Source organism: Flavobacterium sp. CF108 (assembly GCF_900129795.1).
GTDB lineage: Bacteria > Bacteroidota > Bacteroidia > Flavobacteriales > Flavobacteriaceae > Flavobacterium.
On record NZ_FQWW01000001.1, the window covers coordinates 115,343 to 173,013 of the forward strand.

The window sequence follows — 57,671 nt, forward strand, 5'->3', positions numbered from 1 at the left end:
GTTACAAAATTGAGAAGACTGTAGGAGATGAAATAGTAAAAATCAGTCGTTTTTGGTATTCATTTTTTTAATTGCCAAGATATCCATAAAACGATTGTCTTTATTTTTACTCAATTCTTTTGGCGTAACGCCAGAATATTTCTTGATTTCTTTGATAAAATGATTTTGATCTGTGAAGTTTTGATCGGGAAAAAGTATGCCTTCGCTGATAGGTTTAAACGAAGAACCAAAACGCAGAATATTGCAATAAGCCTTTAACGAAATGCCAAATTGCTGATTAAAGTAACGATTAATCTGGCGACTGCTCCAAAACACGTTTTCAGATAGTTCCTTTACCGTTATAGATCCTTTTGAAGAATAAATAAGCTCAAATAATTTTCTTTTTCGGTTGTCAATATCTGATGTTGTAATGCTGTTTATTATTTGGATTGCTTTACTGCAAAAATTCTCAAAAGTATTCAAATCCTCAGCTTCAAATTGCCAAATTTCATCTGAAATAATTTTGTCGTCATTTAAAACATCTTTGATAGAATCTCCAAATAAATATTCGACAGCAAGCAATTTAAAACCAATAGAAAACATTTTTGTTCCAATGGGAATAATAATCTGACTCGGGATTGTATCTAACCCCCGAATCGTTTTTTCCCAATTAGTATTATCTAAATTCATAACAGCCAAATCAACCATTCCGTTTGGTAAAATAGTCGACGGAATATCTTTTCCCGTATTGTTTTCAAGCATCCAAAAGCTGTGAACAAAATGCAAAATCGAATTATCCGGTAAAGCTGATTGAATTAGCAGGCTCATTTATTAAATAATCAAGGTTGTACAAAATTAAATATTCAAATTATAATACGGAGTATTTCTTAGGTTTCAAACCAATTTGCTGTTCAAAAACCCTTGAAAAATGACTGAGATTGGTAAAACCCAATTGATAACCAACTTCGGATACTGATAAATGTTTTTCTTTTAAAAGTCTCGCGGCTTCCTGTATTCTCATATATTGGTAATATTCAAAAACACCTTTTCCAAAAGTCTGCTTAAATAATTTTCGAAGTTTAGGTTCGCTCATTCCGGCTTCTTTTGCTAATGAATTAATCTCTGGCGCTTTGTCTAAATTAGATTGCAAATGGTATTTTATGGCATAAATTGCCTTAATATCTTTTATATGAATTCCGCTCGACGGCGTTTCTTCACGCTGTAATAACAAAGCAAAAATATGGCAAAGCAGTTCTTCGCATTTCAATTTATGGTAATGATTCTCTAAACTTTCGGGAACACATTGATACAGCATTTCGCTTGCTGTTGTAATCATAGCGGGAGAAATTCCTATTTCGTAAGCAAAAGTATTTTTTGATGAAAGTATGCTTGAAACTATGGGATGTTTTAGTTCTCCAAATCGTTCCTGCAAATATTCTCTTGATGCTGAAATGGTTATACTTCTAAAAAATGTATTCTGAGGCATTGCCATTACAGAAGAAACAGACTGCATACAAATGAAAACATTGGCTTGTTCCGGTAATAATTCTTTCTGTTGATGCATGGAAGAATCAAAAATACTGCTAAGAAAAAAAATCACATTTTCTTGTCCTTCAGGAATTTCATTTTTACGTTCGAGGACAATTTCTTCTTTTAAATAATAATTTCTAATCATCATTCGCAAGTCATTTCCCCATGTAAAACCAGTCATATAACCTTCGCCCAAATGCTCAGGAATATCAATAAAACGTCCGCGTACACGCGCTCCAATCGCATCTGCAAACTTCTGCATGATTCCGGAACCGTTTTTATCTACAACTTCAATTTTCATTTACGACTATTTTAATATCAGAAGTGGATATTTTATCTATAAAGATACAGATAATTTTGTAATGAAAATTTAAACAAAGTAAAAACGATATAATTATGTTACTAGATAATAAAAAGGTTGCCATTATTGGCGGCGGGCCAGGCGGATTAATGCTTGCCCGATTATTACAGGAAAAAGGCGTGAACGTAAAAGTGCATGAAAGAGACGAAAACCGAAATGTTCGCCAGCAAGGCTCGACGCTTGATTTACATGAAGATACAGGTTTAAAAGCGATGCAGGAAGCCGGATTGATGGAAGAATTCAAAAAATACTATCGTCCGGGAGCAGATAAAATGCGAATTGCTGATAAAAATAGGAATGTGGTGCTTGATGATCATGGCAAAAAACCGGAAGAAGATTTCGGAAATGAACATTTTCGCCCGGAAATTGACCGCGGGCCTTTGCGAGATTTATTGATTGCTTCTCTTAAAGAAGAAAATGTAGTTTGGAATTCTAAATTTACCCAAATGAAACCTTCAGGAACTGGCTGGGAAATTTATTTTGAAAACGGAACAACCACTTATGCCGATTTTGTAATTGCTTCTGATGGAGCAAATTCACGTGTGAGAAAATATATTACAGATATTCAGCCTATATTTTCGGGCGTTACGGCGGTTGAAATTAATATTTATGAGGCAGAAAAAAACACGCCAAATCTTTGGAAACTTGTAAACGACGGAAAACTTTTTGCATTAGAACAAGGAAAAACATTTTTGTGCAGTACAAAAGCCGATGGTACGCTTTCTATTTTAATTGGAATAAAAACTACAGAAGACTGGATAACAAATTCCGGAATTGATTTTAAAGATAAAAATGCTGTGGCAGAATGGTTTAAAAAGGAATTTGCAACATGGAAAAAGGAATGGCAGGAAATTTTCGAAACCAATGAAATTTCAATAATTCCACGTCCGATGTATCATTTTCCTTTAGATCAGCAATGGAAACCTTTATCAAATCTTACTATGATTGGCGATGCCGCACATCGAATGCCGCCGTATGCAGGGGAAGGGGCTAATCAGGCTTTGGCAGATGCTTTAGAATTGTATAAAGTATTAACTTCTAATTTGTTTGTGAATATGGAAGATGCGGTTGGTTTCTTTGAAAAAAGAATGTGCGCCCGTGCTTCTGAAATTACCGAAATCACACTACAGCAAACAGAATCCATGCACGATGAAAATAATCTGCAGCTTTTGCTGGATTTTTTTAATCAAGTTTACTAGGTAGTTTTCAGTCGCAGTTTTTCAGTTTTGAAAACAGCTGTCAGGCTGAGCGAAGTCGAAGGGCTTTATACAAGACGAGGGCTTCGACTTCGCTCAGCCTGACAATCCATAAACTACGATTGCAAACTGCGACTGAATACTAAAAACTGAATACTGAACACTTAAACAACAGCTTTTCTGTCAAGCGGTCTAAAATACCATGATGTAATTGTTAAAACCAATAATAATGTTGGTCCGAAATACGCTATACCAGAATCTCCTACAGCAAAATGAGAGATAATAGCGCCGCTCATGGCAAAAAAGAATCCTGCATAAGCCCATTCTTTTAATAAAGGAAACTTCGGAATTAAAATAGCGATAACACCTAATATTTTCCAAACGCCAAGAATAACCAAAAAGTAAAGCGGATAGCCTAAATGTGCCATCATGTCGGCTTCTTCTTTTATTTTTATAATTTGTACAATTCCGGTTGAAGTCATTCCTAATGCCAGCCAAATTGTGGCAATCCAATAAATAATTTTGTTTCTTTTGCTCATAACGATTTATTTAAGTTTGTTTACTATTTCCTGTAAGCGATTGTGTGCGAAATTCATACCTTGTGCAAAAGGCAATTTCAATTGTTGATCTCTGTGTTCTACAGATTTGTAGATAATCTGTATGGTAAGTCTGCTTGTTTCACCTGTAAGTTCTTCAAACTCCAAAAATTCCAATTGAGGCGCAAAATTGGCATTGTCCATTTCAAAAGTTCTGGTGATTCTTTCATTTGGAACAAAATCATGAATCACACCATTGGCACTAAATACAACATTTCCGCTGGGATCTTTGGTTTCAAACTGCCAGCCGCCATGCTGTTTATTTTCTAATTTTACCACTTTTGTTCCCATCCATTGTTCTACAATTTCAGGTTCTGCATAAGCTCTAAAAAGTAAATCAACCGGAAGATCAAATTCTCTTGTAATTACAATTTCCTGCTGGCCATTTTCGGCATTAATTTTTGTTTTGCGTTCCATAAATTAATCTTTTTTGGGTTTATAGTTTTTCATTATACTTTCTAACTTATTAAAACGATCGTCCCACATTTGGCGAAAAGGTTCAATAAAATCAGCAACTTCTTTTATTTTTTTCGGATTTATATAATAATAAATCTCGCGTCCGTTTTGTTTTTGGTCAAGCAGTTCACATTCCGTTAATATTTTAATATGTTTCGAAATAGTCTGTCTTGACGAATCAAAATTTTCCGCTATAGTTCCCGGCGTCATCGCTTGTATGGCCACCAAATTTAAAATTGCTCTTCGCGTTGGATCGGCAATTGCCTGAAAAACATCTCTACGTATTTCCATTATGCAGTTATTTGACTGCAAATATAATGAAGTCATTTGACTGCGCAATATTTTTTTTGATTTTTTTGATTTTTTTTATTTAACCATGCGTTAAACTGGATTAAAATCCAGCCTTACAATATAAATCGAGCCGATGGCTCTTTATTCAAACGATATAAGTTCCGAAGGAACGGTTCAGTTCATATTGCAGCAACGGATTTTAATCCGTTGAAACGGTGCGTAATCATTTTACCATTTTTAATTAAACTGAATTCAAAATTTTTATAATTTTAAATTCAGAAAAAAAGAAGTAAACATGGATAACAGCAGAGTATTTCAATATTCATTTGCGAGTATTTATCGATTATACAAGGAGAAAGTAGAGAAGAAAGGACGCACGGTAGAAGAAGTAGATACGGTTATACTTTGGCTTACGGGTTATAATGATAAACAATTTAGAGATCAAATCGAAAAGAAAGCAGATTTGCAGACTTTTTTTGCAGAAGCGCCAAACCTGAACCCAAATGCATCTAAAATTACAGGCGTAATCTGCGGTTACCGAATTGAAGACATCGAAGATCCGCTAATGCAAAAGATTCGCTGCATGGATAAATTAGTAGATGAATTGGCGAAAGGAAGAAAAATGGAAAAAATCCTAAGAGAATAAAAGCAAAAGCCGTTTGAGTAAATTAAAACGGCTTTTTATTTAAAGCAACATTTGGAATTTGTTATTTCAAAAATTGGAATTTATTTTCTTTTACATTCCGTCAGGCAGCCTGTCAGCTTCATTTTTGCTTCTGTTAAAGCGATAAATAACATTAAGATTGATGTATCGTCCTTGCGATCTGGCTTCAGATTCTAAATAATAATATTGAGTTGTAATTTTTTCAGTCGTAATCTGCGAATTGAATAAATTGTTTATGTTTAAAGTTACCGACATTTTATCTCCAAGAAAATCTTTGCTTAAGCCTAAATTAGCGCTATACTGAGCCTCTGTAAGCGATTGAACACCTTGGTTTTTTCCTCGGTATCTAAAACTAAATTCTCCCGAAATAATTTTAGGAAACTTCACTACAGATCTAAAGTTGGAAAGCCAGGTTTGATCTTCGGCATTATAATTTACATTTTCAAAAGTTCCCTGCTGTTTAAATTTGTAATAATTAAAATCTAAAGCCAGTCTAAGCCATTTTGTTGGATTATACGTTGTTGAAACTTCTGCGCCGTAACGATCCTCTGTATCAAGGTTTACAGGCGTGCTTACAAAATAATTTTCATCGGTACGTTTTACTATATATTCAAAATAATTGGTTGTATGCTTGTAATAAACAGACGGATTAATGCTGAATTTTCCCGGTTTTGTTAATAATGTGAACTCAAAAGAATTGGTAAACATTGGGTTTAAATCAGGATTTCCTACGGTCAAATTTCTTAAATCTGAAACTCCCGAAAACGGATTTAGCTGCCAGAACCTTGGTCTGTTGATACGTTTACTGTAGCTCAACTGCAAATCTGTTTTTTCGGTTAAATTGTAAACAAAATGCAGCGTAGGGAAGAGGTTAATGTAGTTTTTAGCATTGTTAAAAGTGTTTTTTGTATCCGCAATTTTTATATCAGACAATTCAGAACGCAGACCCAACTGGTAATTAAACTTTTTATATTTGCTTGAAAACTGAAAATAAGCACTATATAAATTTTCATCATATTTCAATTTGTTGGTAAATTGTTCCTGTAATACATTGTCTAAAATGGTGTGATAATCACTTCTTAACGCACGCAGATCGCTTCTAATTCCCATTTCAATTTTAGAGTTTTCAGAAATTGGATCTACAAAATCTGATTTTATAAAAATATCATTACTGCTTTCAATATCTCTTGAATATAAATTAGAAACCGAAGCATTAAAAGGAAATGTTTTTTGCTGTGTAATGTATTGGTTTTCATCGTCGTTCCAAAAATCGTATTGCAAACTTGTGGTCCATTTTTTATCCTTTCTGTCAAACGTTTTTACATAATTTAATTCTAATGCATTGTAAATTTGAGGTTCTTTATACTTTTCAGATCTCAAAATAATACTGTCCGTAACATTATTTGCATCAGCATAATTGTAATGGTAATGTATTTTGTTGTTATTGTTGTTCTTACTGCGGTAATAACTTCCTGTCAGCGTGTTTTTTGCATTGATATAATAATCCCCGCCAACGTACATATTATATACACCAATGCTTCTTTTCATATCATCATACTGATTTAAAATAGTCGTTGTACCGTTATCAGTATTCGTTTGAAACTGTTTGTTGTAACCATAAATGTCTAAATAACGGTAACCTAAATTTCCAAAAAGATTCACTTTTTCTGTTTTATAACTCACATTTGCATTTAAGTTATGTCTTGCAGGATTTCCAATTCCGGCCTGAAGCGAACCATTAAAGCCTTTCATGCTGTTCTTTTTCATAATAATATTAATGATTCCCGCACCGCCCTGCGCTTCATATGCCGAAGAAGGATTGGTAATAACTTCTACTTTTTCAATATTAGCTGCTGATATCTGCGATAAACCATTATTTGCCGTCAGCATAGAAGGTTTTCCGTTTATCAATACCGTAACACTGCTATTTCCTCTAAGGCTTACAACTCCTGCAATATCAACATTTACCGAAGGTACATTGTTTAAAATATCATTTGCAGATCCTCCGCTGGATAAAATATCTTTACCAACATTAAAGACTTTTTTATCAATTTTCATTTCTACCGCTGATTTTTCGGCAATAACATTTACTTCGTCTAATTGATTTATACTTTCTTCTAAAAGAATGTCTTTCATGACAATATCTTTATTCAATTGAATATTTTCTACCGTAAAAGGTTTATATGACATATACGCAGCTTTCAGTTGATAATTTCCGGAATTGCTTTTTAAAATGTAATTTCCATCAGTATCTGTAACGGCTTCTTTTTTATTTTCTGAAGATGATAATAAAAGCGTTACATAAGGTAATGCTTGTTTGGTTTTAGAATCTACTATTTTTCCTTTGATAGTAAATTGTGATGTTTGTGCTCCAGATGTGAAGCTGAATAGTAATACGATTAATAATGCGAACTGTTTCATTTTTTGATTGGTTTAGAATTTTAAGCAAAACTCTATTTTAATTTCACTCAAAATTTTCACGCATGATATAAGGGCAATAATTGCCCATAAACAATCAAATAGAAACCATAAATCGTGTTTATAGCCAATTTTTATATGTTCGTATCTTTTTTTTACATGTTCATCGACAACTATTTTGTCTTTCTAAATAAATGCTAACTTTGAAATAATACTTAAAGTTGCTAAGGTTCTGAGATACTAAGATTCTAAGCTTTTTAGAACAGAATAATAGAGCTTTAGAAAAAATCTTAGAACCTTAGCAGCTCAGCAACTTAAAAAAACATGACACCATTCGAAAAAATTATAAATTTCTCTAAAGAACACAGAATTAGTACCCATATCATTTTTTGGGTATTCATTTTTATTATGTTCTTTAGTAAAAACACTTCTTCTGATCCGGAGGAATTAAAGGTTGATATAGCCTACACGCTGTATTATGAGTTGTTTTCTATCATTGGGGCTTATTTTTTATCCTATAGAATTTTACCCCGCTTAATGATTACACAAAAGCATAATTGGGTTTGGGCAGAATTTGTTCTGGGAAGTTATGTGATTTCAGTTATTGCCAGAACAACAATGATTTATGGTTTAGAGCTTTATGTGCGAAAACCGCCTTTTAATCAGGAACCAATAATCGAAATCCTGACAGATTTACCCACTTTGTTTGGGGTTTATTTTTTACATATTCTTTCCTTATCAATATTTTTTATTTTTATAAAATTGATAAAAGATCAGTATGTCATTCAGAAAAGATCTTTGCTGCTCGAAAAACAAAAGGCAGAAACCGAATTAAAAATTCTGAAAGCACAATTAAACCCGCATTTTTTGTTTAATACGCTTAATAATATTTATTCGCTTTCGATTGTAAATTCACCAATAACTTCAAAATCAATTGCTGTTTTATCTGAGATTTTAGATTGTATTTTATACCGATGCAGTGCGACTTATGTTCCTATTTCTCAGGAAATTTCCTTGCTTGAAAATTATATTACGCTCGAAAAACTGAGATATGACGAACATTTAAGCGTGGTATTTAATCATTCTATAGATCATAATAAATCTATTGCGCCTTTGATTTTGCTTTCGTTGGTCGAAAATGCTTTTAAACATGGAGCAGGAGAGGACACAGGAAGTTCTCCAAACATTCAAATTGATTTAAAACTGCAAAACGATCATTTTGAGTTTAAGATTGTAAACTCGATAAATAAAATTGACAGCGAATCTGGAAATGAAAAAATTGGATTAAATAATATTATACAGCAGCTTGATAAAATTTATCCAGAACATTATACTTTTGATGTTATTAAAACAGAAAAGGACTTTACGGCTTATCTGCAAATTAATTTAGCAACCGAATATAATTTAGCTTAAAATGAAAATAAAGTGTTTATTAGTCGACGACGAGCCTTTAGCAATCAGCTTATTGCAGAATCATATCAGTAAATTAGATTATTTTGAAGTGGTAGGTACTTGCCCAAACGCTTTAAAAGCCGCCGATGTATTACGTACAACTGCTGTAGATTTGATGTTTCTAGATATTAAAATGCCGCAGATTACGGGAATTGATTTTTTAAAAACATTAAAAAACCCGCCAGCCGTTATTTTTACTACCGCTTATCGCGAATATGCTTTAGAAAGTTACGAACTTGATATTGTAGATTATCTTTTAAAACCGGTTACTTTCGATCGTTTTTTTAAAGCTGCAGATCGTTATTTAAGAATAAGCGGACCTGTAAACAGCAAGATAATTACGCCTTCGCAGGAAGATTATATTTACATTAAAAACGGACCAAAATTCAATAAAATAAACGTCGACACGATTCTGTATATCGAAAGTGTCAAGGATTATATTATTGTACATCAAAAAGATGGTGTAAAATTAAATGCTAAATATAAAATCAGTGATATTGAATTAGAATTACAGGATAAAAACTTTTTAAGAATTCATCGCTCTTTTATTATTAACCTCAAAAATATCACGGCATTTACGCCTTACGATGTCGAAATTAGAACTATTGAAATTCCTATTGGAGCCAGTTATAAAGAGTATGTTTTTAAAATTTTAAAGAATTCATAGCAATAAAAAACTCCTTAAATGATTCACTTAAGGAGTTTTTTTTATGCTTTAATGGTTATATCAGGATAGCAAAGCTTATATTTTTTTGAGTGTAATTTTCATTTCTTTACTGTCCAGGATTAATTCATCACTAGTAATAGTACTTACACAAGGATATGGGGTTCCAACTTCATCTTTAATTACTAAACTTTTCCCCCCTTTTGTCAATGCATAGGTACCGTTTGTTATTTCTCTTGTCAGAAATCCGGTTACATGCCCATCTTTTGTAAATGTTAAAGTTCCATCCGTTAAAATTACAGTTTTTAAAGAATCCGAAATAGGGGTTTTCGGTTCTACCGCTGTTATTTTCCAAGAGTTTACCAATGTATTTCTCTTAGAACATGAAATCATTAATACTGCAGCCAATGCAAGTGCGAAGATAAATAATTTAGATTTTTTCATGATTTTGTGATTAAAGATTAGAAATGAAAAGGTACGAAAAAAAATAATATTTCTAACATTATAGTCACAGAAAGTGAATTTAAGTTAACTGATTTCTAATATTTTACATAAAACATGAGGTTTTGAGAACTTTTAAGAATCAATTCAAAGTCAATGCTCCCAGAATTTCCTCATACATAAACGGGCCTCCGGGATAAGTTGCTGTATAATCCAGATTCATCCAGACCTGACCGCGTTCATCAATATGGTAATGCAGATTTTTACCATAACTTTCTCTTTGAAAAAGTACATTTTTAATTAAATAATTGACCTTTTCCAGATCAATCATAGAGCCTATTAATATTTCGGGATAAATATGGCCTTTTGTATGGATAAGCCTTGGAGTTCCGCCAATAGAACGAATTGCTGCCGCCATTAAAATAGAATGATCGTCGCAGTCTCCAGAAAAATATTCTAATGATTCGCTGGCAGTAGCAATATAATCACCTTCTTTTGGGTCATTGACATAATTCCAGCGGCCGTTTATTTCTTTAAAAACAGCAAAACACTGAATAATGGTTCTGTAATCAGAGTAACCTTTAATTCCTTTAAAATGCTTTGTAGTGGCCATAATAGCAAAATTTCGAACTTTCGGATTTTGATATTCAATGGCGCTTATAATTTTTGATTTATTAGGAAACGGAAGCAGTTTTGCCACAATTATATCCTGCGGATATGGATTGTCTGACATGGTATAAATCATCGAATTATAATCCTCAGAAATCTCGCTGAAACCATAATTCCCAATTACTGATCCGTAAAATAAAATCAATAAATAAACCGCAACACATAAAATAATTATGGTCCGCAGGTACATTAACAAAAAGAAAACGACAGCAAAAACAAAAATGAATATAATAACTCGATCCAGATTGAAAGCCCATTCCAGATCGATTAGGTTTTGATGCAGAATGATAAATATCGGGATTGTAATAAAAAGACTCAACACAGAAATAATAATCCTATCCCAAGGCGATTTCACCTGTAATTTGGATTTTAACTGTGGAAGGTCAATTTTAGGAAAATTTATCATAAGAATCAAAAGCAGTTTTACAGCGCTTTCACCGTTTCAACAAAAGTACTTTTTTTATCAATAATTCCCAGATCAAATAATTGATTTTGAATTTTGATAAATGCTTTTTCACTTAAATGTTTTTGTGACCATTGTGTTAGTTTCAGCCATTCCTGAATGTCTTCGACTTTTTGATTAAATAACTCGGCTAAAGTCTTGTCAATATCAGGAATCTGCGCAAAATCATGCGTCGTTTTATTGATAACTTCCAATACTTTTTCAACCACTTTTGGATTCTTTTTCAAGAACTCATCGCGAACCGTTATCACAAACGAAGGCCATGGGGTAGGACAGTCGCCAACACGCCTGAAAATTCCCTGATCAACCAGCGGTTTTGTCATAAAACGTTCCCACATAAAATAATCTGCAGTTCCATTTGTCAGCGCTTCTACAGCACCATCAATAGTATTTATAATTTCAAATTGCAGTTTATCGCTGTTCCAGCCTTGTTCGTTTGCATTTACATAAACCATTAATTGTGAACCAGAACCAATTCTTGAAATCGCAGCTTTTGTATTTTCTAAATCTTTTACAGTTTCGAAACCTGATTTTGCTGCAACGTGAATTCCCCAAATTAAAGGTGACTGCACATAGATCTGAACAATTTTACTTGGGTTTCCTGCCGTAATATCTTTTACAATACCTTCTGTCAAAATAACGGCCATATCAGCCTCGCCTTCGCGCAGCATCTGACACATTTTTCCGGTACCTTCAGGAACGTTTTTCCATTGTAAATCGATATTTTCTGCTTCAAATTCGCCATTTTCAATGCATAAATGCCATGGCAGATTGAAGTGTTCAGGAACACCTACAATTTTTACAGTTTTCATTATAGTTTAAGTTTAAGTTTGGTATGCGTATTCTTAAGTTTGTAAGTTTAGTTTTTTATTAAATCAGCCCTGTGTTTGTCAGATAGGCAAGGTTCTCCATATTGAATGATTTCCTGAGATTCATATTCGTTTAAAACGCTTCTCACAATCGAATAATCAACATCCCGAACCACTTCTACAGAAAGAAAACTATCATTTAATCCTTCTGATAAACAATTTATTGCCTTTAGTTTTTCTCTAATAATTTCCTTGTCAAACCCTTTCTCTAAAATGATCACCTGAACAATTGAATTTCCTGAATTTTCAATAGTTTCTTTATAAACCAGGCGGTCTTCATCTTCATCAAATTCGGCATAAAATAAATCATCAGTTGCAATCAACGGCCCGAAAAATGGAATATTATCTAATTTAAAAAGTCCTTTTTCTAAATCTACAATTTCGGCCCACATCGTTTCTGAAACTGTTTCTTCTAAATAATCGCTGTAATATTTAAATAATATTTTTTTATGTGTTTCCTGCATTATTCTATTTCGTTTATTATGGCTTTTAAGGATGATATTACAATACGATAACCATCTGGGTCCTGGATCATTTTTCCGTTTTCGTTCCAAAACGGATTAGCTGCAGTTATCGTTGCAATATTATGGTGTATAAGCTTATTTATTAATTCGTTATAATCTGAAATTGTTTTGGGATAAAGCACAATTACATCATCTTCATCAAAAGAATGATTGGCTTTTACCTTAGATTGTGTAAATTCAAAATGCCAGTCTAAACCTGATTTTCCAATAAAAATTCCGTCGTAATTATTATGTCTTTCAAAACCTCCCAATTGTTCAAAACCGAGAACGTTGACATAAAAATCTTCAATTTTTTGTAAATTATCCGTATGTCTGGCTACTCTTAAAAACATAATCTAAAATTTTATCTGATTGATATGATGTTCTAAATGTTCTACATAATCAGTCATAAGAAACCTCAGATCAATCACAGATTCATCACTCAAAACAATTTTATAATCTAAAGCCTTCTCATCAACAGATTTCATGATCCTTACAATTTGTTTGTTTAATACCAGCCATAATTGCAAAAGCTCATCAGAATCCATGGTTTGATACTGATTTAAATTTACTAAATCTATTTGATTATATGGTCGGTGCTGATAAGGTTTTGCGGCATAATTAATTTCTGTAAAACGTACCAAATTGTGAATTGCCGAATCTGTCAAATGTCCTAAAATTTCTTTTTTAGACCATTTTCCCGATACTTTAGCTTCTAACGCTTCCTTATTTAATGCTGAAAAATGATTCACATTTTCGTTCAGTAATCTTTCAAATTTAAGAATAGCTGTCTGCATTATTTACTGCTTGAAAGTTTATTCAATGTATAGGTAATCAATTCATCAACAGCTTTATAAGGATCTTCACTAAAAGTTCCCGAAGCACGATTGGCAATAATTGCATTTAAAGATAATGCATTATGTCCTAAAAGGGAAGAAAGCCCATAAATTGCTGCTGTTTCCATCTCTAAATTAGTAATGCGATTGTCATTAAAATCAAAATTATCCATTTTATTGTTTAATTCTTCATCCTGAATATTCAGCCTCAAAACACGACCCTGCGGACCGTAAAATCCTCCGGCTGTAGCTGTTATTCCTTTAAAAATTTTATCCGATTCGATAATTTTTTCCAGTTTCTCTGAACACGGAATTGCATAAGGTCTTCCTTTTCTAATATCCCAGTTGGTGTGATGAATAAAAGCATCTTCAATAGCTGTATTCGAAACTTCGTCAATTAAATAGGAGCGAAGCATGTTATCCAGACCCAATCCGAATTTTGACATTACAAAACTGTCTACAGGAATATCTGCCTGCAGCGATCCCGAAGTTCCAATTCTAACAATATTTAAAGAAGTTAGTTTTTCTTTTGGCTGACGTGTTTTTAAATCGATGTTTACTAAAGCATCTAATTCGTTTAAAACAATATCAATATTATCAGGCCCAATACCGGTTGACATTACAGAGATTCTTTTTCCTTTGTAAATTCCGGTTTGGGTTTTAAATTCTCTTTTTTGTGCCGAATATTCAATCGAATCAAAAAACTGAGTGATTTTTTCAACTCTATTCTGGTCTCCAACAAAAATAATATCGTTGGCAATATGTTCAGGACGAAGGTTTAAGTGGTACACACTACCGTCCGGGTTAAGTATTAATTCTGATTCTTTTATCATTTTTTTTAAGGTACTAAGGTTCTGAGGTACAAAGGGACAAAGGTTTTTCTGTAGAGGCGCACAGCTGTGCATCTATAAAATTCCAAAATTTAAATTCCAAATTCCAATTACTCAAATTTACACAAAGCTTTGCGAGCTTTGCATTTTTATAAAAACCTCAAAGTAAATATTCTTAGCGAGCTTTGCGTTAAAATAAAAAATTGGAATTTGGAATTTAAATTTTGGAATTTTTATCCCCCGACACGCTTCGTTTTAAATCCTTTTTCTTTTAAAATTGCCATAATTTTGTCGCGGTAATCGCCCTGAATGATGATCGAATCATCTTTAAAAGTACCGCCAACACTCAATTTTGTTTTGATTTCTTTGGCTAATACTTTAAAATCTTCATCGCTTCCTTCGTAACCTTCAATTATAGTCGTTGGTTTTCCTTTGCGTTTTTCAAATTTACAGATCATAGGTTCTTTTTGTACATACAAAACATGATCCTGTTCCTGAATTTGTTCAGGTTCATTTGATTCTTCGTGATCTGGAAATAAGTTTTTTAACTGATCTTTTAAATCCATAAATTTTTTATTATAAAAAATAAATTCCAAATATTAAGTCTTTTAAAAATTAAATTCCAAATTCCAATGTAAGTTTGGAATTTGGAATTTTAATATTGGAATTTATTTAAGTTTTTATTTTTTTATTAAACCTAATTCTACCAAACGTTCGTGTAAAAACTCGCCCGCTGAAATATCTTCATATTTCTTAGGATTCTCTGCATCAATACATTTATCTAAACAATCCAAACGCATATCGCTTACCGGATGCATAAAAAACGGAACTGAATAACGAGAAGTTCCCCATAATTCTCTAGGCGGATTTACAACCTGGTGAATTGTAGATTTAAGTTTATTATTAGTATGTCTGGACAACATATCGCCCACATTAATAACTAATTCGTCATCTGCTGCAATAGCATCAATCCATTCGCCATCATGGTTTTGAACCTGAAGCCCTTTACCTTGCGCTCCCATTAATAAAGTGATTAAATTAATATCACCGTGAGCAGCTGCACGAATTGCATTTTCTGGCTCAGAAGTAATTGGTGGATAATGAATTGGTCTTAAAATAGAGTTTCCTTCTTTTGCATAATTATCAAAATAAAACTCATCAAGTCCAAGGTGTAAAGCCAAAGCTCTTAAAACATAAATACCCGTTTTTTCAAGCATTTGGTAAGCATCTTTTCCAACCTCATTAAAGCGAGGTAACTCTTTAACTTCTACATTTTCAGGATATTCTGAAGCCCATTTAGAATCTTGGTTAACATACTGTCCAAAATGCCAGAATTCCTTCAAATCTCCCTCTTTACGGCCTTTAGCATGTTCTTTTCCAAAAGATACATAACCTCTTTGTCCGCCAATTCCGGGAATTTCATAATTATGCTTAGTTTCTACTGGCAAGGCGAAAAATTTTCTAATTTCACCATAAAGTTCGTCTACCAATTTGTCATCTAAGAAATGACCTTTTAAGGCAACGAAGCCAATGTTTTCAAATGCACTGCCGATTTCATTTACAAATTTTTGTTTACGTTTCGGGTCGTCCGAAAGGAAATCACGTAAGTCTACACTAGGAATGTTTTGCATACTTTACATTTTTATTTAAGAAAAAAAGGCGCATTAAGCCTTTCAATAACAAAGGTAGAGAATATTTTATATTTGAATTTTATAAATTACCATAAAATTTAATTTTATATCCAATTTTTAATACAAATTCTGAATAATAATTTCAAAAGCGTTGAAATTAATACACTTATTATTTTGTAGCTAAAATAAGATAAAAAATACTTGTCTGACAAAAAAATCCGATTATATTTGTGTTCGATTTTTTTAAATAGAAAACTGCAAATTATTTTCTATTTTTATAGAATTAACGAATACACGTTTTTAAATTATTTAACAATTACCGATAAAATTGTTATATTTTTTTATATTTGAAAAACTAAACTTACTACAAAAATGATCTTTTACAGAGAAAACCTGACTGACGAAAAATTACTAGATTTATATAAAAAAATCCTGAAACCGCGCTTGATCGAAGAAAAAATGCTCATTTTGATCCGACAGGGAAAAGTTTCAAAATGGTTTTCAGGAATTGGCCAGGAAGCTATTGCAGTAGGGGTTACGTCTGTTTTAGACGAATCTGAATACGTATTGCCAATGCACCGAAATCTTGGTGTGTTTACTACAAGAAACATTCCTTTGCACCGACTTTTTTCGCAATGGCAGGGAAAAGCAAACGGTTTTACAAAAGGCCGTGACAGAAGTTTTCACTTTGGAACTCAGGAATACAATATTATAGGAATGATTTCGCATTTGGGTCCGCAATTAGGTATTGCTGACGGAATTGCGCTAGCTAATAAACTTCAGGATAATAAAAAAATTACCGCTGTTTTTACCGGAGAAGGTGCAACCAGCGAAGGTGATTTTCATGAAGCATTGAACATTGCGGCAGTTTGGAAGCTTCCGGTTATGTTTGTTATTGAAAACAACGGCTACGGACTTTCTACACCAACAAACGAACAATATTTATGTGAAAACCTTGCCGATAAAGGAATTGGTTACGGTATTGAAAGCTGGATTATTGACGGAAATAATATTGTTGAAGTCTACAACAAATTATCGCAGTTAAAAAAGGAAATGATCGAAAATCCGCACCCGGTTTTATTAGAATTTAAAACATTCAGGATGCGCGGGCATGAAGAGGCGAGTGGTACAAAATACGTTCCGCAGGAATTAATGGACGAATGGGAAGCTAAAGATCCTGTTACCAATTATAAAAAATATCTGATAGAAACTGGAGTTCTTACTGAAGGACTTGATGAACAATTACGCTCTGAAATAAAACAGGAAATTGATGAAAACTGGGCAATTGCAAACGCCGAACCTGAAATAGAGCCAACTTACAGCGGAGAATTAGATGATGTTTATAAAGACTTTGAATATGAAGAATATACTCATGGCGAAGAAGTAAAAAATATTCGTTTTATAGATGCTATCCGAAATAGTTTAGAACAATCTATGTGGCGTAATAAAAACTTAGTTATTATGGGTCAGGACATTGCTGAATATGGTGGTGCTTTTAAAATTACAGATGGATTTGTTGATGCTTTTGGGAAAGATCGAGTACGCAATACACCAATTTGTGAAAGTGCCGTAGTTTCGGCCGCAATGGGATTATCTATCAATAATTATAAAGCCATTGTCGAAATGCAGTTTGCTGATTTTGTTTCGACAGGTTTTAACCCAATTGTCAATTTATTAGCAAAATCACATTATCGCTGGGGCGAAAAAGCCGATGTTGTGGTTAGAATGCCTTGCGGCGGAGGAACACAAGCCGGGCCGTTTCATTCACAGACAAATGAAGCTTGGTTTACTAAAACTCCAGGTTTAAAAGTCGTTTATCCTGCGTTTCCTTATGATGCAAAAGGTTTATTGAATACTGCCATTAACGATCCAAATCCGGTTTTGTTTTTTGAGCACAAACAATTATACAGAAGTGTTTATCAAGACGTTCCAACTGATTATTATACTATTCCGTTTGGTAAAGCCGCTTTATTAAAAGAAGGAAATGCCGTAACTATTATTGCTTTTGGAGCTCCGGTTCACTGGGCTTTAGAAACGTTAGCCAATAATCCTAAAATCCAAGCTGATTTAATTGATTTAAGAACTTTACAGCCGCTTGATACCGAAACTATTTTTGCTTCTGTTAAAAAGACCGGAAAAGTAATTATATATCAGGAAGATACTATGTTTGGTGGAATCGCAAGTGATCTTTCGGCTTTAATTATGGAAGAATGTTTCGAATATTTAGACGGTCCGGTAAAAAGAGTGGCAAGTTTAGATTCGCCAATTCCGTTTACAAAAGCGCTTGAAGATCAGTTTTTAGCTAAAAATCGTTTTGAGGAGGTTTTATTCGAGTTACTGAAATACTAAGATTCTAAGTTGCTAAGATATTAAGGTTCTAAGATGCTGAGATTGTTTCTGAGTTTTAAAAAAACTTAGAATCTTAGTATCTTAGAACCTTAGCAACTTTAAATAAGAACAACCAATCTTTTGCCATCAGAAACTTCTGCGTCCCACATTTTCTCGATATCGACTAAATTCACTTTCTCGATATTTACTTTTAGTTTGTTTTGAGAAGCCAAAAGAAACATTTCAGGAAGAATTTCTGAGAATAATAATTTCACTTCATCTCTAGTCCAGCTTCCTAAACCTGAACCAGACAATTGTAAATCAACGCTTCGTAAAATTTGTGCAGATAATTGAATCGTATCACCAGACATTGAACCAACAGAAACATATCTCGTTTTAGGAGTAAAATTTCCGTTTCCTTTTAAAACCGAAAGAATCAATTCTGCCGAATGTCCCCACAAATAATCCAAAACAATATCAATTGGTGTATTTTGATGAATTTCTTTAAGCTGCGAAACAAAGTTTTCATCATTCTGTTTTAAAGAAACAATTTCGTCAGCACCTAATTCTAAAAGACTTTGGAGCGTTTTCTCATTTCTTCCGGTAACAATTATTTTCTTCGCTCCGTAATGTTTCGCAATCTGAATGGCCATTTGACCTGTAAAACCCGTTGCGCCATTAATTAAAACCGTTTCTCCCGGTTTTATTCCGGCTCTAAAACGAAGCGCCATTGCCGAACCTGCAACTGCATTTGGCATTGCTGCGGCTGTTGCATCTTCAATTCCATGTGGTAATGCAACCATTCTGTTTTTTTCGACTAAAGCTTTTTCGGCTATTGTTCCGGAAATTCCGCGAGCATAAACTCTGGTTCCGTTTTCGAGCAAACCAATGGCGTCACTGCCAATTACAAATCCGTTTTGATTTTCATTTTCCGAAGAATAATGTTCTCCGCTTGCAATTCCTTTGTCCAGATTGGTAATCGCCACGGCTTTAACCGAAATTAAAACCTCATTTTCATTTGATGCGATTGGCTCTTGGAATTCTGCATATTTTGGCAATTCGCCTTTTTTATAAACTACTGCTGCTTTCATAATTTTTATAAATATTAAATTTTATGAAGCAAAATTATAATGCCGTTTATGGGCAGACAATAACATTTGTTATCAAATGAAATAAGAAACAATTATCAAGTTTTTTTTTTAACCATATAAGTTATATAAGAAATTATAAGCTAGTCTTAAATTAACTTATATGGTGAAATTTTAATTATTTTTTGTGAACCAGTTTACTTTTTATTCGGCTTAAATGAACCGTGCTTACACCAAGATAAGAAGCAATGTAATGCTGTGGAACTCGCTGTACAATTTGAGGTTTTTCTTCAATTAAACTGAGATAACGCTGAGTAGGGGAGTCTTTTATGAAAGAAAAAAAGTGTTTCATATAATCAAATGTTCTTTGAAAAAGCATATTGATTAACCGATCCCGAAGTTCTGGAATTTCCTTTATTTCTTCCAAAATTGTATCGACATCATTTTTAGAAATCCACCATAAAACAGAAGGTTCGATTGTTTCCACCACAACCGGACTTGGGAATTTTTTAATGAAACTTTCTATAGAAGCAACACTTTGATTTTCGAAAAAAAACTGCGAAGTCAAATCTTTTCCGTTATTATTAAACCAAACTCTTATACAGCCTTTTTCGATTATAAAAAGCTTTTTAGAAACTTCGCCTTCTTCAATCAAAACTGTTTTGGCAGGAACTTCAATACGATTGAAATAACTTATGTATTCAATCCATTTCTCATCGGTTAAAGGAAATTTATCTCGGAATTGGTCGAACATTTTTTTAATAAATTATTAAGCTACATTAGAATTATATCCTGTACGAATAGACAAAATATGAATTATTATTTGATCAAGTAACTCAATATTTTCGTTATCAATCAACACAGAGATTTTTTGTGAGGAACTCCAAAATTTATGTTTTATATCAGCCACTTTAATTCCATCTAAAAAATAAGAAAAATCAGTATTGAAAGAAAAAATATTCTCTGGAGTTATCCTTAAAATTGCATTTTGGTTAGATATATAGATTTTATTAATTTCACTTATATCTTTGGTTTTTTCTTTATTTTGAAATAAAATTTCATACTTCGCAGAACTGAAAGCAGGTTCATAACTTTGAAGTTCTAAAATAAGATCATCATTAGAATCAAAAATTTTGATTAAATTCTTTCGAAGCCAGTTAAATTTTATTGTAGAATAAAACAACAATTTGTCATCTTTATAAACAAATAAATTTTGATTCTTATCTTCTACAATTTCTATTTCCATTTAAGAATCATTTCGAATCCGATTCCACTTCAAACAACTGCACCTGACTTTTCAATCTATCAATCAACAAATTCATCATTCGTTTGTTTAAACTCGATGAATTTTTAATATAGGTTTCGTATTCTTCAATAGTAAAAAGCGCCATTACAATTCCTTTTAGAGAATTACGGAACTTAATATCTTTTTGAATGGAATTTTCTATAGTCTGCAGTTTCTTCTCAACTGTGTATGAATAAAAATCAGCTTTGTTTTTATTGACGTAATTAATAAAAACTGCAATAAACAAATCGTTCTGAAGTTTTAGAATAGGTCTAATCGTCTGATTTTGAAAGATCTCATCTGGAGAAGATTGAGCACTTACAGTTCCTAAAGTTTCGCCTCTTAATTCTCTTAAAAAAGTGTCTCTATCTGCCATGTTTTTTCTTTAAATTTAGAAAAAAAAATAACGCAAAAATAATTTCACCATATAACTGATATAAGAAAATTTAAGTTTTATTCTTAACTAACTGAAATTGCTTGTATTTAGAAAATAAATTAATTTTAACTGTACATTTATCATAGAAATTAAGTTTTATATTAATTTAACCAAATAATTTAAATGAACTTATATAACTTATATGGTTCAAAAAACACACTCATGAATATAAAATCTTTTCTTTTTCTTCTGCTGATATCGGTTACCATGGTTTCCTGCAATTCTAAAGAAGATAAAAATGGTTATCAGGAAGTTTTGTATCGCGCTGTAAACAATAAAGACACTGCAATTTTAGCGCTAAATATAAGTGATAAACGCTTTTTTGGTCGTTATGAAATATCTTATTATAAAGTAGGGAAGGATTCCGGTGATGTAAGAGGGGATATAAACGGAAATACTTTAAGAGGTGATTTTCATTTTATATCAAACGGCGGAAGCTGGAAAAGAGTGCCTTTAGCTTTGCTTAAAAAAGAAAATAAACTGATTCTGGGAAATGGAGTAGTGGGAACTTATATGAATCTTCCGTGTTTTATTAACGGAACTTTGAATTATAAAGATCCTAAGTTTGTTTTTGAAGAGATTGGGAAATAGTTTCAAGTTTTCTTTGTTTCAGTTTCAGGTTTTTAAACTTTGTCTTTAGTTTTAGCGTAAAGTATTGTCATTTCAACGAAGGAGAAATTTCCGCAAGTAACTCCACAATCTTTGTAGATTTTGCAACGAAGATTTCTCCTTCGTTGAAATGACAAACGCTGGGAACTTGAAACCTGAAACAAACAAAACCTGAAACAAAAACTCTACCGATCCAAAACCCCAATCTGCGACGGAAGTTCAAATATTTCAAGATCGAAATAAATAACCGACGCCATAATATGATCGAAAATATCAGACATTATATATTCGTAATTTGCCCAGCGCTTATCGCTTGAGAAAACATAAATTTCTAAAGGAACTCCGTGTGCAGTCGACTGCAGCTGGCGGCACATAATATGCATGTTTTTATTTAATCCGGGATGATCTAATAAATACTGCATAATATATTTTCTAAACAAACCTAAATTGGTCATATTACGTCCGTTGAGAGCAAGTGATTTATCAATTCCTCGAAGATCATTGTACTTTTCAATTTCAGCTTGTCTGGTTTCAATATAGGAAGTAATAAGCTGAATTCCTTTCATATGATTGAGATCATCATTATTCAGAAAACGAATACTGCTGCTTTTAATCAAAATATGTCTTTTAATACGTCTTCCTTCAGAGTTCTGCATACCGCGCCAGTTTTGAAAAGAATCAGAACTTAAAGCATACGTTGGAATCGTGGTAATGGTATTATCAAAATTTCGAACTTTTACGGTCGTTAAATTGATTTCGATTACATCGCCATCGGCACCAAATTTATCCATTGTAATCCAGTCGCCAATACGAACCATATCGTTTATAGCAACCTGAACACTCGAAACAAATCCTAAAATAGTATCCCTGAAAATCAAGATAATAATAGCAGAAAGAGTTCCTAAAATGGTTAACAATTCGCCTTTTTTGATTCCGAATAAAGTCGAAATAATCATCGCAACTCCAAAAATCCAAAGCACAATCATAATAACCTGAACGAAACTGTCGATAGGCTTGTCACTGTATTCCGGTTTTTGCTTTAGATAATCACGAAGTGCATTAAAAATCGTTCTGATGATCCATAAACTGATCAAAACGATATAAATACCAACGATTTTTCCGAAAAGTGATTCCCAATATTCGTATTTGTCCAAAATAATTGGAACGGCTTTATAAATAAAGAAAAACGGAATTAAATACGCGGTGTATTTTGTGGTTTTATTGTGAATTAAATAATCGTCAAACTTTGTTTTGGTACGCTGGGCAAAAATGGCCGTAAGCGTTACCAAAACAAATTTTGCGACATAATAAATGGCATAAGCCAAAGCCACCATAATGGCAATATTAAAGATCAGACTGATATAAGACGCAAAATTGCGGCTCATTCCCCAATGCCTGAAAAGAGGGTATAAAAAATTGAATATTTTATCCAAAAGGTTAAGCATTTGCTTTAGTTTCTAAATATTTTTTCTCGATGTAGAAAGTTCCAAACGGAATAAGAGAAGCAATTAGTATAATAGCAAATGTTTTTAAATCCCAGTTTTGAGATTTTTTCAATAAAAAAGCCAAAATGATATAACCTATAAATAACACACCGTGTGTCATTCCTAAAGGTCTTAATAAAGTATGGTAAAGTTCTGGATTATTAGTTTTAATAATAAGCATATTGGCAAATAAAACTAAATATGAAATTCCTTCTAAAATAGCGGTAACTTTAAAAATCTTAAGCATGTAGATATATTTTGAGATTATAGCAGCAAAATTAAGTATTAGGATTGGTTTTTAAGTTATGTGTCAGGAAAGTAATTTACTTTTGTAATCTTAAACTTTGATAATGAGCAAACGCGATTTAAAAAAATATTTAACAGAACTAAGCAAAGAACAACTCGAAGAACAGCTTATTGAGCTGTATGAAAAATTTGCCCCTGTAAAAGTGTATTACGATTTTGTTTTTAACCCAAAAGAAGACAAACTTTTGCAGGAATCTAAGGTTAAAATTTCTCACGAATATTTTCCCATAAAAAAGCCCAATGCAAAATGGCGTCCGAAGGCAAAAATGCGCCGTTCGGTTGCTCAAAAAATCATCAAACATTTCATAATGTTAGGTGTTGATCCATTTATTATTGCCGATTTGATGTTTTATAATATTGAAATTGCACAAACTTATTCTGCAAATAACTACATTAAGCAGGAATTATTTTACAAAAGCATTTTTAATTCGTTTGAACAAGCAGTAAATTTTGTCATTTCTAACGGAATCCTGATTGAATTTAAAGCAAGAATTGAAATGATTCATCAAGAGATTTTGCAGCAAAAATGGAAAAATAAGTATGATTTTGAAGCAATTCTGGATAAAATCGACTTATAAAAACACTTCCTATAAAAAATCTTATTTAAAAAAATCATTTATTTTAGGTTAAAATAAGATGAATAACTGTTTTTTAGATGTATTTTTGCAAAAATCCAAAAATAAACAATGTCTCAAAACACTTTAGAAATAGAAAGAGAAGAGAAAAAAGAACTTTATGCATACCAAAAAGGCGATATCGATGCCATTTTTGACCGCTTAGACAATGCTCCTCAAAAACATCATTTATTGTATCAATTGCCAACTGGAGGCGGGAAAACAGTAATTTTCTCTGAAATTGTGCGTCGTTATTTATCTCATAATGACAAAAAAGTGGTGGTTTTAACACACCGTATTGAGCTTTGTAAACAAACTTCAAAAATGTTGAAAGGCTTTGGCGTAAGCAATAAAATAATCAACAGTAAGGTAAAAGAATTGCCGGACCAAAATGATTATTCTTGTTTCGTGGCCATGGTTGAAACTTTAAAAAACCGTATCAACGACGAAAAACTGCACCTTGACAATATTGGTTTGGTGATTATTGACGAGGCACATTACAACTCATTTAGAAAACTATTAAACTCATTTAAAAATGCTTTTATTCTTGGAGTAACAGCAACACCTTTGAGTTCAAACATAAAATTACCAATGCACCAAAGCTACGACGAACTTATCGTTGGGGACACTATTGGTTCATTGATCGACAAAGGATTTTTGGCCAGAGCAACAACCTATAGTTATGATGTTGGTTTGACTTCATTAAAAGTAGGTATCAACGGAGATTATACCGTAAAATCATCTGATGATCTGTATACCAATTCCTTAATGCAGGAAAAATTGCTTCATGCGTATACAGAACGTTCTTTAGGCAAGAAAACTTTAATTTTCAATAACGGTATTCATACATCATTATATGTATATGATACTTTTAGAGAAGCTGGTTACGATATCAGACACCTTGATAATACAAGCAGTTCTGAAGAGCGTAAAGATATTTTGGCCTGGTTCAAGAAAACTCCTGATGCAATTTTGACTTCTGTCGGAATTTTAACAACTGGTTTTGATGAGCCAACAGTTGAGACCATTATCTTAAACAGAGCAACAAAATCATTGACATTATATTTCCAGATGATTGGTCGTGGATCTCGTAAATTACCTGGTAAAGACGAGTTTACAGTAATCGATTTAGGAAACAACGCCGCTCGTTTTGGTTTATGGAGCGAACCGGTAAACTGGCAGCACATTTTTAAATCTCCAGAATTTTATTTGGAGAATCTTAGAGACGATACTGAGATCGAAATGTTCTTTAAATACAGCATGCCGCCAGAATTAAGAGCAAAATTCAGCAAAACCACTGATGTTACTTTTGATGTTGAAGAAGAACACAAACTGGCAATCAAACAAAATTTACGTTCGAAAATTGTTTTAGATAAATCGCTTGAGCAGCACGCCGCAATGTGTGTTGATAATACTGAAACGCTTCAGGAAGCAAAAGCTTTATCAAGAGAATTAGAAGACGATATTGAATGCCGAATTAAACGTTACGCAAAATGTTTAAGTCAGTGTAGTAAAAACTACCGCGAATGGCTTCTGGATGATTACAAGCAAAGATTGACCTTATTAGTAGGTAAAAAATACCGCGAAAAAATCATGAACGAACCGGATTAAGAATAAAGGTTAAAAAAGTTTCAGGTTTCATGTTTCAAGTTGTTACTCTGAACTAAATAAAATGTATGATCTTTGTCAAAGTTTGAAACTTTGACAAAGATTTTTAGTTTCAGCTTGTATAATAATCAATCTGCAGCAAATCTAAAATCAGAACTCTAAAATCTAAAATAAAAAACATGTCTAAACAATTCTCAACATTAGGACTTTCAGCGCCAATTTTAAAAGCTTTAGGCGAATTAAACATTGTTGAACCTACGGAAATTCAACAAAAAACAATTCCGCTTTTATTGTCTGAAAACCACGATGTTGTTGGTTTAGCCAAAACCGGAACGGGAAAAACAGCTGCTTTTGGGCTTCCGTTATTGCAATTAATTGACACGGAATCTCCTGTAGTTCAAGCTGTAATTTTAGTTCCAACAAGAGAATTAGGACATCAGATTTTTAGAAATTTAGAAGATTTTTCAAAATATATTCCTAATATTTCAATTGCAGCAACCTGCGGTGGAATTCCGATAAAGCCTCAAATTGAGCGCCTTACATCGCCAACACATATTATAGTGGCGACTCCGGGACGTTTAATCGATTTGATCCAAAGAAAAGCGGTTGATTTAAAACAAACCCAATTTTTAGTTTTAGATGAAGCCGATGAAATGGTTTCAATTCTAAAAGAAAGCCTTGATGAAATTCTGGTTGAAATCCCTAAAAAACACCGCACTTTATTATTCTCAGCTACTTTACCGGGAACAATCAAACAATTGGTTCAGAATTACTTAAATAAAAATATAGTTCAGGTAAGTGCCAATATGGAAACTGTTGGTAACCAAGGAATAGATCACGAATATATTGTAGTTGATCCAATTGAAAAATTAGATGTTTTAATGCATTTTCTAAATTCAAAAGATGGAGAACGCGGTATAATTTTCTGTAAAACAAAAGCTGCCGTTAATAAATTAGCCAAAAATCTGGCGATAAACCGTTTTTCTTCGGGTGCAATTCATGGAAGTTTATCACAGGGAATTCGTGACAGAATCATGGAGCAATTCCGCGAAGGACATATCAATATATTAGTTGCAACCGATTTAGCAGCGAGAGGAATTGACGTAAAAGAAATCTCTTATGTTGTAAATTACCATTTACCGGATGCCTACGAAACGTATGTTCACCGAAGCGGAAGAACTGCCAGAGCAGGAGCAAAGGGACTTTCATTAACTGTTTTGCAAGAAGAGGAAGTAGCGGAAATTGCTGATTTTGAAAGAGAACTGGGTCTTAAATTTACCAAATTTCAAAAACCTTCGGCCTTGAGTATTGAAGAAAACAATACACTTTTATGGGCGAAACAAATCTTTAAAACGAAACCAAATCACGATATTTCGACTGATTTGAAAACGAAGGTAAAAACCGTTTTTCATCATCTTACAAAAGAGGAACTGATTGAGAAATTATTAGCCAATTATGTGTTGCAAAACAAAATTGAAGTTACAGAAAAGCCTGTTAAAAAATTCAAAAAGTAAGACTTTAAGCTTCTAAATCTGCTGATTTATGTTGTAATTTTATACGGAATTTTAATCCTAAAAATACAGCATAAATTAGAATGGAAGATATTCATATAAACGAGATTACACTTGACGATATTGACCAATTACAAAAAATTGGCCGACAAACTTTTCAGGAGACTTTTTCAGAACATAATTCTGAAGAAAACATGCTCACTTATCTAGATGAAAAGTTTTCTAAAGAAAAATTGACGGAAGAACTAACGAATAAAAACTCTCAATTTTATTTCGCCGTTCTTGGTAATAACACAATTGGTTATTTAAAAATAAACTTCGGAGAATCGCAGACTGAACTGCAGGACGAAAAATCCCTTGAAATTGAACGAATTTATGTTTCAAAAGAATTTCACGGAAAAAAAGTCGGGCAATTACTTTATGAAAAAGCGATTCAAATAGCCAAAGAAAAGAATGCTGACTATGTTTGGTTAGGAGTCTGGGAAGAAAATCATCGTGCATTAAGTTTTTATAAAAAGAATGGTTTTATCGAGTTTAACAAACACATTTTTAAACTTGGAAATGATGAACAAACTGATATTATGATGAAACTTAAATTGACTGAATAATTCTCAAAAAAGGAAAACAAAACTCTAATTTGAGTTTCGTATTTGGAATTAAAATGTTAAATTTATGGAACTGCTAAGGCAAAAACAATTTTACTCATAAATCCTACTTAATAAAACAATACGTATGAATATAGTCATTATAGGAGGTGGTTTTGCAGGAATAAATCTCGCAAAAGAACTTGTAAACCATCCTCAAATACAAGTAACCCTTGTAGATAAAAACAATTATAATTTTTTTCCTCCGCTTATATATCAGGTTGCAACCGCTTTTTTAGAACCATCAAGTATTAGTTATCCTTTTAGAAAATTTTTTGCAGGTAAAAAGAACCTTCAGTTTCGTTTAGGTGAATTACTATCTGTAGTTCCTGCCGAAAATAAAATCATTCTGAGCAACGGCGAATTAACATACGATTATTTAGTTTTTGCAACGGGTGCCGAAACGAGTTATTTTGGTATGGAAAACGTAATGAAAAACGCTATCCCGATGAAAACTTTAAATGATGCCATCGAAATGCGAAATGCATTGCTTAAAAACCTTGAAAAAGCGGCTATTACTAAAGATATTCGTAAACGACGTAAATTATTAACGATTGTTGTTGCCGGAGGCGGACCAACTGGTGTTGAAGTTTCTGGAATGTTTGCCGAAATGAGAAAAAATATTCTATTGAAAGAATATCCGGAATTAGAAACATCTGCCAGTAATGTTTATTTAGTCGACGGAGGAGATGCATTATTGTCGCCAATGAGTGAAGCGTCTCAAAAAGATACTCTGGAAGCCCTTACAAAACTTGGCGTTGTTGTAAAACTGCACACTCGTGTTGTTGATTATGTCGATGATACGGTACATTTTGAAAATGGAGAAACAATCAAAACCAAAAACCTAATTTGGGCGGCTGGAGTTTCTGCCAAACTTTTTGACGGAATTCCGAAAGAAAGTTACGGCCGCGGCCGACGTATGGCTACAGATCAATATAGTAAGGTTAATCGTTTAGACAACATTTATGCTATTGGTGATACTGCAATTTCTGCTGGTGATAAAAATTTCCCTGACGGACATCCACAGGTTGCACAAGTTGCGATTCAGCAAGGATTAAATTTGGCTAAAAACTTCAAGGCAATGACTCAAAATAAACCTTTGAAAGCATTTGCTTATAACGATAAAGGTTCAATGGCGATTATTGGAAAAAACAAAGCCGTGGTTGATTTACCAAGTCCGAAATGGCATTTTAAAGGATTCTTTGCCTGGATTATTTGGCTGTTTATTCACTTAATTTCTTTAATTACATACAGAAACAGACTGAATACTTTCTGGAACTGGATGGTTGCGTATTTCGCAAGAGATCAATCTCTTAGAATGATTATTAGACCAGATAAGAAACAACAATTGGAATAAAGTTTTAAATTCCAAAATTTTTAAATTCCAAATTCCAATTATCGGAGTTTGGATTTTTTTGTGTTTAAAAACCTATCGGGTTTAGTCACACTGAGAGGGCTTCGACTTCGCTCAGCCTGACATCGCGTGAGATTAAGTTATTTATGTTGTCAGCCTGAGCGAAGTCGAAGGCTCACAAAGTATTGTCATTTTTCTGGCTTTTTTATTTACAATACAATTGGAATTTGGAATTTAAAAAAAATGGAATTTAACTATTTAGTGCCCAACAACCACATCATCACTTTCAGCAATCTCAATCTTATTTTTAATAAAACGTTTTCCGATATTTAAAACTACAAAAGCAATAATTGTAGTAACGGTCATAATAAGAACCATTGGTGCAACAGAATCCTTAACAAAAATTCCCACAGCAAATGAAGCTAAAGCCCCTAATCCTAATTGAATAGCGCCCATTAAAGCCGAAGCACTTCCGGCATTTTTAGCAAATGGAGCCATTGTAAGTCCGGCAGTATTTGGGTTTGAAATTCCTAAACAGCCCAGGAATAAAAACAACATTACAATTGTCGAATACAATCCTAAAAGGTTATTTACAGAAAGTATCAGGAATACAATAGTAATCAGCGATTGCAAAATTAAAGCGGCAAAAATCATCTGTTCACTGGAAAATCTCTTTAATAAAACCGAATTTAACTGGCTTGAACCAATAAAACTAACAGACATAAAAGCAAAAATCCATCCATATGTTTTAGCATCAACATGGTAAATATCCATAAAAATGATAGGTGAGGCCGCTACATAAGTAAATAATCCCGAAAAAGCGATTGCTCCGGTAAATGCGTAAGTATAAAACTGAGGCTCTTTAAGGACTTTTAAAAAGTTTGAAATAATTGGTTTTGGTTTTAAAGAAATAGAATGATCTGGTTTATAACTATTTGGCAAACCAACTTGAGAAGCAATTAAAATGGCAATTCCCATACAAAATAGTATAAGAAATACAATATGCCATCCAAAATCTTGCGTTACATAACCACCAATTGTTGGTGCCAGCATCGGCGAAAGCCCTAAAACAAGCATTAATAAAGAGAATACTTTAGGAATATCTTTTACAGGAAACAAATCACGAACCATAGCAACAGAAGCCACTGTTGCAGCACAACTTCCGATAGCCTGAATAAAACGTAAGAAGATAAAGGAATCAATATCAGCAACGTATACACAGCCTAAAGAAGCTAAAATATACACCATCAACCCAATAAATAAAGGCTTTTTACGTCCGAAACGGTCTAATAATGGACCATAAAGTAATTGTCCGGCAGAAATTCCGATAAAATAACTGGATAAACTCATTGAAACTTTTGCTACAGAAGTATTTAAATCCTTAGCAATATCAGAGAAACCAGGCAGATACATATCAATAGAAAAAGGGCCAAGTGCTGTTAAAGAACCTAAAATGAGGATGAGCTGAATATATTTTTTTGTTGTCATTTTCTTAAAAAAAGGCTTATAATTTTTTGCAAAGGTAAAGATTTCATACCTTGTAGTAAATGTTAAACGTATTTAATATCTAAAACGTAACATAGTAATCTTAAAAAATTAAAAATATGAAAAAGTATATTCTATTATTGGCCATTCTTTTTACAACAATTTCTTTCGCTCAAACCATTTCATCCAAACAAGAAGATGCAAATGTTGAGCAATATGCATTACTAACAAAAGTAAATCAATATTATCCGGATATTACTTTAAGCAAAACGATTACGAATTTTTATGCTGATGGAAAGATTATCGATTCACAGCAGCAATTTGATTTAAAAGGAACGAAATTTTCAAGCTATAAACTTGGAATTGAACCAGACAATAAAAAATTATTATTTGAATATGTTTCTGATGAAACTGGAAAAGTTTACGGCGACGTGTCAATTTTTAAAGGAAATGTTTTGAGAACAACATTTACCGAAAAGACAAATCAGATTGAAGTTTCACTTAACGGAAAATCCGTTTATTTGAAAAATTTAAATTAAATTCTCAAATACGGGAAATATAGAGCATCACAAATTTATGTGATGCTTTTTTTCATTTATATTTGAATCATAATTCTGCATATTTTAAAATTTATGAAAAAAATTATTTTATTCCTGATTCTTATAAACTTTCAATCTTATTCGCAAACCAATAAATTTACCGGCACATGGGGATCAGAAAAATGTAAAGACTGTAAAAAACAATATGTATTTACCATTACAATGGCACAGTCAAATTATATGATTTCTGGAACTGCAGAAGTTGCAAGCGATTCTAAAGAGTTAAATTCAGGAGTTTTAGACGTTACCGGATATGTTTATCCATTAGGTGACACAGCTCAAATAAAACTAATAAATAAAGACGGATCAAGTTCAAGCGCAGTTTTAGTTGTAGAAGATAATGTAATACAATTTAGAAAACGAGGCGGAAATGATTTAGTACCAAAAGAGCTAATTATGAGGAAATTACACGAATAAAGCTCTATTAAAGGCTTATCTATTTTTGAACTATAATTTATATTATGTAAAATAGGAAATTATGACAATAATACATCTATTGCTCATTATTATTAAGCTGGATAATCTAAACATCTGCCTCTAGCCTTAAACAACATAAATTGAATAATTTAATTTAATAAGCTATTAACCTCTATACTTACAACAATGAAAATCAATCAATTGTTTAAAATTTATTCATAAATAAACATTTTGAAAGCCTTGAATTCAGTAAATCTTAACATTTCTTTAAAATAATTAGATTCTAATCAAGATGCTTTCATTGTAAGAGTTTATTTTATTATTTTTACATTCAATATTTTAAAAGATATTATACCATATATGAATACAATTGCTGAGCATATTGCAGATTTTTTAAAAGAATACCCGCCGTTTGATAACTTAACTTTTCAGGAATTATCAGATATCGCTACAAATATTCGTGTCATTAATTTAGAAAAACATGCAGTATTGTTCCAAAATAATGATCCGCTTCACGACAGTTTTTATGTTGTAGCTTCTGGTATCATTAATCTAACAACAATTGCTGATGCTGAGGAAACTATTATAAACAAATGCCACGAAGGAGATATTTTTGGTTTACGCCCGTTTTTTGCCAAAAACAACTATATGATGACGGCAAAAGCACGTGAAGAAAGTATTGTTTATGCTATTCCAATTGCTGTTTTCCGTCCGTTTGTAGCTAATAATTCAGATGTTTTAAACTTTTTACTGGAAAGTTTCGCAGTAAATTCAAGACATACACGAGATAATTCCCGTTCTAACGGAAAATTAGATCCTGATAGTAATTTCATGGATCAGCAGAATGAGATGCAGTATATTCAGTCTCTTTCTTATAATAATTCTCCATTAACAACAGAATCTCACCATATTGTAAAAGATGTTGCCATTTTAATGACAGAATCTATGGTGGATAATATTGTAATTTGCGAAAAGAATAACCCAATTGGTATTGTTACCCACGCCGATTTATCTTCAAAAATTGCAACTGGACGTTACCCAATTACGGAGACAATTGACAAAATAATGTCTTCTCCGGTTGTTACGGTAATTGAAAATGTTTCTCTGGCCGAAGCTCAGCTTTTAATGCTGAAACATAATGTTTCTCACCTTTGTGTGACTAAAGACGGAACAAGTAAATCTGCTGTAAAAGGAATTATTTCTGAACACGATTTAATTGTGGCTCAAGCTAGTAACCCTGGTGTTTTAATTAAAGAAATTAAGCGCTCGCAGCTTCCAAAAGATTTAAAACAAATTCGTGATCGCTTATCAGATTTGATTCAGAATTCGATTCAGAAAAATATACCAATTTCTCATGTTAGTAATATTGCAAGCGAAATTAACCTTGCCATTATTAAACGTGCGGTAGAATTGTCAATTTTAGATTTAGGCTCCCCTCCTGCCAGATTTGCATGGTTAAGCATTGGTAGTCAAGGGCGTAAGGAACAGCTTTTATTGACAGATCAGGATAGTATTTTAATTTTTGAAGATGTTGCCCCTGAGAAATATCGTGAGGTAAAAGATTACTTTTTAAGACTGGCAAAAAGAACAACTGCCATACTTGAAAAAGTGGGTTACGAATATTGTCCAAACGGCCACATGGGAAGTAATATGTTATGGTGTAAATCATTGAGTGACTGGACAAAACAATACAACAGCTGGATGAATACTCCAGGTGAAAACAGCAACGATTTGAGCAGTATTTTCTTTGATTATGAGATCGTAATTGGCGAAGCTAAAATTGAAGAAGTTATAGAAAATGTAGTTTTCAAAAATGCCGTAAACAATACTTTATTCTTTGACTTTTTAGGAAACGATGCCTTGAAGAGAAATTCTCCTTTGAGCTTCTTTAAAAAATTCATTGTTGAAGAAGAAGGCCCGCAGAAAGGGAAATTCGACATTAAAACCCGTGCCTTAATGCCGCTTATTGACAGTGCGCGTTTATTAATTTTGAACGCGAATATAAAAGGAATCAAAAATACTTATTTAAGATTCAAACAATTAGCGATTACAGATTCTAAAAATGCTGAAATATATTTAAGTTGTGCCGAAGCATTTTTAACGCTTTCAAAATTTAGAACTGTTGAAGGTTTGAAAAATGATGATTCCGGACAATATATTAATTTAAGAGAAATGTCTAAAACAGACAAAGAGAAGTTAAAAAATGCTTTAACCCCGATGAAAGACCTTGAGGAACTAATTAAGAGTAAATTTCAACTTACACAATTCTCATAAATATGCTAGACTGGATCAAAAATATTAATAAAGAATATCCGGAATTCTGGAAAGATTACTTAACGAAATTAGAAGCAAAACCAACCAAATATGTGGTTTTGTCTACTGAAACTTCTGGCTTAAACCCTAATAAGGATGTTATTTTATCTTTAGGGGCTTTTTCGGTTATTGACGAAAGTATTGTAATTAAGGAAAATTTTGAAGCGGTTTTACTTCAGTATAAATTTTTAGAAGAACACGGAATTTCTAATGAATTTATCATCGAAAGTAAAATGAACAAAATGCCTGAAGCTGAGGCTTTAGAAGCGTTTATAAATTTTATTGGAAATGCAGTTCTGGTTGGTCATCATATTAATTTTGATATTGAAATGCTAAACGCTGCTCTCGAAAGATTAGATTGCGGAAGATTAAAAAATGAAGCTCTCGATATTGATGTTATGTATCGAAAATTAACCGATATTAATGACAAGCAGTTTTCTTTAAACGATTTATGCGAGATTTATAAAATCCCAAAAAGCGACAGAAATTCTTCTGCAGAGGATGCTTATAAAATTGGGCTTTTGTTTTTGAAGCTGAAGTCGAGATTGGGGATTAAATAAAAATCCTAAACATTAACAGCCGTCAGGCTGAGCGAAGTCGAAGCCCACTCATACAGAATCACTTTGCGGGGCTTCGACTTCGCTCAGCCTGACATATCTTTTCGAATATATTCTTTGTAAAATAAAAACACATAAAAAAATGCCTCTTAAAAAACTTAAGAGGCATTTTTTTTATAACTATAAATTCTAGAATTAAGAAATTCTATTATTAAAAATTTCTTCTACAATCTCCGGATTCAATAAAGTTGACGTATCTCCAAAATTAGAATTATCACCTTCGGCTATTTTACGTAAAATTCTACGCATGATTTTTCCAGAACGTGTTTTTGGCAAACCAGAAACGAATTGGATTTTATCTAATTTTGCGATTGGCCCAATATGGTCAGAAATATATTGGTTGATCTCTTTTGATAAATTTGTTCTGTCTCTAACTTCTCCTGTTTCTTTCAGGATTACATAACCGTATAAAGCGTTTCCTTTAATATCATGCGGGAAACCAACAATAGCAGATTCTGCAACTGCTGGGTGTTCGTTGATTGCATCTTCGATTGGAGCTGTTCCTAAATTATGACCAGAAACAATTACAACGTCATCTACTCTACCCGTAATTCTGTAGTAACCAACTTCGTCTCTTAAAGCTCCGTCGCCTGTAAAGTATTTTCCAGGGAAAGCAGAGAAATAAGTGTCTTTATAGCGTTGGTGATCTCCCCAGATTGTTCTGGCGATTCCTGGCCAAGGGAATTTAATACATAAACTTCCAACAACTTGGTTTCCTTCAATTTCATTACGTTTTTCATCCATTAAAACCGGCTGAATTCCAGGTAATGGCAACGTTGCATAAGTTGGTTTTGTTGGCGTTACAAAAGCAATTGGCGAAATCATGATTCCTCCGGTTTCTGTCTGCCACCAAGTATCTACAACCGGACATCTTTTATCTCCTACGTGGTCGTTGAACCAGTGCCAAGCTTCCTCGTTGATTGGTTCTCCAACAGATCCAATAACTTTAAGCGATTTTAGAGGATATTTTTGAATATAATCTAAGCTTTCTTTTGCTAATGAACGAATTGCTGTTGGTGCTGTATAAAATTGTGTGATTTTATGTTTTTCGATAATATCCCAAAAACGGCTAAAATCAGGATAAGAAGGAACTCCTTCAAAAATTACGGTTGTTCCGCCATTTAGTAATGGTCCGTATAAAATGTATGAGTGTCCTGTAATCCATCCAATATCTGCCGTACACCAGAAGATATCATTTTCTTCGTGACTGAATACGTTTTTGAATGTATAAGCCGTATAAACCATGTATCCAGCTGTTGTATGCACCATTCCTTTTGGTTTTCCTGTAGATCCTGAAGTATAAAGAATAAACAAAGGATCTTCGGCATCCATAATTTCAGCAACACTATTGTCAAGAGCTGCATCTAATAAAGGCTGTAACCAAATGTCACGACCTTCTTTCATTGCCACTTCTGTTTTTGTTCTTTTTACCACTAAAACTTTTGAAACTGACGGACAAGTATCTAAGGCTTCGTCAACAATAGATTTTAAATCAATTGTTTTGTTTCCTCTGTAACCTCCATCAGATGTAATTACCATTTTACATTCGCTGTCGGTAATTCTTGCAGAAACCGCAGAAGCAGAAAATCCGGCAAAAACTACTGAGTGAATTGCCCCAATTCTGGCACAAGCCAAAACAGAAACTGCTAATTCAGGAATCATTGGTAAGTAAATACAAACTCTATCTCCTTTACGAATTCCCTGCTCACGCAAAACATTCGCCATTTTTGAAACTCGTTCGTATAATTCGTTATAAGTTATATGTAAAGCACTTTCAGACGGATCATTCGGTTCAAATATAATAGCCGTTTTTTCTCCTCTTTTGCTTAAATGTCTGTCGATACAGTTTTTGGTAATGTTAACTTTAGCGTCAGTAAACCATTTTACTTCGGCATCAGCCATATTAAAATCAACAACTTTTTCCCACTGTTGATACCAAGTAAAGTTTTCTTCGGCAATTTTCCCCCAAAATTTTCTTGGCTCTCTTATTGACTTATTGTAATGTTTAAAATATTGTTCTAAATTTTCAATTTTATAATAACTCATAGGTTTGTGGAATTTTTTTTATAAATGTATTAAATATGCGTCTATTCTTAAAATTATTTAATTCATAAATTTTGTATAAAAAAAACATATAATAAATAAAATATACGTTTTTTTTAAAGTTATTCTAAAAAAAGACAATTTAAGAAAAAATCTAAATCGCAAAAAAGGTATGACAAAGAAATTATCATACCTTTTTATTTAACAAATTTCAATAACAATTAATTTTGTAATTCTGCATTACAAATGCTTTCCCTACTTTGAAAATAGCAGCAGCTTTATTAATTATAATAGAAATTTCAACAAGTATATTTTTTAATTAAAAAATATACCCCAATTTTAGGGATCCGCTTCACTTAACTTGTTTGTCTCACAGAAGTTAAGTGAATGCAAAATGCATCTATATCTATTTTCTTAATAAGTGCTTACTAATTCAAAATATTAATTTAAAACATTGATACAGAGCAAATTCCACTACATTCGGAATGCGTGGAAATTCCCAAATTTATTATACAATTTTTTTCATTGCCGTCATTGATTCTCTCAACCATGCTCCTACTTCTTCAATAGGATGCTGACGAATTTCTTTATTAACTGCAATTAAAATATTATTATCTACTCCATTTGAAGTTGAAAATGGTTTTCCAATAATATTTGTTTCTACTTTTTTCATGAATTCAGTCAACAATGGCTTACAAGCGTGATCAAATAAATAACAGCCATATTCTGCAGTATCAGAAATTACACGGTTCATTTCAAACAATTTCTTTCTTGCGATTGTGTTTGCAATTAATGGTAATTCGTGTAATGACTCATAATAAGCAGATTCTTCAATGATTCCAGCCTCTGTCATAGTTTCAAAAGCTAATTCAACACCAGCTTTTACCATAGCAATCATTAAAACTCCATTATCAAAATATTCCTGCTCAGAAATTGGAGCATCTTGCGGAGCTGTTTTTTCGAAGTTAGTTTCTCCTGTTGCAGCTCTCCATTTTAATAAATTAACATCGTCATTAGCCCAATCAATCATCATAGTTCTTGAGAATTCTCCAGAAATAATATCGTCTTGGTGTTTTTGGAATAACGGACGCATGATGTCTTTTAATTCTTCTGCTAATTCGTAAGCTTCAATTTTAGAAGGATTATTTAAACGATCCATCATGTTTGTGATACCACCATGTTTCAAAGCTTCAGTGATAGTTTCCCATCCGTATTGAATTAATTTTGAAGCATATGCTTTATCGATTCCTTTTTCAACCATTTTATCAAAACATAAAATAGATCCTGTTTGAAGCAATCCGCAAAGAATTGTCTGCTCACCCATTAAATCTGATTTTACTTCAGCTACGAAAGATGATCTTAAAACCCCTGCTTTATGTCCTCCAGTTGCTACAGCGTAAGCTTTTGCCTGATCTAAACCAAATCCGTTTGGATCATTTTCAGGGTGAACTGCAATAAGTGTTGGTACACCAAAACCTCTTTTATATTCTTCACGAACCTCAGAACCCGGACATTTAGGCGCACACATGATAACTGTGATATCTTCACGAATCTGCATTCCTTCTTCAACAATATTAAAACCGTGAGAATAAGCTAAAGTCGATCCTTGTTTCATTAATGGCATAATCGCAGTAACAACAGATGTATGTTGTTTATCTGGAGTAAGATTACAAACTAAATCAGCAGTTGGAATCAACTCTTCATAAGTACCTACTTTAAACCCATTTTCAGTTGCATTTTTATATGAAGCTCTCTTTTCAGCAATTGCATCTGCACGCAATGCATAAGAAATATCTAAACCTGAATCTCTCATGTTTAAACCTTGATTCAAACCTTGTGCACCACATCCAACAATAACAACTTTTTTCCCTGCTAATGCTGAAATTCCGTCTGCAAATTCTGACTGCTCCATAAATTCGCAAACTCCAAGTTGCTCTAATTGTAATCTAAGTGGTAATGTGTTGAAATAATTTGCCATTTTGTTTTAAAATATTTAATGAAATGAAATTTAGTAATTAATTTATTTATAATTGCTTGTGATCGTGTAATATCACATATTAATTCTTTATTTAAAGGTTTCTAACAATGATGAAATCTCCATTTTTTCTTTAGAAACCGAAATTCTTCCCGAACGTACAAATTGCATAATTCCGTATGGTTTGAATTTTTGATATAAATCTTCAATTTCTGAACGTCTTCCTGATTTTGAAATCACAAAGAAATCTCTTGAAACTGTTACAATCGTCGATTGGCTGTCTTTGATGATATTTTGAATTTGTTTTTCATCAAACAACAAACTTGAAGCTATTTTAAAAAGAGCATTTTCTAAAAAGATAGTCTCTTCATCTGTATGATAAAATGCTTTTATAACTTCGATTTGTTTTTCAATCTGTCCCACAATATTCTGAACCCATTTCTCCGTTGTATTTACTACAATGATAAATCTTGAAACATTTTCTATTTCTGATTCTGAAACATTTAGACTTAATATATTAATGTGTCGCTTTAAGAATATTCCAGATATTCTATTTAATAAACCCACATTATTTTCTGAGTATACCGATATGGTAAATGTTTTATCTTCCATTTTGTTTTTTAGTTTTTTTTGTTTCAAGTTTCAGGTTTCACTCCCGATAGCGATCGGGATTGAAACAAATAAAACTTGAAACATGAAACCTTTTTTTTAGCTTAATCTAATTTCTGAAACACATGCTCCTGTTGGAATCATTGGGAAAACGTTGTTTTCCTTTTCGACCATGACTTCTAAGAAATAAGAATCTTTTGAAGCAAGCATTTCGGCAACTGCAGCATCTAAATCTTCACGATTTGTAACTTTTTTAGATTTAATATGATACCCTTCGGCAATTGCAGTAAAATTTGGATTAATCATTTTTGTTGATGCATATCTGTTATCAAAGAATAATTCCTGCCATTGACGCACCATTCCTAAAAATTCATTGTTTAGAATTACAATTTTTACCGGAACTTGTGTCTGGAAAATTGTTCCTAATTCCTGAATGGTCATTTGGAAACCTCCGTCACCAATAATAGCTACAACTTCACGATCTGGTCTTCCCATTTTGGCTCCAATTGCAGCTGGAAGTGCAAATCCCATTGTACCTAACCCACCAGAAGTAATATTACTTTTTGTTGAATTGAATTTAGCATAACGACATGCAAACATTTGGTGCTGACCAACATCTGAAACAATAATCGCATCACCTTTTGAGTGTTTGTTGATCATTTCGATAGTTTCTCCCATCGAAAGTCCCGGAGTTGCTGGGTTTAATTCGTCTTTGATAACTGTATCGTATTCAATTTTAGCCAATTCTTTAAACTCATTGTGCCACAAATCGTGTGATTTTGCATCCAATAATGGTAATAAAGCAGCTAAAGATTCTTTTACATCACCTAAAACAGCAACTTCTGTTTTAACGTTTTTATCGACCTCTGCTGGATCAATTTCGAAGTGAATTACTTTTGCCTGTTTAGCATAAGTACTTAATTTACCTGTAACACGGTCATCAAAACGCATTCCGAAGGCAATTAAAACATCACATTCGTTCGTTAGTAAGTTTGGCGCATAATTTCCGTGCATTCCTAACATACCTACATTTAAAGGGTGATCTGTTGGCAGAGCCGAAAGTCCTAAAATAGTCCAAGCTGCCGGAATTCCTGATTTTTCAAGAACTGCTTTAAACTCGGCTTCAGCCTGACCTAAAATAATTCCCTGACCGAAAACTATAAAAGGCTTTTTAGCACTGTTGATTAACGCAGCAGCCTCGGCAACTTTGTCTAATTTTAATTTCGGAACCGGAACATAACTTCTAATTCCTGTACATTTTTCATAACTAAAATCCAGCTCATCAAACTGAGCATTTTTAGTAATATCAATTAATACTGGTCCCGGACGTCCAGAACGAGCAATATAAAATGCTTTTGCAATGATTTCAGGAATTTGAGAAGCCTCGGTTACCTGAAAATTCCATTTTGTAACCGGAGTCGAAATTCCGATAATATCTGTTTCCTGAAAAGCATCAGATCCTAATAAATGTCTTCCAACTTGTCCGGTAATACAAACCATTGGAGTTGAATCGATTTGAGCATCAGCAATTCCGGTAACTAAATTTGTTGCTCCCGGTCCAGAAGTAGCAATTGCCACTCCTACTTTTCCTGTTGCTCTAGCATAACCCTGAGCAGCATGTGTTGCACCTTGTTCGTGACGTACTAAAACATGGTGTAACTGATCCTGAAATTTATATAATTCGTCGTAAACCGGCATGATTGCTCCTCCCGGATAACCATAAATTAAGTCTACTCCTTCTGCTAATAAACATCTAATAACGGCTTCGGCGCCTGATATCCTAATTGTTCCCATTTGGTATATTTTTTTCAATCTCAAAAATCAATTTCAATATCAAAATTCAATGGCAATGCAAAAATCAATTTCAACTATAAATTTTAAATTGATCTTTTGTTTTTTTTACCTTTTCTTGCGATTTAATTTTGATATTGACATTGTTATTGAAATTGTTTTTTAAAATTGTAATTGAATGCTAGTTATCGGTAACACATCCTGTTGATGCGCTTGAAACCGACCTTGCGTATTTAAGTAAAACTCCCCTGTCAACTTTTAGCGCTGGTTGAACCCAAGCCGCTTTACGAGCTGCATATTCTTCGTCAGATATCTTTAGGTCGATTGTATTTTTCACAGCGTCGATAGCAATTATATCTCCATCTTTTACTAGTGCAATACCACCACCATCATATGCTTCTGGTGTAACGTGTCCTACCACGAATCCGTGTGAACCTCCGGAGAATCTACCATCTGTAATTAGTGCACAGCTGCTTCCTAATCCAGCTCCAATAATGGCTGATGTCGGTTTTAGCATTTCAGGCATTCCCGGACCACCTTTTGGTCCACAACCCCTGATGACGACTACATTACCTGGTTTAATTTTTCCGGCCTGAAGACCTGGAATTACTTCAAATTCACCTTCAAAAACTACAGCCGGTCCTTCAAAATATTCTCCTTCTTTTCCGCTGATTTTTGCTACAGCACCTTCAGAAGCTAGATTTCCGTATAAAACCTGAATATTTCCAGTTGGTTTTAATGCTTTTTGAATTTCATGAATTACTTCTTGTCCGTCTTGTAAATCCGGAGTTGAAGCTAAATTCTCCGCAACTGTTTTTCCTGTTACAGTTAAACAATCTCCGTGAATCAATCCTACTTTTAATAGATATTTCATTACTCCCGGAATTCCTCCAACTTCATGAATATCTTCCATCATATATTTACCACTTGGTTTCATGTCAGCAAGAACCGGAGTTCTGTCGTTAATAGCCTGAAAATCATCCAAAGTAATTGTGATACCAACAGAATGTGCCATAGCAATTAAGTGCATAACAGCATTTGTAGAACCTCCTAAAACTGCTACAATTGTAATAGCATTTTCGAAAGCTTTACGAGTCATAATATCTCTTGGTTTAATATCTTTTTCTAATAAAATTTTAATTGCAGCTCCGGCAGCAAGACATTCGTCTCTTTTTTCCTGACTTAAAGCAGGATTAGAAGAGCTGTATGGCATACTCATTCCTAATGCTTCAATTGCAGAAGACATTGTGTTTGCAGTATACATTCCACCGCAGGCACCAGCTCCCGGACAAGCATTTTGAATAACTCCTTTAAAATCTTCCGGAGTAATTTCTCCTTTTACTTTTTTTCCTAAAGCTTCAAAAGCAGAAACGATATTTAAAGATTCTCCTTTCCATTTTCCAGAGTGGATTGATCCTCCGTAAACCATCATTGACGGGCGGTTTAATCTTCCCATTGCGATTAACGCTCCGGGCATATTTTTATCACAGCCGGGAATTGCGATGATACTATCGTACCATTGTGCTCCCGCAACTGTTTCTATAGAATCTGCAATAACGTCACGAGATACTAATGAATAACGCATTCCTTCAGTACCGTTTGAAATTCCGTCACTAACACCAATGGTATTAAAAATAAGTCCGACCAGATCTGCATCCCAAACACCTTTTTTAACATCTTTTGCTAAATCATTCAGGTGCATGTTACACGTGTTACCATCGTAACCCATGCTCACAATCCCTACTTGTGCTTTTTTTAAATCTTCTTCAGTTAAACCAATACCGTACAACATCGCTTGCGCCGCTGGCTGAGTTTGATCTTGAGTGATGGTTTTGCTGTACTTATTTAATTCCATTATTGTATTATTTATTTTAATTTTTATTCAAAAAAAAACCTTCCAGTATTTGGAAGGTTTGTAATATAGTTTTTCAATTATATTTATACCATTCCCGATGCAGATGTGCGAAACACATTGACAACAACGACAGAAGTAATAATAATTGAGATTTGCATCTTTATTTTTTTAGTGTTACAAAAGTACGGAAACTTTAAGAACTAAAAAAATAAAATCTCAACATTTTCAATACTTCTTGTTATTTAATTCATAATTTTAATAAAAACTTTAAACTATTGTCGACTGTCCGATATGAACATTGTCATTTCTGAAATATAACAGGTCATCTTTGCTGAAAATAACATTTGAAACAAACTCCCCTACTTCATTTGTACCGAATTTTGAATCTGGTTTTAAGTCAACTGTAACTACTTTATATTCAATAGCTTTTTCAATAGCTTTATAAATCACATTTGCTTCTGTAAACAATCCGAAATGCTCTAACAACATTGCTGCTGATAAAATTGAAGCAATTGGATTGGCAATATTTTTTCCTTTTGCCTGAGGATAAGATCCATGGATTGGTTCGAAAAGCGCATTTTTTTCTCCTAAAGATGCCGAAGCCAATAAACCAATTGAACCTGTAATTACACTTGCTTCATCTGATAAAATATCTCCAAATAAATTTTCTGTCAAAATCACATCAAATTGTTTCGGATTTAAGATGATTTGCATGGCTGCGTTATCAACAAATAAAAAGTCTAAAAGAACATCTGGGTAGCTTTCGCCCACTTTTTGAACAACTTTTCTCCATAATCTTGAAGTTTCCAAAACATTAGCTTTGTCAACCATAGTCAGCTTTTTGCGTCGGTTTTGTGCCGATTTAAAAGCTAAATGTGCAATTCTTGTAATTTCTTCTTCTGAATATTCACATAAATCTGAAGCATGTGTTCCTTCTTCATTTAATGTTTTAGCTCCAAAATAAGCACCGCCTGTTAATTCTCTGAAAATAGTAAAATCTGCACCTTCGATAATTTCTCTTTTTAAAGGAGATGCGTCAACTAATGCCTTATAAGGTTTTATTGGGCGAATGTTAGCAAACAATCCTAATTCTTTACGAAGTTTCAATAATCCCTGCTCCGGACGAACTTTTGCATTTGGATTATTATCGTATTTAGGATCACCAATGGCGCCAAATAAAACAGCATCAGTATTTAAACAAAGATTTAAAGTTTGTTCCGGCAGCGGGTTTCCAGTTTTGTCAATGGCGATAGCACCCATGAGTGCTTCTTCAAAAACAAATTCATGATTGTACACTTCACCAATAGCGTATAATGCTTTTTTGGCCTGCGCAATAACCTCTGGTCCAATTCCGTCTCCTGGTAAAACTGCTATTTTCAAATTCATAACGTCTCGTTCTTTATGATTTAAATCTTTGTTATTTTTTTCTTTTTGTTGTAATTATTTTTAAACACATAGAATCATAGATTTTGCAAGCTTAAAAAGGCGTTTCACTTGCATTAACAAACATAGCTATGTGTTAGAAACTAGTTTCTTTTTTTATTCTCTAACACATTTAAAACCTATGTTTCTATGTGTTAAAGTTTTTTATCTTGCTTCTTTGCTCTATTTTCTATTCTCTATTTTCTTTTCAACTAGCTTCTAATTAAATCACCTTCAATTTTAGAAGCTTCGATAATTTGGTGAATATCTGCATCTACAACTTCTTTTTTGATATCTGCAAATTTCAGGAACTCAATATATACAATGTCTAATTGTACTTTAGTCAACTCGTAACCTACTTTTTTAGCACGGTAAGCTAATGCTGCTCTTCCGCTTCTTGCAGTCAAGATGATTGAAGATTCGTTTACACCAACATCAAGCGGATCCATGATTTCATAAGTTGCTCTGTTTTTGATAACACCATCCTGATGAATTCCAGAACTGTGTGCAAAAGCATTTGCTCCTACGATCGCTTTATTTGGCTGTACAATCATTCCCATACTTTCAGAAACCAAACGACTCATTTCGTTTAATTCTCTAGTATTAATGTTTGTATCTAAATTTAAGTATGGATGTTGTTTGAAAATCATTACCACTTCTTCAAGTGCTGTATTTCCTGCTCTTTCTCCAATACCATTAATAGTACATTCTATTTGTCTTGCACCATTTATAGCTCCTGCAATTGAGTTTGCAGTTGCCATTCCTAAATCATTATGACAGTGACATGAAAGGATTACGTTTTCGATTCCTTTTACGTTTTCTTTTAAATATTTAATTTTTGCTCCGTATTCTTCTGGAAGACAATATCCTGTTGTATCAGGAATATTTAATACAGTTGCACCAGATTTAATTACTTCTTCGCAAACTTTTGCAAGGAAAGCATTGTCTGTTCTACCAGCATCTTCTGCATAGAATTCAACATCTTCTACATATGTTTTTGCGTGAGCTACTGCAAATTTTGCTCTTGCAATAATATCTTCCGGGGTAGTTTGTAATTTATGGAGTATATGAGATTCTGAAGTTCCGATTCCGGTATGGATTCTAGGTCTTTTAGCGTGCTTTAAAGCAGCTGCAGCAACATCAATGTCATTTTTTACGGCTCTTGTCAATCCGCAGACGGTTGCATTTTCTACAATTTTACAAATCTCAGAGACCGATAAAAAATCGCCCGGACTTGACACAGGGAAACCGGCTTCGATAATATCAACTCCCATTTTGTCTAGTCGTTCTGCGATAACTAATTTTTGCTTAGTATCTAACTTACATCCTGGAACTTGTTCACCGTCGCGTAATGTGGTGTCAAAAATTTGAACTTTCTCTCTATTCATATTCATTTATTTAATGTAATTTCACATCTTGATAACAAATATATATTGTACAATCGCAGTACGAAATTCATTTTAATGAAATTATACTGTTCATAACACAATTTATAACAAGATAAACAACTAGCAATCAATAAGTTATATTATTATTTTTTACAATGGCTAACCATCAAAAAGATTCCTTATTTGTTCTGATAAAATCACTTTCCAAATCTGAAAAAAGGCAGTTTAAAATTTTTGCAAGCCGATTAGAGACAAGTTCGAATACTAAATTCATTGAATTATTCAATATTTTAGATAAATCTGAAACCTATGATGAAAAGCTGATTTTGAAGAGCGGAAGTATCAAAAAAGTACAGTTATCTAACTTAAAATCATACTTATACAAACAAATTTTGGTAAGTATTCGTTTGAATATTCCCAGCCAGAACATTCGTTATCAGTTACGTGAACAAATTGATTTTGCTGTGATTCTATATAATAAAGGTTTGTATAAACAGAGTTTAAAAATTCTGGACAAAACAAAACAGCAGGCTTTAGAAAACGACGAAAAATTAATGGCTTATGAAATTGTAGAATTTGAAAAACTAATCGAATCACAATATATTACCCGAAGTATTCAGGGCCGCGCCGACGAGCTGGTTATTCAGGCCAAAGAATTAAATTACAGAAATACTATTTCAAGTAAATTATCAAATCTTTCGCTTCAATTATACGGAATCATGCTGAAAACGGGTTACGTAAAAAGCGATGAAGAGTATAAATATATTGATGACTATTTCAACAAACATATTGCAAAACTAGACGAAAGTAAATTTGGTTTCCGCGAAAAATACTGGTTTTACAATGCTAATTTATGGCGAAGCTTCCTGGTTCAGGACTTTTTAGCAAGTTATAAGTTTGCTTATAAATGGGTTCAGCTTTTTTATGATAATCCGAATATGATTTATCTGAATCCGGTATTTTTCTTAAAAGGAAACCACTATTTTCTGGAGTCGCTTTATATGCTGAAATATACGTCGAATTTCAAAAGATATCTTTCACTTTTAGAAGAAACCATTCAGGATCCAAAATTTCCGGTAAACGATAACATTGCATCACTATCATTTCTTTACATCTATAACAATAAACTGAATTTACATATTTTGGAAGGTACTTTTGCCGAAAGTGAATATTTAATTCCAGAGATTTTAGAAAAATTAAAATTACACAGCGAACATCTTGATGAACATCACGAAATGTTGTTTTTCTATAAAATCGCTTCTATTTATTTTGGAAATGAAAAATACAATGAATGTATTCTTTACTTAGATAAAATCATCAACAACAAGAACTTAACCATGCGTGAAGATTTAATGTGCTTTGCCAGACTTTTGTCTTTAATTGCACATTATGAATTAGGAAAAGATTATTATTTAGAAAATCATCTTAAAAGCACATACAAGTTCTTATTGAAAATGAATGACTTGCATGAAGTTCAAAAGGAAATCATTAAGTTTTTAAGAAACCTGAACAACTTTTACCCTGCTGATATCAAAAAGGAATTCAAGAAAATGCACGCTCGTTTTGTAGAGCTTGAAAAGAATACTTATGAAAAAAGAGCTTTCTTATATCTTGATATTATTTCATGGCTTGAAAGTAAAATTGAGAATCGTAAAATTGCGGATATAATTAAGGAAAAGGCGAAGTTGAATAGTCGATAATTTAAATTCCAATTTTTAAATTCCAAATTCCAAATAGTTTACGTTACGACCTTTGTCAAAGTTTAAAACTTTGACAAAGGTTTCCGCGCAAAATTACTTCGCATCAAACCCGACAGGTTTTTAAAACCTGTCGGGTTTACTAAACGCAAAAAATCCCAAACTCCATAATTGGAATTTGGGATTTTATATTTTAGAATTTTAAAAAACTTTATTCGATTATATTAGAAGTCGTTACATAAAAATCCTTATCAACTTCTACTTTTCTATCTTCATTAGTTGTTTTTTCAGACTGCCATTCTGTTGTTGGTTTTAACCAAGTTTCAACACCGTTTAATTTTACTCTAACCGGCATATCAAATTTAGCCACACAATTTGTCCAGTGATATCCGAACGTTCCGTTTTTAAACATGTATTCAAAAACCGGAATTTGCGTTGTAGTCAAATATTGTGCATAAACTCTGTTGAAATTAATTCCGGATTGCTCGTTGATATAATCCTGAATTTGTTTACCAGTAACCGTTTGATGATAGAACGTTTTATTCATTCCTCTCAAAATCGATCTCCATTTTGCATCATCATTAATAACCTGACGAATCATGTGCAGCATTGAAGCACCTTTTGGGTACATATCTCCAGAGCCTTCATTATTTACATCATAATGTCCGATAATTGGAGTGTCGTTTTTAATATTTTTTCTGCATCCGATAATGTATTCAGCCGCAGCATCTTTTCCGTAATAATATTCAATGAAAAGGCTTTCAGAGTAATTTGTAAAACTCTCGTGAACCCACATATCAGCAATATCTTTATACGTAATATTATTGGCAAACCATTCGTGGCCAGATTCGTGAATAATAATAAAATCAAATTTTAATCCCCAGCCCGTTCCGCTTAAATCACGGCCTAAATAACCGTTTTTATATTGGTTTCCGTACGTTACAGAACTTTGGTGTTCCATTCCTAAATACGGAACTTCTACCAATTTATAACTGTCTTCATACCAAGGATAAGGTCCAAACCAGTTTTCAAAAGCTTTCAACATTCTTCCAGCATCTTTAAACTGTTCTTTTGCCAAAGCCAGATTATCTCTTAAAACATAATAATTACAGTCTAAATCGCCTTTTTCTCCTTTATAAACCTCAGAGAAATTAACGTAATCACCAATATTAATATTTACACCGTAATTATTAATTGGGTTTGAAACGTACCAATTGAAGGTTTTTGTTCCGTCTTTTTCTTTTTTAACACTTTGTAATCTTCCGTTAGAAACATCCGTTAAATCTCCCGGAACATTCACGCTGATTAACATATTTTCTACTTCATCATACATATGGTCTTTATTTGGCCACCAAACGCTGGCACCTAAACCCTGACAAGATGTAGCAATAAAATCTTTTCCGTTTTTATCTTTTTTCCAAGAAAATCCGCCATCCCACGGCGCTCTCACGGCTTCTTTAGGTTTTCCTTCAAAAGAGATCACTATTTCTTTAGTATCACCAACTTTCTGCTTTTCAGTTAAAGTGATGAAGAATGCATTTCCGTCTCTTTCAAATTTTAATTCTTTCTTATCCTGCGTTACTTTCGTAATTTTCATAGGCTCCTGCAAATCAATCTGCATTCTGTTATTCTCTGTTAAAACAGTATAACGAACTGTGTTAGAACCTGAAATCGCTTTTTCTTTAGGATTAACTTTTACATCAAGATGATAGTATTTTAAATCCCACCAGGCTCTTTCTTTTGTTATGCTTCCGCGTAAAGTATCCTGATGTGTAAAAACGGTTTCTCCTTTATTAAGAAGCCCCTGGGCATTGGCACTAAAACCAATTAAAAAAGCAGTAAAAATGCTTCCGAAGTAATTTTTCATTAGTAAAATGGTATTATTTTGAAATCAATCTGTAACAAATGTAAACATTCGAATTAAGATTTCTAAAATTTTATGATTTCTTCCTAAAAAAAGAAACCCGATAAACGATCAAATTTATTGGGTTTCTTTTTTAATTATTTCCGAAGTTTAATTTGTGATATTAAATTCTGTCACGTAAAAGTTTTTGTCAACAGCCAAAGTTGATTTATCATCCTTTACATTTTCTGCTTTCCAGTCTGTTGTTGGTCTTAACCATGTTTCAACACCGTTTAAAGTAACTTTTAAAGGAAGATCAAAATTTTCTACACAATTGATCCAGTGATAAACCAATTTTTGATTTTGAAAATAATATTCAAAAGTTGGAACCTGAGGTGTTCTTAAATACTGATCAAAAACCGGACTCAAATTAATTCCCGATTCTTTACTTATATAATCTTCAATTTGTTTTGTTGTAACCGTTTGATGGTAAAAAGTTTTATTTAAACCTCTCAAAATCGATTTGAATTTGGCATCATCATTTATAACCTGACGAATCGTATGAATTATATTCGCTCCTTTTGGATACATATCGCCAGATCCTTCAACGTTTACATCATAATAGCCAATAATTGGTTTTTTATTGGTAATCACTTTTCTAATTCCTCTTATATATTCATTTGCGGCGTCTTTTCCGTAATAATACTCAATAAAAAGCGATTCAGAATAAGTTGTAAAACTCTCATGAATCCACATATCTGCAATGTCTTTATACGTAATATTATTTGCAAACCATTCATGTCCAGATTCATGAATAATAATATAATCAAATTTTAATCCCCAGCCTGTTCCGCTTAGATCGTTTCCCTTATAACCATTTTGATAGTCATTTCCGTAAGTCACAGAACTTTGATGTTCCATCCCTAAATACGGAACTTCAACTAATTTATAACTGTCTTCGTAAAACGGATAAGGTCCAAACCAGTTTTCAAAAGCTTTCAGCATTTTTGGAGCATCCTGAAAATGTTTTTTAGCAATTTCAAGATTATCTCTCAAAACATAATAATTGCAGTCTAAATCGCCTTTTTCTCCTTTAAATTTCTCAGAAAAGTTAACGTAATCTCCAATATTTATATTTATCCCATAATTATTAATTGGGTTTGAAACATACCAATTAAAGGTTTTTGTTCCGTCTTTTTGTTTTTTAACGCTTTGTAATCTTCCGTTAGAAACATCCGTTAAATGTCCCGGAACATTTACGCTAATCAACATATTTTCGACTTCATCATACATATGATCTTTACAAGGCCACCAAACGCTCGCGCCCAAACCCTGACAAGATGAAGCGATGAAATCTTTTCCGTTTTTATCTTTCTGCCATGTAATTCCTCCATCCCATGGCGGTCTTACGGCTTCTTTAGGTATTCCGCCAAAAGAAACTATGATTTCTTTCGTTTCGCCAACTTTTTGATTTTCAGTTAAAGTAATGAAAAATGCATTTCCGTCTCTTTCAAATTTTAATTCTTTTCCGTTCTGTGTTACTTTCGTGATATTCATTGGTTCCTGCAAATCGATCTGCATTTTATTGTTCTCTGTTAAAACAGTATAACGAACCGTATTTGAACCAGATATAGTTTTGTCTGCAGGATTTACTTTTATATCCAGATGATAATATTTTAAATCCCACCAGGCTCTTTCTTTTGTAATGCTCCCGCGTAAAGTATCCTGATGTGTAAAAACGGTTTCGGACTTATTCATAAGTCCTTGAGCATTGGCAGCAAAACCAATTAGAAAAGCTATTATAACACTTCCAACGTATTTTTTCATTATAAATTAAGTTTTGAATTAGTTATAATATTAGTATAAATTTTTAATTTATGTTACAGATTTGTATTCATATACAGTATTGTTTTTTTATTTTAGCTAAAATTTACCAGTTTTATGAAATTTAGCTCGTTTTTATTCCTTTTGATATTCCTGTATTCAATACATACTTATTCACAGACATTTCCCGTTCATAAAACAAGCGATAAAATAACAATTGACGGAGATTTAACCGATTGGAAAACACCATTTTTAGGCCCGTTTGTAATTCATAATTCCGGTGAAAAAGCAACACAAAACACAATGGTTTCACTTTCGTGGAATGACGAAAACCTTTATATCGCCTATCGTTCCATAGATTCGAAAATAGTTGGAAAGGCTCAGAAAAAAGATTCAAAAATTTATGAAGCTGATGATTTAGTAGAAGTTTTTATTGATCCGGATGGCGATGGAAAAAATTATCTTGAAATTGGTGTGAATGCATATTCAACTTATTACGATATGCTTATAAAGTGTATTTCTCCTGAATGCGGAGGCTGGAAAACGGCAATGAATTTTGATATTGAAGGATTAGAAGCTGTGAGCAAAATAACTCCTGAAGGTTTTGATACCGAAATTAAAATCCCTTTTTCAAGCTTAGAAAAAATTGAAAACGGAAATTTTATGAAACCAACAATTGGTACAAAATGGAAAGCCAATACTTTTAGGATTGATTACGGTAATACAACTGAATATCTTGCTTTACAGAATTATAAAAGTTTAAAATTTGGATTTCATCATCCAGAAGAATTTGCTGTTTTTGAGTTTGTGGAGTAAGCTTTGCGAGATGGCACGCAGATGACACGGATTCGCTATGCGAAAGCGTGGATTTATACGGATTTTTTCCTTTTTGTTAACCGCAATTTTTGTCAGACTGAGCGAAGTCGAAGTCCCGTTTGCTGAATCACTTTTGCGGGACTTCGACTTCGCTCAGTCTGACATTCTTCCATTAAAATAATATTAATATTACTTCTGGCGCTTTTTCAAAACATCAACAACATCATTCAACTGAAAACCTTTTGCCTGTAATAAAATCAAATAATGAAAAAGTAAATCAGCACTTTCGCTAAGGAATAAATCATCATTATCATCTTTTGCTTCGATGACAACTTCTACAGCTTCTTCGCCTACTTTTTGGGCAATTTTATTGATTCCTTTTTCGAATAATGAAGCAACATAACTTTTCTCAGAATCAGCATTTTCTCTACGGGTTTTGATTGTATTTTCTAACTGAGAAATAAAACCGTAATTTTCCTTGTTTTCTTCCTGCCAGCAAGTATCTGCGCCTGTATGACACGTCGGCCCGACAGGTTTTGCCTGAATTAAAAGCGTATCGCCGTCGCAGTCGTTTTTAATACTTACCAAGTTTAAAAAGTTACCGCTCTCCTCGCCTTTTGTCCAAAGTCTTTGTTTGGATCGGCTAAAGAATGTTACTTTTTGTGTTTCTATTGTTTTTTGAAGCGATTCTTCGTTCATATAACCCAGCATCAAAACATTTTTTGTTTCTGAATCCTGAATTATTGCCGGAATCAATCCGTGTGCGCTTTTTATATCGATTTCCATTTTAGATTTTAGATTTTAGATTTTAGATTTGATTCTCTGAAATCTTATTATTTTTTTATTTTGAATCTTCTCTTTCTTCTTGCTTCTTGCTTCTTGCTTCTTTTTTAAAGTCTAACTTCAATACCATTATACCTAAGCTCTTGTTTCAAAGCTTTTATCTCAATTTCTTTAAAGTGAAAAACACTCGCTGCCAAAGCCGCATCTGCTTTTCCTTCTTTAAAAGAATCTACGAAATGCTGAATATTTCCAGCTCCGCCCGAAGCAATTATCGGAATATTAATTAAGGTTGATAATTTAGCCAAAGCTTCGTTTGCAAAACCATTTTTAGTTCCGTCGTTATCCATTGATGTGAATAATATTTCGCCGGCACCGCGTTCTGCAACTTCTACAGCCCAATCGAATAAATTTAATTCCGTTGGCACTTTTCCACCCACTAAATGTACAATCCATTGTCCGTCAATTTGTTTGGCATCGATTGCCACTACAACACATTGGCTTCCAAATTTCTGTGCCAAGTCATTGATTAATTGCGGATTTTTTACTGCCGATGAATTAATCGAAACTTTATCTGCTCCGTTATTCAGCAGAATTTCAACATCTTCAACAGACGAAATCCCGCCGCCAACTGTAAACGGAATATTGATTTTTTCCGCTACACTTCGCACCATATTAACCAGCGTTTTACGTCGCTCTTCTGTTGCCGAAATATCAAGAAAAACCAATTCATCCGCTCCTTCTGCTGAGTAAATTTCTGCTAGTTCTACAGGGTCTCCTGCATCACGCAAGTCAACAAAGTTAACGCCTTTTACGGTTCTTCCGTTTTTTATATCTAAGCAGGGTATGATTCTTTTTGCTAACATCTTTTTGTTGTTTCACAGAGATTCACAAAGATAACGCAGAGATTCGCAAAGATTTTTTTTAGTGAATCTTTGTGTTTTACTTCGTGCATCTTTGCGAAATAATCTTATTTATTTAAAATATAATTTTCAAGCTGCTTTAATGTAATTCTTCCTTCATAAATCGCTTTCCCAATAATGGTTCCTTCACAGCCTAATTCAGCTAATTTAGGTAATTCATCAAAAGTTGAAATTCCGCCCGAAGCAATTAGTTTTACCCCGTTTGCTTCTTCTAAAATTTTGCCATAAAGATCAAAACTCGGCCCTTCAAGCATTCCGTCTTTGGCAATATCGGTGCAAATAACATACTGAATTCCTTTAGTTTGATAATCCTGAATAAACGGAATCAAATCTTCATTTGAGTCTTCTAACCAGCCTGAAACTGCTATTTTCTCCTCTTTTGCGTCAGCGCCTAAAATAATTTTATCAGAACCGTATTCTGAAATCCATTTTTCGAAAATGGCTCTGTTTTTTACCGCAATACTTCCACCTGTAATTTGATTTGCACCGCTTTCAAAAGCAATTCTCAAATCATCATCTGATTTTAATCCGCCGCCGAAATCAATTTTTAAAGTTGTTTGTGAAGCAATTTGTTCCAAAATCTTATAATTGACAATTTTGCTAGATTTCGCACCATCTAAATCTACTAAATGCAGATACTCAATTCCATGTGCTTCAAATGATTTCGCTACTTCAAGCGGATTTTCATTGTAAATTATTTTTGTATCATAATCCCCTTTTGATAAACGAACACATTTTCCGTCAATGATATCTATGGCTGGTATTATTCTCATTTTTGATATTTTAGATTTCTGATTTTAGATTTCTGATTTTAGATTTTAGATTATTTTCTAAACTGACATTTTGATTGAAATTGATTTTTGATATTGGAATTTGGGATTTAAGAAATTGGAATTTTAAAATTTACATTTTTAAAAAATTCTCTAAGATCTTCTCCCCAACAGCACCGCTTTTTTCTGGGTGAAACTGAGTACCGTAAAAATTATCTTTTTGTAAAGCCGATGCATATTCTAAATCGTAATTTGTTGTTGCAATGGTTTCTGCGCAATTTGGAGCATAAAAACTATGAACCAAATACATAAACTCATTTTCAGGAATAGATGTAAATAAATCCGATTTTAAGTTATAAATCTGATTCCATCCCATTTGAGGTACTTTTACCTGATTTGTAAACTTTATCACATCAACATCAAAAATGCCTAAGCCTTTTGTGTTTCCTTCTTCAGATGAATTACACATCAACTGCATTCCAAGGCAAATTCCTAAAACAGGCTGTTTCAAAGTCGGAATCAAACTATCTAAACCGCTTTCACGAAGTTTTGTCATTGCCGAACTTGCTTCACCAACTCCAGGGAAAATCACTTTATCTGCCGCCTGAATTTCTTCTGGATTATTACTTAAAACAGCTTTAAAACCCAATCTTTCAATAGCAAACATAATGCTCTGAATATTTCCTGCTCCGTAATTTATAATTACTATTTTCATAAAAAAGCTTTAAGCTTTAAGCCGTAAGCTTTAGGCTTATTGCCTATTGCTTATAGCATATAGCGTTTTACAACATTCCTTTCGTTGAAGGCAAAATCATTTTTTCGGTATCTCTTTTTACAGCTACTTTTATGGCTTTTGCGAAAGCTTTAAAAATAGCTTCAATTTTATGATGTTCGTTGATTCCTTCAGCTTTGATATTTAAATTGGCTTTTGCTCCGTCAGAAAATGATTTAAAAAAATGATAGAACATTTCTGTTGGCATTTTTCCAACCATTTCACGCTTAAATTCAGTTTCCCAAACTAACCAGTTTCTTCCGCCAAAATCAATTGCAACCTGTGCTAAACAATCGTCCATTGGCAAGCAGAATCCATAACGCTCGATTCCTAGTTTATTTCCTAATGCTTTTGCGAAAACTTCACCTAAAGCAATTGCAGTATCTTCGATTGTATGGTGCTCATCAACTTCTAAATCGCCTTTTACCAGAATCTCTAGATCCATTTGACCGTGACGCGAAATTTGATCTAACATATGATCAAAAAAAGCAATTCCGGTTTCGATTTTACTTTTTCCCGTTCCGTCAAGATTTAAATTGATATAAATATCCGTTTCATTTGTTTTACGGGTTATGGACGCAGAACGTGCTTCAAGTTTCAAAAACTCATAGATTTTTTTCCAATCCATCGTTTGTAAAATAATCGTTTCGTTTAATTCCTCTCGTTTAGACGAAATTTCATTGCTTCCTATTCCATCCGTGTCATTCATAAAAACAGCTTTTGCACCAAGGTTTTTCGCCAGTTCAACATCTGTTAAACGATCTCCTAAAACAAAAGAATTTGCTAAATCATATTCAGGATTATTTAAATATTTGGTCAACAATCCCGTTCTAGGTTTGCGTGTTGGCGCATTTTCTTCAGGAAAAGTTCTGTCAACAAAAATTTCATCAAATACAACACCTTCGTTTTCAAAAGCTTTTAAGATAAAATTCTGTGTTGGCCAAAACGTGTTTTCAGGAAAACTATCTGTTCCTAACCCGTCCTGATTGGTTACCATTGCTAGTTCGTAATCTAATTCATTGGCAATTTTAGCCAGATATTGAAAGGCTTTTGGATAAAATTCCAGTTTATCTAAACTGTCTAATTGGTAATTTTCAGGTTCTAAAACAATCGTTCCGTCACGATCGATAAAAAGTACTTTTTTCATATATTTTTATTTTTTTCTGCCACAGATTATACAGATTAAAAATGATTTTTTTATTTGCCACGAATTGCACTAATTTTCACAAATTTTTAAATTTAATTTCATCCGTATTGGTGTAGTCCCTATGGGACAATTGTTGATGATATTAATTCTTTTTTCTACCGACATTTAATCTCTACGAGATAATTCTTTTTAAAAAACCAGAAATATTTAATCTCTTCAAAGAACTCCGTTAGGAGTTAGATATCGGTAAAAAAAATACTCCAAATGAATATTTGTCCTGTAGGGACTATACTTTCTTTATATTCTATATTTTTTTGCCACTAATTTCACAAATTAACACGAATTGAATTAGTGAAAATTTGTGCAATTCGTGGCGAAAACCTAAACACAAACGGAATAAATAATCCGTTTAATCTGTGTCATCTGTGGCCTATATCTTTACTTCAACAACTTCAATTCTTTAATCAAAACAGCATTTTCCTCTGGAATACCAATTGTAAAACGAAGGCAGTTTTCACATAAAGGCTGTGTTGTTCTGTTTCGAATTACGATTCCTTTTTCGATTAATTGATTGTATCTTTTATTGGCGTCATCTACTTTTACTAAAACAAAATTGGCTTCGGTTGGACAAACTTTTTCTACAAAATTAACTTCAAGTAAAACTTTAAGCAACTCTTCTCTTTGTTCAATAATAGAAGCTATTTCTTGTTTTATTTTTTCCGAATCTTTTAAACGTTCTTTTGCTCTTTGCTGTGTCAGTTCGTTTACGTTATATGGCGGCTTTATTTTATTTAAAACCGAAATAACAGCTTCTGACGCATAGCAGATTCCTAAACGAATTCCAGCCAAACCATACGCTTTTGAAAGTGTTTGTGTAATGATCAAATTTGGATATTCGTCGATTTCAATAAGCCAGCTTTCTTTCTCCGAAAAGTCAATATAGGCTTCATCAATAACAACTAATCCTTTAAAATTTTGAAGCAGTTTTACCACGCTTTCATCAGAAAAAGAATTTCCCGTTGGGTTATTTGGAGAACATAAAAAGATGATTTTTGTGTTTTCATCAACGGCTTCTAGGATCTTTTCAACTTGTGGCTGAAAATCATTTGTGAGCAGAATTTCTCTGTTTTCAATCGCATTTATATTCGCTAAAACGCTGTACATTCCGTATGTTGGCGGAAGTGTTATAATATTATCTGTTTTGGGTTCGCAGAAAGCTCTGAAGATCAAATCTAAAACTTCGTCACTTCCGTTTCCTAATAAAATCTGACTTTGTTTTGTATTGTTATTTTTAGCTAAAATTGCTTTAACCGAATTCTGCTGCGGATCTGGATAACGATTTACACCATTTTGAAACGGATTTTCATTGGCATCCAAAAAAATCATTTCGGCGGTATCAAAATCTTCAAACTCATCTCTTGCAGACGAATAAGGCTTTAAAGATTTTACGTTTTCACGTGTAATTGTGT

The 57,671-nt window shown here is 33.0% G+C and carries 54 protein-coding genes (1 of these 54 cut by a window edge); 17 read left to right on the forward strand and 37 right to left on the reverse strand.

The annotated features are described in order from the left end of the window. Positions 1 to 42: 42 nt before the first annotated feature. Both BUE10_RS00570 and BUE10_RS00575 read right to left on the reverse strand, forming a co-directional pair. Positions 43 to 807 (reverse strand): helix-turn-helix domain-containing protein, encoded by a 765-nt coding sequence (locus BUE10_RS00570; RefSeq protein WP_073481186.1) that lies wholly within the window; start codon positions 805 to 807, stop codon positions 43 to 45. Between the two features lie 40 nt (positions 808 to 847). Continuing rightward, positions 848 to 1,810 carry an AraC family transcriptional regulator gene (locus tag BUE10_RS00575; protein ID WP_073481188.1) on the reverse strand — a complete coding sequence of 321 codons (963 nt, stop codon included), beginning with the start codon at positions 1,808 to 1,810 and terminating at the stop codon, positions 848 to 850. Positions 1,811 to 1,905: 95 nt separating this feature from the next. Here BUE10_RS00575 and BUE10_RS00580 point away from each other — a divergent pair, with 95 nt between their 5' ends. Beyond that, the gene (locus BUE10_RS00580; RefSeq protein ID WP_073481190.1) at positions 1,906 to 3,069 is read left to right on the forward strand and encodes an FAD-dependent oxidoreductase; all 1,164 of its coding nucleotides are present in this window, start codon (positions 1,906 to 1,908) and stop codon (positions 3,067 to 3,069) included. A 161-nt stretch (positions 3,070 to 3,230) separates the two neighbouring features. Here BUE10_RS00580 and BUE10_RS00585 read toward each other — a convergent pair whose 3' ends face one another. The 3 genes from BUE10_RS00585 to BUE10_RS00595 are packed head-to-tail and all read right to left on the reverse strand — an operon-like array spanning position 3,231 to position 4,409. After that, positions 3,231 to 3,605 (reverse strand): DoxX family protein, encoded by a 375-nt coding sequence (locus BUE10_RS00585; protein ID WP_073481192.1) that lies wholly within the window; start codon positions 3,603 to 3,605, stop codon positions 3,231 to 3,233. Between the two features lie 6 nt (positions 3,606 to 3,611). Further along, positions 3,612 to 4,079, reverse strand: coding sequence for an SRPBCC domain-containing protein (locus BUE10_RS00590; RefSeq protein ID WP_073481194.1), 468 nt, complete (start codon positions 4,077 to 4,079; stop codon positions 3,612 to 3,614). A 3-nt stretch (positions 4,080 to 4,082) separates the two neighbouring features. Next, the gene (locus BUE10_RS00595; RefSeq protein WP_056209295.1) at positions 4,083 to 4,409 is read right to left on the reverse strand and encodes an ArsR/SmtB family transcription factor; all 327 of its coding nucleotides are present in this window, start codon (positions 4,407 to 4,409) and stop codon (positions 4,083 to 4,085) included. 295 nt (positions 4,410 to 4,704) lie between these two features. Here BUE10_RS00595 and BUE10_RS00600 point away from each other — a divergent pair, with 295 nt between their 5' ends. Beyond that, complete coding sequence (locus BUE10_RS00600; RefSeq protein ID WP_073481196.1) at positions 4,705 to 5,055, forward strand: DUF2200 domain-containing protein; 351 nt, start codon at positions 4,705 to 4,707, stop codon at positions 5,053 to 5,055. A 90-nt stretch (positions 5,056 to 5,145) separates the two neighbouring features. Here BUE10_RS00600 and BUE10_RS00605 read toward each other — a convergent pair whose 3' ends face one another. Next, positions 5,146 to 7,494: a TonB-dependent receptor gene (locus tag BUE10_RS00605; RefSeq protein ID WP_073481198.1), complete on the reverse strand. Its 2,349-nt coding sequence runs from the start codon at positions 7,492 to 7,494 to the stop codon at positions 5,146 to 5,148. 321 nt (positions 7,495 to 7,815) lie between these two features. Here BUE10_RS00605 and BUE10_RS00610 point away from each other — a divergent pair, with 321 nt between their 5' ends. Further along, complete coding sequence (locus BUE10_RS00610) at positions 7,816 to 8,904, forward strand: sensor histidine kinase (RefSeq protein ID WP_083597904.1); 1,089 nt, start codon at positions 7,816 to 7,818, stop codon at positions 8,902 to 8,904. 1 nt (position 8,905) lies between these two features. After that, the gene (locus tag BUE10_RS00615) at positions 8,906 to 9,610 is read left to right on the forward strand and encodes a LytR/AlgR family response regulator transcription factor (RefSeq protein ID WP_073481200.1); all 705 of its coding nucleotides are present in this window, start codon (positions 8,906 to 8,908) and stop codon (positions 9,608 to 9,610) included. Between the two features lie 75 nt (positions 9,611 to 9,685). Here BUE10_RS00615 and BUE10_RS00620 read toward each other — a convergent pair whose 3' ends face one another. The 9 genes from BUE10_RS00620 to BUE10_RS00660 form a co-directional block, all read right to left on the reverse strand. Continuing rightward, positions 9,686 to 10,051: a hypothetical protein gene (locus BUE10_RS00620; protein WP_073481202.1), complete on the reverse strand. Its 366-nt coding sequence runs from the start codon at positions 10,049 to 10,051 to the stop codon at positions 9,686 to 9,688. Positions 10,052 to 10,190: 139 nt separating this feature from the next. After that, positions 10,191 to 11,123 (reverse strand): transglutaminase-like domain-containing protein, encoded by a 933-nt coding sequence (locus BUE10_RS00625; RefSeq protein ID WP_073481204.1) that lies wholly within the window; start codon positions 11,121 to 11,123, stop codon positions 10,191 to 10,193. Positions 11,124 to 11,140: 17 nt separating this feature from the next. Then, entirely contained in the window at positions 11,141 to 11,992 is an 852-nt protein-coding gene (locus BUE10_RS00630) for a substrate-binding domain-containing protein (RefSeq protein WP_073481206.1), read from the reverse strand. A 47-nt stretch (positions 11,993 to 12,039) separates the two neighbouring features. Then, complete coding sequence (locus tag BUE10_RS00635; RefSeq protein WP_073481208.1) at positions 12,040 to 12,513, reverse strand: DUF4265 domain-containing protein; 474 nt, start codon at positions 12,511 to 12,513, stop codon at positions 12,040 to 12,042. After that, entirely contained in the window at positions 12,513 to 12,905 is a 393-nt protein-coding gene (locus BUE10_RS00640) for a VOC family protein (protein WP_073481209.1), read from the reverse strand. The genes BUE10_RS00635 and BUE10_RS00640 overlap by 1 nt, the downstream gene beginning before the upstream one ends. 3 nt (positions 12,906 to 12,908) lie before the next feature. Beyond that, positions 12,909 to 13,349, reverse strand: coding sequence for a DinB family protein (locus BUE10_RS00645; protein ID WP_073481211.1), 441 nt, complete (start codon positions 13,347 to 13,349; stop codon positions 12,909 to 12,911). Further along, positions 13,349 to 14,221, reverse strand: coding sequence for a nucleoside phosphorylase (locus BUE10_RS00650; RefSeq protein WP_073481213.1), 873 nt, complete (start codon positions 14,219 to 14,221; stop codon positions 13,349 to 13,351). Before BUE10_RS00650 ends, BUE10_RS00645 begins: the two co-directional genes overlap by 1 nt. A 230-nt stretch (positions 14,222 to 14,451) precedes the next feature. Then, complete coding sequence (locus tag BUE10_RS00655) at positions 14,452 to 14,784, reverse strand: translation initiation factor (RefSeq protein ID WP_073482965.1); 333 nt, start codon at positions 14,782 to 14,784, stop codon at positions 14,452 to 14,454. A 114-nt stretch (positions 14,785 to 14,898) separates the two neighbouring features. Next, on the reverse strand, positions 14,899 to 15,849 hold the full coding sequence (locus BUE10_RS00660; RefSeq protein ID WP_073481215.1) for an isopenicillin N synthase family dioxygenase: 951 nt from the start codon (positions 15,847 to 15,849) through the stop codon (positions 14,899 to 14,901). A 372-nt stretch (positions 15,850 to 16,221) separates the two neighbouring features. Here BUE10_RS00660 and BUE10_RS00665 point away from each other — a divergent pair, with 372 nt between their 5' ends. Further along, positions 16,222 to 18,198, forward strand: a complete 1,977-nt coding sequence (locus tag BUE10_RS00665) for an alpha-ketoacid dehydrogenase subunit alpha/beta (protein ID WP_073481217.1) — start codon at positions 16,222 to 16,224, stop codon at positions 18,196 to 18,198. A gap of 98 nt (positions 18,199 to 18,296) precedes the next feature. Here BUE10_RS00665 and BUE10_RS00670 read toward each other — a convergent pair whose 3' ends face one another. From BUE10_RS00670 to BUE10_RS00685, 4 genes are all read right to left on the reverse strand, one after another. Continuing rightward, positions 18,297 to 19,268 (reverse strand): quinone oxidoreductase family protein, encoded by a 972-nt coding sequence (locus BUE10_RS00670; protein ID WP_073481219.1) that lies wholly within the window; start codon positions 19,266 to 19,268, stop codon positions 18,297 to 18,299. A gap of 175 nt (positions 19,269 to 19,443) precedes the next feature. Beyond that, a complete protein-coding gene (locus BUE10_RS00675) occupies positions 19,444 to 20,019 on the reverse strand; it encodes a Crp/Fnr family transcriptional regulator (protein WP_073481221.1) in 576 nt (191 codons plus the stop codon). Between the two features lie 15 nt (positions 20,020 to 20,034). Then, the gene (locus BUE10_RS00680; RefSeq protein ID WP_073481223.1) at positions 20,035 to 20,511 is read right to left on the reverse strand and encodes a hypothetical protein; all 477 of its coding nucleotides are present in this window, start codon (positions 20,509 to 20,511) and stop codon (positions 20,035 to 20,037) included. Between the two features lie 7 nt (positions 20,512 to 20,518). Next, complete coding sequence (locus BUE10_RS00685; protein WP_073481225.1) at positions 20,519 to 20,926, reverse strand: glyoxalase; 408 nt, start codon at positions 20,924 to 20,926, stop codon at positions 20,519 to 20,521. Positions 20,927 to 21,148: 222 nt separating this feature from the next. Between BUE10_RS00685 and BUE10_RS00690 the strand changes: the two genes are divergently transcribed. Next, positions 21,149 to 21,577, forward strand: a complete 429-nt coding sequence (locus BUE10_RS00690) for a hypothetical protein (RefSeq protein ID WP_073482967.1) — start codon at positions 21,149 to 21,151, stop codon at positions 21,575 to 21,577. 203 nt (positions 21,578 to 21,780) lie between these two features. Here BUE10_RS00690 and BUE10_RS00695 read toward each other — a convergent pair whose 3' ends face one another. After that, on the reverse strand, positions 21,781 to 23,040 hold the full coding sequence (locus BUE10_RS00695) for a mechanosensitive ion channel family protein (protein WP_073481227.1): 1,260 nt from the start codon (positions 23,038 to 23,040) through the stop codon (positions 21,781 to 21,783). Beyond that, positions 23,033 to 23,326 (reverse strand): DUF3817 domain-containing protein, encoded by a 294-nt coding sequence (locus tag BUE10_RS00700; protein ID WP_056209352.1) that lies wholly within the window; start codon positions 23,324 to 23,326, stop codon positions 23,033 to 23,035. The genes BUE10_RS00695 and BUE10_RS00700 overlap by 8 nt, the downstream gene beginning before the upstream one ends. Before the next feature lie 103 nt (positions 23,327 to 23,429). On the opposite strand from BUE10_RS00700, the gene BUE10_RS00705 reads away from it, so the two are divergent. From BUE10_RS00705 to BUE10_RS00725, 5 genes are all read left to right on the forward strand, one after another. After that, positions 23,430 to 23,963, forward strand: a complete 534-nt coding sequence (locus tag BUE10_RS00705; RefSeq protein ID WP_073481228.1) for a DUF6155 family protein — start codon at positions 23,430 to 23,432, stop codon at positions 23,961 to 23,963. A 108-nt stretch (positions 23,964 to 24,071) separates the two neighbouring features. After that, positions 24,072 to 25,610 (forward strand): DEAD/DEAH box helicase, encoded by a 1,539-nt coding sequence (locus BUE10_RS00710; RefSeq protein ID WP_073481230.1) that lies wholly within the window; start codon positions 24,072 to 24,074, stop codon positions 25,608 to 25,610. A gap of 176 nt (positions 25,611 to 25,786) precedes the next feature. Further along, positions 25,787 to 27,121 carry a DEAD/DEAH box helicase gene (locus BUE10_RS00715; protein ID WP_073481232.1) on the forward strand — a complete coding sequence of 445 codons (1,335 nt, stop codon included), beginning with the start codon at positions 25,787 to 25,789 and terminating at the stop codon, positions 27,119 to 27,121. A gap of 80 nt (positions 27,122 to 27,201) precedes the next feature. Continuing rightward, on the forward strand, positions 27,202 to 27,726 hold the full coding sequence (locus tag BUE10_RS00720; protein WP_073481233.1) for a GNAT family N-acetyltransferase: 525 nt from the start codon (positions 27,202 to 27,204) through the stop codon (positions 27,724 to 27,726). Positions 27,727 to 27,850: 124 nt separating this feature from the next. Further along, entirely contained in the window at positions 27,851 to 29,119 is a 1,269-nt protein-coding gene (locus BUE10_RS00725) for an NAD(P)/FAD-dependent oxidoreductase (protein WP_073481235.1), read from the forward strand. A gap of 255 nt (positions 29,120 to 29,374) precedes the next feature. Here BUE10_RS00725 and BUE10_RS00730 read toward each other — a convergent pair whose 3' ends face one another. After that, on the reverse strand, positions 29,375 to 30,604 hold the full coding sequence (locus BUE10_RS00730) for a multidrug effflux MFS transporter (protein ID WP_073481237.1): 1,230 nt from the start codon (positions 30,602 to 30,604) through the stop codon (positions 29,375 to 29,377). A 116-nt stretch (positions 30,605 to 30,720) separates the two neighbouring features. On the opposite strand from BUE10_RS00730, the gene BUE10_RS00735 reads away from it, so the two are divergent. From BUE10_RS00735 to BUE10_RS00750, 4 genes are all read left to right on the forward strand, one after another. After that, positions 30,721 to 31,140, forward strand: coding sequence for a hypothetical protein (locus BUE10_RS00735; RefSeq protein WP_073481238.1), 420 nt, complete (start codon positions 30,721 to 30,723; stop codon positions 31,138 to 31,140). Between the two features lie 93 nt (positions 31,141 to 31,233). After that, on the forward strand, positions 31,234 to 31,617 hold the full coding sequence (locus BUE10_RS00740; RefSeq protein WP_073481240.1) for a hypothetical protein: 384 nt from the start codon (positions 31,234 to 31,236) through the stop codon (positions 31,615 to 31,617). Positions 31,618 to 31,977: 360 nt separating this feature from the next. After that, complete coding sequence (locus tag BUE10_RS00745) at positions 31,978 to 33,891, forward strand: DUF294 nucleotidyltransferase-like domain-containing protein (protein WP_073481242.1); 1,914 nt, start codon at positions 31,978 to 31,980, stop codon at positions 33,889 to 33,891. A gap of 2 nt (positions 33,892 to 33,893) precedes the next feature. Beyond that, positions 33,894 to 34,490 (forward strand): 3'-5' exonuclease, encoded by a 597-nt coding sequence (locus BUE10_RS00750; RefSeq protein WP_073481244.1) that lies wholly within the window; start codon positions 33,894 to 33,896, stop codon positions 34,488 to 34,490. Positions 34,491 to 34,682: 192 nt separating this feature from the next. Here BUE10_RS00750 and acs read toward each other — a convergent pair whose 3' ends face one another. From acs to BUE10_RS00785, 7 genes are all read right to left on the reverse strand, one after another. Then, positions 34,683 to 36,593, reverse strand: a complete 1,911-nt coding sequence (gene acs, locus BUE10_RS00755; RefSeq protein ID WP_073481246.1) for an acetate--CoA ligase — start codon at positions 36,591 to 36,593, stop codon at positions 34,683 to 34,685. Positions 36,594 to 37,098: 505 nt separating this feature from the next. After that, positions 37,099 to 38,568, reverse strand: a complete 1,470-nt coding sequence (ilvC, locus tag BUE10_RS00760; protein WP_073481248.1) for a ketol-acid reductoisomerase — start codon at positions 38,566 to 38,568, stop codon at positions 37,099 to 37,101. An 87-nt stretch (positions 38,569 to 38,655) separates the two neighbouring features. Then, complete coding sequence (ilvN, locus tag BUE10_RS00765; protein WP_073481250.1) at positions 38,656 to 39,177, reverse strand: acetolactate synthase small subunit; 522 nt, start codon at positions 39,175 to 39,177, stop codon at positions 38,656 to 38,658. A gap of 96 nt (positions 39,178 to 39,273) precedes the next feature. Continuing rightward, on the reverse strand, positions 39,274 to 40,968 hold the full coding sequence (gene ilvB / locus BUE10_RS00770) for a biosynthetic-type acetolactate synthase large subunit (RefSeq protein ID WP_073481252.1): 1,695 nt from the start codon (positions 40,966 to 40,968) through the stop codon (positions 39,274 to 39,276). Positions 40,969 to 41,146: 178 nt separating this feature from the next. Beyond that, positions 41,147 to 42,820, reverse strand: coding sequence for a dihydroxy-acid dehydratase (gene ilvD, locus BUE10_RS00775; protein WP_053474513.1), 1,674 nt, complete (start codon positions 42,818 to 42,820; stop codon positions 41,147 to 41,149). Between the two features lie 267 nt (positions 42,821 to 43,087). Then, complete coding sequence (gene leuB / locus BUE10_RS00780; RefSeq protein WP_053474512.1) at positions 43,088 to 44,206, reverse strand: 3-isopropylmalate dehydrogenase; 1,119 nt, start codon at positions 44,204 to 44,206, stop codon at positions 43,088 to 43,090. 248 nt (positions 44,207 to 44,454) lie between these two features. After that, on the reverse strand, positions 44,455 to 45,630 hold the full coding sequence (locus tag BUE10_RS00785) for a 2-isopropylmalate synthase (protein ID WP_073482969.1): 1,176 nt from the start codon (positions 45,628 to 45,630) through the stop codon (positions 44,455 to 44,457). Positions 45,631 to 45,785: 155 nt separating this feature from the next. Between BUE10_RS00785 and BUE10_RS00790 the strand changes: the two genes are divergently transcribed. Then, the gene (locus tag BUE10_RS00790) at positions 45,786 to 47,330 is read left to right on the forward strand and encodes a hypothetical protein (protein WP_073481254.1); all 1,545 of its coding nucleotides are present in this window, start codon (positions 45,786 to 45,788) and stop codon (positions 47,328 to 47,330) included. Between the two features lie 208 nt (positions 47,331 to 47,538). On the opposite strand, the gene BUE10_RS00795 is transcribed toward BUE10_RS00790, so the two are convergent. Both BUE10_RS00795 and BUE10_RS00800 read right to left on the reverse strand, forming a co-directional pair. Next, positions 47,539 to 49,194, reverse strand: a complete 1,656-nt coding sequence (locus BUE10_RS00795) for a M1 family metallopeptidase (protein ID WP_073481256.1) — start codon at positions 49,192 to 49,194, stop codon at positions 47,539 to 47,541. Positions 49,195 to 49,341: 147 nt separating this feature from the next. Further along, positions 49,342 to 50,997 carry a M1 family metallopeptidase gene (locus BUE10_RS00800; RefSeq protein WP_073481258.1) on the reverse strand — a complete coding sequence of 552 codons (1,656 nt, stop codon included), beginning with the start codon at positions 50,995 to 50,997 and terminating at the stop codon, positions 49,342 to 49,344. Positions 50,998 to 51,111: 114 nt separating this feature from the next. Here BUE10_RS00800 and BUE10_RS00805 point away from each other — a divergent pair, with 114 nt between their 5' ends. After that, positions 51,112 to 51,810 carry a carbohydrate-binding family 9-like protein gene (locus tag BUE10_RS00805; RefSeq protein WP_073481260.1) on the forward strand — a complete coding sequence of 233 codons (699 nt, stop codon included), beginning with the start codon at positions 51,112 to 51,114 and terminating at the stop codon, positions 51,808 to 51,810. Positions 51,811 to 51,999: 189 nt separating this feature from the next. On the opposite strand, the gene hisIE is transcribed toward BUE10_RS00805, so the two are convergent. The 6 genes from hisIE to hisC all read right to left on the reverse strand — a co-directional run. Beyond that, positions 52,000 to 52,596 (reverse strand): bifunctional phosphoribosyl-AMP cyclohydrolase/phosphoribosyl-ATP diphosphatase HisIE, encoded by a 597-nt coding sequence (gene hisIE / locus BUE10_RS00810; protein ID WP_073481261.1) that lies wholly within the window; start codon positions 52,594 to 52,596, stop codon positions 52,000 to 52,002. 104 nt (positions 52,597 to 52,700) lie between these two features. Further along, positions 52,701 to 53,456: an imidazole glycerol phosphate synthase subunit HisF gene (gene hisF / locus BUE10_RS00815; protein ID WP_073481263.1), complete on the reverse strand. Its 756-nt coding sequence runs from the start codon at positions 53,454 to 53,456 to the stop codon at positions 52,701 to 52,703. 104 nt (positions 53,457 to 53,560) lie between these two features. Next, positions 53,561 to 54,286, reverse strand: coding sequence for a 1-(5-phosphoribosyl)-5-[(5-phosphoribosylamino)methylideneamino]imidazole-4-carboxamide isomerase (hisA, locus tag BUE10_RS00820; protein WP_073481265.1), 726 nt, complete (start codon positions 54,284 to 54,286; stop codon positions 53,561 to 53,563). A 130-nt stretch (positions 54,287 to 54,416) separates the two neighbouring features. Beyond that, positions 54,417 to 54,998 carry an imidazole glycerol phosphate synthase subunit HisH gene (gene hisH, locus BUE10_RS00825; protein WP_073481267.1) on the reverse strand — a complete coding sequence of 194 codons (582 nt, stop codon included), beginning with the start codon at positions 54,996 to 54,998 and terminating at the stop codon, positions 54,417 to 54,419. 67 nt (positions 54,999 to 55,065) lie between these two features. After that, complete coding sequence (hisB, locus tag BUE10_RS00830) at positions 55,066 to 56,202, reverse strand: bifunctional histidinol-phosphatase/imidazoleglycerol-phosphate dehydratase HisB (RefSeq protein WP_073481269.1); 1,137 nt, start codon at positions 56,200 to 56,202, stop codon at positions 55,066 to 55,068. Positions 56,203 to 56,640: 438 nt separating this feature from the next. Next, positions 56,641 to 57,671: the 3' portion of a histidinol-phosphate transaminase gene (gene hisC, locus BUE10_RS00835; protein WP_073481271.1), read on the reverse strand. 19 nt of this gene lie beyond the right edge of the window; only the last 1,031 of its 1,050 coding nucleotides appear in the window; its start codon lies off the right edge, out of view — the gene reads right to left on this strand; its stop codon occupies positions 56,641 to 56,643.

Bases quoted from the DNA above. Each gene is read 5' to 3' on its own strand.
- BUE10_RS00585 (WP_073481192.1), bottom strand. From the start codon at position 3,605: ATGAGCAAAAGAAACAAAATTATTTATTGGATTGCCACAATTTGGCTG.
- BUE10_RS00570 (WP_073481186.1), bottom strand. From the start codon at position 807: ATGAGCCTGCTAATTCAATCAGCTTTACCGGATAATTCGATTTTGCAT.
- BUE10_RS00690 (WP_073482967.1), top strand. From the start codon at position 21,149: ATGAATATAAAATCTTTTCTTTTTCTTCTGCTGATATCGGTTACCATG.
- BUE10_RS00730 (WP_073481237.1), bottom strand. From the start codon at position 30,604: ATGACAACAAAAAAATATATTCAGCTCATCCTCATTTTAGGTTCTTTA.
- BUE10_RS00735 (WP_073481238.1), top strand. From the start codon at position 30,721: ATGAAAAAGTATATTCTATTATTGGCCATTCTTTTTACAACAATTTCT.
- BUE10_RS00805 (WP_073481260.1), top strand. From the start codon at position 51,112: ATGAAATTTAGCTCGTTTTTATTCCTTTTGATATTCCTGTATTCAATA.
- BUE10_RS00795 (WP_073481256.1), bottom strand. From the start codon at position 49,194: ATGAAAAATTACTTCGGAAGCATTTTTACTGCTTTTTTAATTGGTTTT.
- BUE10_RS00605 (WP_073481198.1), bottom strand. From the start codon at position 7,494: ATGAAACAGTTCGCATTATTAATCGTATTACTATTCAGCTTCACATCT.
- BUE10_RS00725 (WP_073481235.1), top strand. From the start codon at position 27,851: ATGAATATAGTCATTATAGGAGGTGGTTTTGCAGGAATAAATCTCGCA.
- BUE10_RS00645 (WP_073481211.1), bottom strand. From the start codon at position 13,349: ATGCAGACAGCTATTCTTAAATTTGAAAGATTACTGAACGAAAATGTG.
- BUE10_RS00700 (WP_056209352.1), bottom strand. From the start codon at position 23,326: ATGCTTAAGATTTTTAAAGTTACCGCTATTTTAGAAGGAATTTCATAT.
- BUE10_RS00720 (WP_073481233.1), top strand. From the start codon at position 27,202: ATGGAAGATATTCATATAAACGAGATTACACTTGACGATATTGACCAA.
- ilvD (WP_053474513.1), bottom strand. From the start codon at position 42,820: ATGGAATTAAATAAGTACAGCAAAACCATCACTCAAGATCAAACTCAG.
- BUE10_RS00600 (WP_073481196.1), top strand. From the start codon at position 4,705: ATGGATAACAGCAGAGTATTTCAATATTCATTTGCGAGTATTTATCGA.
- BUE10_RS00705 (WP_073481228.1), top strand. From the start codon at position 23,430: ATGAGCAAACGCGATTTAAAAAAATATTTAACAGAACTAAGCAAAGAA.
- acs (WP_073481246.1), bottom strand. From the start codon at position 36,593: ATGAGTTATTATAAAATTGAAAATTTAGAACAATATTTTAAACATTAC.
- BUE10_RS00715 (WP_073481232.1), top strand. From the start codon at position 25,787: ATGTCTAAACAATTCTCAACATTAGGACTTTCAGCGCCAATTTTAAAA.
- BUE10_RS00785 (WP_073482969.1), bottom strand. From the start codon at position 45,630: ATGAATAGAGAGAAAGTTCAAATTTTTGACACCACATTACGCGACGGT.
- BUE10_RS00615 (WP_073481200.1), top strand. From the start codon at position 8,906: ATGAAAATAAAGTGTTTATTAGTCGACGACGAGCCTTTAGCAATCAGC.
- BUE10_RS00665 (WP_073481217.1), top strand. From the start codon at position 16,222: ATGATCTTTTACAGAGAAAACCTGACTGACGAAAAATTACTAGATTTA.
- BUE10_RS00575 (WP_073481188.1), bottom strand. From the start codon at position 1,810: ATGAAAATTGAAGTTGTAGATAAAAACGGTTCCGGAATCATGCAGAAG.
- BUE10_RS00655 (WP_073482965.1), bottom strand. From the start codon at position 14,784: ATGGATTTAAAAGATCAGTTAAAAAACTTATTTCCAGATCACGAAGAA.
- BUE10_RS00590 (WP_073481194.1), bottom strand. From the start codon at position 4,079: ATGGAACGCAAAACAAAAATTAATGCCGAAAATGGCCAGCAGGAAATT.
- BUE10_RS00630 (WP_073481206.1), bottom strand. From the start codon at position 11,992: ATGAAAACTGTAAAAATTGTAGGTGTTCCTGAACACTTCAATCTGCCA.
- BUE10_RS00695 (WP_073481227.1), bottom strand. From the start codon at position 23,040: ATGCTTAACCTTTTGGATAAAATATTCAATTTTTTATACCCTCTTTTC.
- hisB (WP_073481269.1), bottom strand. From the start codon at position 56,202: ATGAAAAAAGTACTTTTTATCGATCGTGACGGAACGATTGTTTTAGAA.
- hisF (WP_073481263.1), bottom strand. From the start codon at position 53,456: ATGTTAGCAAAAAGAATCATACCCTGCTTAGATATAAAAAACGGAAGA.
- BUE10_RS00790 (WP_073481254.1), top strand. From the start codon at position 45,786: ATGGCTAACCATCAAAAAGATTCCTTATTTGTTCTGATAAAATCACTT.
- hisIE (WP_073481261.1), bottom strand. From the start codon at position 52,596: ATGGAAATCGATATAAAAAGCGCACACGGATTGATTCCGGCAATAATT.
- hisH (WP_073481267.1), bottom strand. From the start codon at position 54,998: ATGAAAATAGTAATTATAAATTACGGAGCAGGAAATATTCAGAGCATT.
- BUE10_RS00685 (WP_073481225.1), bottom strand. From the start codon at position 20,926: ATGGCAGATAGAGACACTTTTTTAAGAGAATTAAGAGGCGAAACTTTA.
- BUE10_RS00660 (WP_073481215.1), bottom strand. From the start codon at position 15,849: ATGCAAAACATTCCTAGTGTAGACTTACGTGATTTCCTTTCGGACGAC.
- BUE10_RS00745 (WP_073481242.1), top strand. From the start codon at position 31,978: ATGAATACAATTGCTGAGCATATTGCAGATTTTTTAAAAGAATACCCG.
- BUE10_RS00800 (WP_073481258.1), bottom strand. From the start codon at position 50,997: ATGAAAAAATACGTTGGAAGTGTTATAATAGCTTTTCTAATTGGTTTT.
- BUE10_RS00650 (WP_073481213.1), bottom strand. From the start codon at position 14,221: ATGATAAAAGAATCAGAATTAATACTTAACCCGGACGGTAGTGTGTAC.
- BUE10_RS00680 (WP_073481223.1), bottom strand. From the start codon at position 20,511: ATGGAAATAGAAATTGTAGAAGATAAGAATCAAAATTTATTTGTTTAT.
- BUE10_RS00635 (WP_073481208.1), bottom strand. From the start codon at position 12,513: ATGCAGGAAACACATAAAAAAATATTATTTAAATATTACAGCGATTAT.
- BUE10_RS00710 (WP_073481230.1), top strand. From the start codon at position 24,072: ATGTCTCAAAACACTTTAGAAATAGAAAGAGAAGAGAAAAAAGAACTT.
- BUE10_RS00675 (WP_073481221.1), bottom strand. From the start codon at position 20,019: ATGTTCGACCAATTCCGAGATAAATTTCCTTTAACCGATGAGAAATGG.
- BUE10_RS00610 (WP_083597904.1), top strand. From the start codon at position 7,816: ATGACACCATTCGAAAAAATTATAAATTTCTCTAAAGAACACAGAATT.
- hisA (WP_073481265.1), bottom strand. From the start codon at position 54,286: ATGAGAATAATACCAGCCATAGATATCATTGACGGAAAATGTGTTCGT.
- ilvN (WP_073481250.1), bottom strand. From the start codon at position 39,177: ATGGAAGATAAAACATTTACCATATCGGTATACTCAGAAAATAATGTG.
- ilvB (WP_073481252.1), bottom strand. From the start codon at position 40,968: ATGGGAACAATTAGGATATCAGGCGCCGAAGCCGTTATTAGATGTTTA.
- BUE10_RS00750 (WP_073481244.1), top strand. From the start codon at position 33,894: ATGCTAGACTGGATCAAAAATATTAATAAAGAATATCCGGAATTCTGG.
- BUE10_RS00625 (WP_073481204.1), bottom strand. From the start codon at position 11,123: ATGATAAATTTTCCTAAAATTGACCTTCCACAGTTAAAATCCAAATTA.
- BUE10_RS00740 (WP_073481240.1), top strand. From the start codon at position 31,234: ATGAAAAAAATTATTTTATTCCTGATTCTTATAAACTTTCAATCTTAT.
- leuB (WP_053474512.1), bottom strand. From the start codon at position 44,206: ATGAATTTGAAAATAGCAGTTTTACCAGGAGACGGAATTGGACCAGAG.
- ilvC (WP_073481248.1), bottom strand. From the start codon at position 38,568: ATGGCAAATTATTTCAACACATTACCACTTAGATTACAATTAGAGCAA.
- BUE10_RS00580 (WP_073481190.1), top strand. From the start codon at position 1,906: ATGTTACTAGATAATAAAAAGGTTGCCATTATTGGCGGCGGGCCAGGC.
- BUE10_RS00595 (WP_056209295.1), bottom strand. From the start codon at position 4,409: ATGGAAATACGTAGAGATGTTTTTCAGGCAATTGCCGATCCAACGCGA.
- BUE10_RS00670 (WP_073481219.1), bottom strand. From the start codon at position 19,268: ATGAAAGCAGCAGTAGTTTATAAAAAAGGCGAATTGCCAAAATATGCA.
- BUE10_RS00640 (WP_073481209.1), bottom strand. From the start codon at position 12,905: ATGTTTTTAAGAGTAGCCAGACATACGGATAATTTACAAAAAATTGAA.
- BUE10_RS00620 (WP_073481202.1), bottom strand. From the start codon at position 10,051: ATGAAAAAATCTAAATTATTTATCTTCGCACTTGCATTGGCTGCAGTA.